This window comes from Halovulum sp. GXIMD14793, assembly GCF_054457435.1.
Map to the genome: position 1 here is coordinate 1 of NZ_JBTLNE010000027.1, position 52,475 is coordinate 52,475.

51 protein-coding genes, 1 tRNA gene and 1 pseudogene are annotated in these 52,475 nt (G+C 59.7%); 34 read left to right on the plus strand and 19 right to left on the minus strand.

Going from position 1 to position 52,475, the window contains the following annotated elements; genetic code table 11:
• Positions 1-27: 27 nt before the first annotated feature.
• Entirely contained in the window at positions 28-615 is a 588-nt protein-coding gene (locus ACW9UQ_RS09405) for an SDR family NAD(P)-dependent oxidoreductase (RefSeq protein WP_458930765.1), read from the minus strand.
• 203 nt (positions 616-818) lie between these two features.
• Between ACW9UQ_RS09405 and ACW9UQ_RS09410 the strand changes: the two genes are divergently transcribed.
• From ACW9UQ_RS09410 to ACW9UQ_RS09465, 12 genes and pseudogenes are all read left to right on the plus strand, one after another.
• Positions 819-2,378, plus strand: coding sequence for a 2-isopropylmalate synthase (locus ACW9UQ_RS09410; RefSeq protein ID WP_458930766.1), 1,560 nt, complete (start codon positions 819-821; stop codon positions 2,376-2,378).
• 60 nt (positions 2,379-2,438) lie between these two features.
• Complete coding sequence (locus ACW9UQ_RS09415; RefSeq protein ID WP_458930767.1) at positions 2,439-3,131, plus strand: DUF2161 domain-containing phosphodiesterase; 693 nt, start codon at positions 2,439-2,441, stop codon at positions 3,129-3,131.
• 83 nt (positions 3,132-3,214) lie between these two features.
• A complete protein-coding gene (locus tag ACW9UQ_RS09420) occupies positions 3,215-3,847 on the plus strand; it encodes a DUF2380 domain-containing protein (RefSeq protein WP_458930768.1) in 633 nt (210 codons plus the stop codon).
• Positions 3,780-4,124 (plus strand): RibD family protein, encoded by a 345-nt coding sequence (locus tag ACW9UQ_RS09425; RefSeq protein ID WP_458930769.1) that lies wholly within the window; start codon positions 3,780-3,782, stop codon positions 4,122-4,124. The genes ACW9UQ_RS09420 and ACW9UQ_RS09425 overlap by 68 nt, the downstream gene beginning before the upstream one ends.
• Before the next feature lie 44 nt (positions 4,125-4,168).
• Complete coding sequence (ribA, locus tag ACW9UQ_RS09430; protein WP_458930770.1) at positions 4,169-5,290, plus strand: GTP cyclohydrolase II; 1,122 nt, start codon at positions 4,169-4,171, stop codon at positions 5,288-5,290.
• A complete protein-coding gene (locus tag ACW9UQ_RS09435) occupies positions 5,287-6,213 on the plus strand; it encodes a zinc-dependent alcohol dehydrogenase (RefSeq protein WP_458930771.1) in 927 nt (308 codons plus the stop codon). Before ribA ends, ACW9UQ_RS09435 begins: the two co-directional genes overlap by 4 nt.
• Positions 6,214-6,328: 115 nt before the next feature.
• Positions 6,329-6,829 carry a hypothetical protein gene (locus ACW9UQ_RS09440; RefSeq protein WP_458930772.1) on the plus strand — a complete coding sequence of 167 codons (501 nt, stop codon included), beginning with the start codon at positions 6,329-6,331 and terminating at the stop codon, positions 6,827-6,829.
• The gene (locus ACW9UQ_RS09445; RefSeq protein WP_458930773.1) at positions 6,762-7,292 is read left to right on the plus strand and encodes a branched-chain amino acid ABC transporter permease; all 531 of its coding nucleotides are present in this window, start codon (positions 6,762-6,764) and stop codon (positions 7,290-7,292) included. Before ACW9UQ_RS09440 ends, ACW9UQ_RS09445 begins: the two co-directional genes overlap by 68 nt.
• A gap of 12 nt (positions 7,293-7,304) precedes the next feature.
• On the plus strand, positions 7,305-7,538 hold the full coding sequence (locus tag ACW9UQ_RS09450) for a hypothetical protein (RefSeq protein ID WP_458930774.1): 234 nt from the start codon (positions 7,305-7,307) through the stop codon (positions 7,536-7,538).
• A 70-nt stretch (positions 7,539-7,608) separates the two neighbouring features.
• Positions 7,609-8,487, plus strand: coding sequence for a branched-chain amino acid ABC transporter permease (locus tag ACW9UQ_RS09455; protein ID WP_458930775.1), 879 nt, complete (start codon positions 7,609-7,611; stop codon positions 8,485-8,487).
• Between the two features lie 95 nt (positions 8,488-8,582).
• Positions 8,583-9,929, plus strand: a complete 1,347-nt coding sequence (locus ACW9UQ_RS09460; RefSeq protein WP_458930776.1) for an ABC transporter substrate-binding protein — start codon at positions 8,583-8,585, stop codon at positions 9,927-9,929.
• Between the two features lie 79 nt (positions 9,930-10,008).
• Positions 10,009-10,581: pseudogene (locus tag ACW9UQ_RS09465) on the plus strand (ABC transporter ATP-binding protein); the annotation flags it as partial.
• A 143-nt stretch (positions 10,582-10,724) separates the two neighbouring features.
• On the opposite strand, the gene ACW9UQ_RS09470 reads toward ACW9UQ_RS09465, so the two are convergent.
• The 3 genes from ACW9UQ_RS09470 to ACW9UQ_RS09480 all read right to left on the minus strand — a co-directional run bounded on the left by ACW9UQ_RS09470 (position 10,725) and on the right by ACW9UQ_RS09480 (position 13,753).
• Positions 10,725-12,224, minus strand: a complete 1,500-nt coding sequence (locus ACW9UQ_RS09470) for a tripartite tricarboxylate transporter permease (RefSeq protein ID WP_458930777.1) — start codon at positions 12,222-12,224, stop codon at positions 10,725-10,727.
• Between the two features lies 1 nt (position 12,225).
• Positions 12,226-12,708, minus strand: a complete 483-nt coding sequence (locus ACW9UQ_RS09475; protein ID WP_458930778.1) for a tripartite tricarboxylate transporter TctB family protein — start codon at positions 12,706-12,708, stop codon at positions 12,226-12,228.
• A gap of 61 nt (positions 12,709-12,769) precedes the next feature.
• Complete coding sequence (locus ACW9UQ_RS09480; RefSeq protein WP_458930779.1) at positions 12,770-13,753, minus strand: Bug family tripartite tricarboxylate transporter substrate binding protein; 984 nt, start codon at positions 13,751-13,753, stop codon at positions 12,770-12,772.
• Positions 13,754-13,861: 108 nt separating this feature from the next.
• Between ACW9UQ_RS09480 and ACW9UQ_RS09485 the strand changes: the two genes are divergently transcribed.
• From ACW9UQ_RS09485 to ACW9UQ_RS09495, 3 genes are read left to right on the plus strand one after another with little or no spacing between them, the layout of a single operon-like run.
• Complete coding sequence (locus ACW9UQ_RS09485) at positions 13,862-14,530, plus strand: response regulator transcription factor (RefSeq protein WP_458930780.1); 669 nt, start codon at positions 13,862-13,864, stop codon at positions 14,528-14,530.
• Positions 14,523-15,872: a sensor histidine kinase N-terminal domain-containing protein gene (locus ACW9UQ_RS09490; protein ID WP_458930781.1), complete on the plus strand. Its 1,350-nt coding sequence runs from the start codon at positions 14,523-14,525 to the stop codon at positions 15,870-15,872. Before ACW9UQ_RS09485 ends, ACW9UQ_RS09490 begins: the two co-directional genes overlap by 8 nt.
• Complete coding sequence (locus ACW9UQ_RS09495; RefSeq protein ID WP_458930782.1) at positions 15,851-16,858, plus strand: ABC transporter substrate-binding protein; 1,008 nt, start codon at positions 15,851-15,853, stop codon at positions 16,856-16,858. The genes ACW9UQ_RS09490 and ACW9UQ_RS09495 overlap by 22 nt, the downstream gene beginning before the upstream one ends.
• A 324-nt stretch (positions 16,859-17,182) precedes the next feature.
• Here ACW9UQ_RS09495 and ACW9UQ_RS09500 read toward each other — a convergent pair.
• The 3 genes from ACW9UQ_RS09500 to ACW9UQ_RS09510 all read right to left on the minus strand — a co-directional run bounded on the left by ACW9UQ_RS09500 (position 17,183) and on the right by ACW9UQ_RS09510 (position 19,840).
• Positions 17,183-17,257: transfer RNA gene (locus ACW9UQ_RS09500), tRNA-Gly, on the minus strand.
• A gap of 64 nt (positions 17,258-17,321) precedes the next feature.
• The gene (locus ACW9UQ_RS09505) at positions 17,322-19,214 is read right to left on the minus strand and encodes a monovalent cation:proton antiporter-2 (CPA2) family protein (protein ID WP_458930783.1); all 1,893 of its coding nucleotides are present in this window, start codon (positions 19,212-19,214) and stop codon (positions 17,322-17,324) included.
• On the minus strand, positions 19,214-19,840 hold the full coding sequence (locus ACW9UQ_RS09510) for an NAD(P)H-dependent oxidoreductase (protein ID WP_458930784.1): 627 nt from the start codon (positions 19,838-19,840) through the stop codon (positions 19,214-19,216). The genes ACW9UQ_RS09505 and ACW9UQ_RS09510 overlap by 1 nt, the downstream gene beginning before the upstream one ends.
• A 125-nt stretch (positions 19,841-19,965) precedes the next feature.
• Between ACW9UQ_RS09510 and ACW9UQ_RS09515 the strand changes: the two genes are divergently transcribed.
• On the plus strand, positions 19,966-22,311 hold the full coding sequence (locus tag ACW9UQ_RS09515; protein ID WP_458930785.1) for an ATP-dependent helicase: 2,346 nt from the start codon (positions 19,966-19,968) through the stop codon (positions 22,309-22,311).
• 203 nt (positions 22,312-22,514) lie between these two features.
• Here ACW9UQ_RS09515 and ACW9UQ_RS09520 read toward each other — a convergent pair whose 3' ends face one another.
• Both ACW9UQ_RS09520 and ACW9UQ_RS09525 read right to left on the minus strand, forming a co-directional pair.
• Positions 22,515-22,832 (minus strand): TFIIB-type zinc ribbon-containing protein, encoded by a 318-nt coding sequence (locus ACW9UQ_RS09520; protein WP_458930815.1) that lies wholly within the window; start codon positions 22,830-22,832, stop codon positions 22,515-22,517.
• 220 nt (positions 22,833-23,052) lie between these two features.
• The gene (locus ACW9UQ_RS09525; RefSeq protein WP_458930786.1) at positions 23,053-23,985 is read right to left on the minus strand and encodes a hydrogen peroxide-inducible genes activator; all 933 of its coding nucleotides are present in this window, start codon (positions 23,983-23,985) and stop codon (positions 23,053-23,055) included.
• 135 nt (positions 23,986-24,120) lie between these two features.
• On the opposite strand from ACW9UQ_RS09525, the gene ACW9UQ_RS09530 reads away from it, so the two are divergent.
• On the plus strand, positions 24,121-24,348 hold the full coding sequence (locus tag ACW9UQ_RS09530; RefSeq protein ID WP_458930787.1) for a YdcH family protein: 228 nt from the start codon (positions 24,121-24,123) through the stop codon (positions 24,346-24,348).
• Between the two features lie 161 nt (positions 24,349-24,509).
• Here ACW9UQ_RS09530 and ACW9UQ_RS09535 read toward each other — a convergent pair whose 3' ends face one another.
• From ACW9UQ_RS09535 to ACW9UQ_RS09555, 5 genes are all read right to left on the minus strand, one after another.
• The gene (locus ACW9UQ_RS09535) at positions 24,510-24,740 is read right to left on the minus strand and encodes a DUF1127 domain-containing protein (protein ID WP_458930788.1); all 231 of its coding nucleotides are present in this window, start codon (positions 24,738-24,740) and stop codon (positions 24,510-24,512) included.
• A 37-nt stretch (positions 24,741-24,777) separates the two neighbouring features.
• Complete coding sequence (locus ACW9UQ_RS09540; protein WP_458930789.1) at positions 24,778-24,984, minus strand: hypothetical protein; 207 nt, start codon at positions 24,982-24,984, stop codon at positions 24,778-24,780.
• Positions 24,985-25,230: 246 nt separating this feature from the next.
• Positions 25,231-26,085: an ABC transporter substrate-binding protein gene (locus ACW9UQ_RS09545; RefSeq protein WP_458930790.1), complete on the minus strand. Its 855-nt coding sequence runs from the start codon at positions 26,083-26,085 to the stop codon at positions 25,231-25,233.
• Complete coding sequence (locus ACW9UQ_RS09550; RefSeq protein WP_458930791.1) at positions 26,082-26,780, minus strand: energy-coupling factor ABC transporter ATP-binding protein; 699 nt, start codon at positions 26,778-26,780, stop codon at positions 26,082-26,084. Before ACW9UQ_RS09550 ends, ACW9UQ_RS09545 begins: the two co-directional genes overlap by 4 nt.
• Positions 26,777-27,472 carry an ABC transporter permease gene (locus ACW9UQ_RS09555; RefSeq protein WP_458930792.1) on the minus strand — a complete coding sequence of 232 codons (696 nt, stop codon included), beginning with the start codon at positions 27,470-27,472 and terminating at the stop codon, positions 26,777-26,779. The genes ACW9UQ_RS09550 and ACW9UQ_RS09555 overlap by 4 nt, the downstream gene beginning before the upstream one ends.
• A gap of 160 nt (positions 27,473-27,632) precedes the next feature.
• Between ACW9UQ_RS09555 and ACW9UQ_RS09560 the strand changes: the two genes are divergently transcribed.
• The 9 genes from ACW9UQ_RS09560 (at position 27,633) to ACW9UQ_RS09600 (ending at position 34,829) form a co-directional block, all read left to right on the plus strand.
• Positions 27,633-28,823, plus strand: coding sequence for an ABC transporter substrate-binding protein (locus ACW9UQ_RS09560; RefSeq protein WP_458930793.1), 1,191 nt, complete (start codon positions 27,633-27,635; stop codon positions 28,821-28,823).
• Between the two features lie 74 nt (positions 28,824-28,897).
• Positions 28,898-29,680 (plus strand): ABC transporter ATP-binding protein, encoded by a 783-nt coding sequence (locus tag ACW9UQ_RS09565; RefSeq protein ID WP_458930794.1) that lies wholly within the window; start codon positions 28,898-28,900, stop codon positions 29,678-29,680.
• Entirely contained in the window at positions 29,677-30,456 is a 780-nt protein-coding gene (locus ACW9UQ_RS09570) for a hypothetical protein (RefSeq protein WP_458930795.1), read from the plus strand. Before ACW9UQ_RS09565 ends, ACW9UQ_RS09570 begins: the two co-directional genes overlap by 4 nt.
• Positions 30,453-31,163 carry an ABC transporter ATP-binding protein gene (locus tag ACW9UQ_RS09575; protein WP_458930796.1) on the plus strand — a complete coding sequence of 237 codons (711 nt, stop codon included), beginning with the start codon at positions 30,453-30,455 and terminating at the stop codon, positions 31,161-31,163. Before ACW9UQ_RS09570 ends, ACW9UQ_RS09575 begins: the two co-directional genes overlap by 4 nt.
• Before the next feature lie 2 nt (positions 31,164-31,165).
• Positions 31,166-31,579 carry a hypothetical protein gene (locus tag ACW9UQ_RS09580; protein ID WP_458930797.1) on the plus strand — a complete coding sequence of 138 codons (414 nt, stop codon included), beginning with the start codon at positions 31,166-31,168 and terminating at the stop codon, positions 31,577-31,579.
• A complete protein-coding gene (locus ACW9UQ_RS09585) occupies positions 31,579-31,980 on the plus strand; it encodes a hypothetical protein (protein WP_458930798.1) in 402 nt (133 codons plus the stop codon). Before ACW9UQ_RS09580 ends, ACW9UQ_RS09585 begins: the two co-directional genes overlap by 1 nt.
• Positions 31,977-32,525 (plus strand): hypothetical protein, encoded by a 549-nt coding sequence (locus tag ACW9UQ_RS09590; protein ID WP_458930799.1) that lies wholly within the window; start codon positions 31,977-31,979, stop codon positions 32,523-32,525. The genes ACW9UQ_RS09585 and ACW9UQ_RS09590 overlap by 4 nt, the downstream gene beginning before the upstream one ends.
• Complete coding sequence (locus ACW9UQ_RS09595; RefSeq protein WP_458930800.1) at positions 32,518-33,531, plus strand: branched-chain amino acid ABC transporter permease; 1,014 nt, start codon at positions 32,518-32,520, stop codon at positions 33,529-33,531. The genes ACW9UQ_RS09590 and ACW9UQ_RS09595 overlap by 8 nt, the downstream gene beginning before the upstream one ends.
• Positions 33,528-34,829 carry a branched-chain amino acid ABC transporter permease gene (locus ACW9UQ_RS09600; RefSeq protein WP_458930801.1) on the plus strand — a complete coding sequence of 434 codons (1,302 nt, stop codon included), beginning with the start codon at positions 33,528-33,530 and terminating at the stop codon, positions 34,827-34,829. Before ACW9UQ_RS09595 ends, ACW9UQ_RS09600 begins: the two co-directional genes overlap by 4 nt.
• A gap of 62 nt (positions 34,830-34,891) precedes the next feature.
• Here ACW9UQ_RS09600 and ACW9UQ_RS09605 read toward each other — a convergent pair whose 3' ends face one another.
• The gene (locus ACW9UQ_RS09605; protein WP_458930802.1) at positions 34,892-36,088 is read right to left on the minus strand and encodes a multidrug effflux MFS transporter; all 1,197 of its coding nucleotides are present in this window, start codon (positions 36,086-36,088) and stop codon (positions 34,892-34,894) included.
• Between the two features lie 45 nt (positions 36,089-36,133).
• Positions 36,134-37,150 carry a LysR family transcriptional regulator gene (locus ACW9UQ_RS09610; RefSeq protein ID WP_458930803.1) on the minus strand — a complete coding sequence of 339 codons (1,017 nt, stop codon included), beginning with the start codon at positions 37,148-37,150 and terminating at the stop codon, positions 36,134-36,136.
• 153 nt (positions 37,151-37,303) lie between these two features.
• Here ACW9UQ_RS09610 and ACW9UQ_RS09615 point away from each other — a divergent pair, with 153 nt between their 5' ends.
• From ACW9UQ_RS09615 to ACW9UQ_RS09635, 5 genes are all read left to right on the plus strand, one after another.
• Positions 37,304-37,909: a hypothetical protein gene (locus ACW9UQ_RS09615; RefSeq protein ID WP_458930804.1), complete on the plus strand. Its 606-nt coding sequence runs from the start codon at positions 37,304-37,306 to the stop codon at positions 37,907-37,909.
• The gene (locus tag ACW9UQ_RS09620; RefSeq protein ID WP_458930805.1) at positions 37,899-38,522 is read left to right on the plus strand and encodes a GNAT family N-acetyltransferase; all 624 of its coding nucleotides are present in this window, start codon (positions 37,899-37,901) and stop codon (positions 38,520-38,522) included. Before ACW9UQ_RS09615 ends, ACW9UQ_RS09620 begins: the two co-directional genes overlap by 11 nt.
• Positions 38,523-38,532: 10 nt before the next feature.
• Entirely contained in the window at positions 38,533-39,093 is a 561-nt protein-coding gene (locus ACW9UQ_RS09625) for a hypothetical protein (protein ID WP_458930806.1), read from the plus strand.
• A 16-nt stretch (positions 39,094-39,109) separates the two neighbouring features.
• Positions 39,110-39,253, plus strand: coding sequence for a hypothetical protein (locus tag ACW9UQ_RS09630; RefSeq protein WP_458930807.1), 144 nt, complete (start codon positions 39,110-39,112; stop codon positions 39,251-39,253).
• Positions 39,254-39,395: 142 nt separating this feature from the next.
• Positions 39,396-39,635 (plus strand): helix-turn-helix domain-containing protein, encoded by a 240-nt coding sequence (locus ACW9UQ_RS09635; protein WP_458930808.1) that lies wholly within the window; start codon positions 39,396-39,398, stop codon positions 39,633-39,635.
• A gap of 388 nt (positions 39,636-40,023) precedes the next feature.
• Here ACW9UQ_RS09635 and ACW9UQ_RS09640 read toward each other — a convergent pair whose 3' ends face one another.
• From ACW9UQ_RS09640 to ACW9UQ_RS09650, 3 genes are read right to left on the minus strand one after another with little or no spacing between them, the layout of a single operon-like run.
• The gene (locus ACW9UQ_RS09640) at positions 40,024-40,416 is read right to left on the minus strand and encodes a RidA family protein (protein WP_458930809.1); all 393 of its coding nucleotides are present in this window, start codon (positions 40,414-40,416) and stop codon (positions 40,024-40,026) included.
• Between the two features lie 57 nt (positions 40,417-40,473).
• Positions 40,474-42,513, minus strand: coding sequence for a penicillin-binding protein 1C (gene pbpC, locus ACW9UQ_RS09645; RefSeq protein ID WP_458930810.1), 2,040 nt, complete (start codon positions 42,511-42,513; stop codon positions 40,474-40,476).
• On the minus strand, positions 42,510-47,969 hold the full coding sequence (locus tag ACW9UQ_RS09650) for an alpha-2-macroglobulin family protein (RefSeq protein WP_458930811.1): 5,460 nt from the start codon (positions 47,967-47,969) through the stop codon (positions 42,510-42,512). Before ACW9UQ_RS09650 ends, pbpC begins: the two co-directional genes overlap by 4 nt.
• A 165-nt stretch (positions 47,970-48,134) precedes the next feature.
• Here ACW9UQ_RS09650 and ACW9UQ_RS09655 point away from each other — a divergent pair, with 165 nt between their 5' ends.
• From ACW9UQ_RS09655 to ACW9UQ_RS09665, 3 genes are read left to right on the plus strand one after another with little or no spacing between them, the layout of a single operon-like run.
• Positions 48,135-48,776: an ABC transporter ATP-binding protein gene (locus ACW9UQ_RS09655; RefSeq protein ID WP_458930812.1), complete on the plus strand. Its 642-nt coding sequence runs from the start codon at positions 48,135-48,137 to the stop codon at positions 48,774-48,776.
• Entirely contained in the window at positions 48,773-51,184 is a 2,412-nt protein-coding gene (locus ACW9UQ_RS09660; RefSeq protein WP_458930813.1) for an ABC transporter permease, read from the plus strand. Before ACW9UQ_RS09655 ends, ACW9UQ_RS09660 begins: the two co-directional genes overlap by 4 nt.
• Positions 51,174-52,208 (plus strand): lipocalin-like domain-containing protein, encoded by a 1,035-nt coding sequence (locus ACW9UQ_RS09665; protein ID WP_458930814.1) that lies wholly within the window; start codon positions 51,174-51,176, stop codon positions 52,206-52,208. Before ACW9UQ_RS09660 ends, ACW9UQ_RS09665 begins: the two co-directional genes overlap by 11 nt.
• Positions 52,209-52,475: the final 267 nt, after the last annotated feature.

Genomic DNA, 52,475 nt, shown 5'->3' on the forward strand with positions numbered 1-52,475 from the left:
TCAGCGCGCTCAACGCCCTGAAGAAGTTCATCCAGAATTTCCTTTGAGATAGTCATTCATGCTTCCTTTCGGTGAAGCATGAACCGGATCAGTCATACACAAAAGACCGGACACTCTCCGCCGCTTTAGCTCAATCGAAGCGGTGCGCAGGATCTGGTTCTGCGTGGCTTTCGAGGCCCGATAAGAATACCAGCCCCCCAGATGGTTATCGCCAATCGACCCGACCCGCGCCGACAGGCTGGCAAACACCGCCCGCCCCTGCCGCGGCATCAGCGGTGCAAAATGCTTTAGCAGCAGTGCCGGGCCAATCGCATTCACTGCAAATTGCGCCGCCATCGCCTTTGGGTCGATCTCGGCCAGTGCTTTCTCTGGACCGTTTCCATCAATCTGCAATCCCCCGGTCGCATCAAAAATTAGATCAAACGGCCCTGACAAAGTCTCTGCCACACGCCGCACGGATGCTTCATCAGTGATATCCAGCCCATCCTTCGACCGGCTGATCAAGGTAACACGGCCCGGCAGAACCCCGGCAAGCGCCTGACCGATGCCGCCACTGGCCCCGATCAGTAAACAGTTCTTGAACCCAGCGTCATCCATAAGCCCAGGATGCCGCATTCTCCGACAATATCCAACTCCCTGACATTTGAACTTTAACTTCACACATAACCGCCTATACTGCGCGCCATGATACGAAGCGCATATAAGTTCCGTCTGGACCTACTCCTCCTTAGCCGCCTCTGAGCGTGCCGGGATAACGGCGCGCGCGCTCAGAGGAGCATCGTCCGCGCCGACACATCCAAACGCTAAGGAACATCAAAATGACCAACACATCCAAACAGGACCGCGTCTTGATTTTCGACACCACGCTGCGTGACGGTGAACAATCGCCCGGCGCGACCATGACCCTGAGTGAAAAGCTGGAGATTGCCACGCTTCTGGACGAAATGGGCGTCGACATTATCGAGGCTGGTTTCCCTATAGCCTCAGACGGGGATTTCGAAGCGGTCAGCAAGATCGCGGCGCAGGCCAAAACCTCTGTCATTTGCGGGCTGTCGCGTGCCAATGAAATGGATATCGACCGCTGCTGGGAGGCGGTGAAGCACGCCAAAAACCCACGCATCCACACCTTTATAGGCACCTCGCCCTCGCATCGCGACATCACGCGGCTGGATATGGACGGCATGGTCGATCGGATCCACCAGACCGTGACCCATGCCCGTAACCTCTGCGAGAACGTCCAGTGGTCACCGATGGATGCAACCCGGACAGAACGCGATTATCTGTGCCGCGTGGTTGAAACCGCCATCAAGGCCGGGGCCACGACCATCAATATCCCCGACACTGTTGGTTACACCGCCCCGCGCGAAAGCGCCGAGATCATTGCCGATCTGCTGGCCCGCGTGCCGGGCGCAGATGAGATCACCTTTGCCACCCATTGCCATAACGATCTGGGCATGGCGACGGCGAACTCTCTGGCCGCGGTGGAGGCCGGGGCGCGTCAGATCGAATGCACGATCAACGGTTTGGGGGAACGCGCGGGCAACACCGCGCTGGAAGAGGTCGTTATGGCCCTGCGGGTGCGCAACGACATCATGCCGTTCCAGACCGGCATCGACACGACCAAGATCATGCAGATCAGCCGTATGGTCTCAAACGTGTCGGGCTTTGCGGTGCAGTATAACAAGGCGATTGTCGGCAAGAATGCGTTTCTGCATGAAAGCGGCATCCATCAGGATGGCGTGCTGAAAAACGCCGAAACCTTCGAGATCATGCGGCCCGAGGATATCGGCCTCAACACCACCAACATCGTCATGGGCAAGCATTCGGGCCGTGCTGCCCTGCGGGCCAAGCTTGAGGCGCTGGGGTATGAGCTGGGGGATAACCAGTTGAAGGACGTTTTCGTCCGGTTCAAGGCGCTGGCAGACCGCAAGAAGGAAATCTATGACGACGACCTAATTGCCCTGATGCGGGACAGCAGCACACAGGCCGCGCATGACGGCATTCAGGTGAAATCCCTGCGGGTGATCTGCGGCACCGAATCCCCGCAATCCGCCGATCTGACCCTGACCATCGACGGTGCGGACCAGCAGGTCACAACCCAAGGCGACGGCCCGGTGGACGCGACGTTCAATGCCATCAATCAGTTGATCGACCATGACGCAACGCTTGATCTTTATCAGGTGCACGCCGTGACTGAGGGGACGGATGCGCAGGCCACGGCCTCTGTTCGGATGACCGAAGGCGGCAAGATCGTCACCGGTCAATCGTCGGATACCGATACGATCGTCGCCTCGGCCAAGGCTTATGTCAACGCGCTGAACAAGCTTATGGTCCGGCGCGAAAAGACCGCCCCGGCAGATATCGAGCAAAGCGCATAAAATGCAAAACATCAGGCAGGGGGGATTCCTTTCCCCTGCCCTTTGGTTCATCCTGCCTGCATGGCAAAACCGCGCGAAACGGATCTGTATCCCCCGATCAAAGCCTTCCTCGAAGCGCAGGGTTACGAAGTAAAGGCCGAGATTGGTGCCGCAGATGTCGTCGCCCTGCGCGAGGGTGGGGATCCGGTGATTGTTGAGTTGAAAACCGGGTTCTCCCTGACCCTGTTCCATCAGGCCATCGCGCGGCAGGCTGTGACTGATTTTGTATACGTTGCCGTTCCCCGCACCACTGGAAGAGCAGCCTACAAGTCCCTGCAAAGCAACAAAAAGCTATGTCGCCGCCTAAGGCTTGGCCTGCTGACCGTGCGACTAAAAGATGGCCTCGTCGAACCGCATCTAGATCCCGCCTCATATGCCCCGCGCCAGATCAAAGCCCGCAAAACCCGCCTGCTCAAGGAATTCGCACAGCGCGTCGGCGATCCGAATACCGGGGGCCAAACCCGCAAGACACTCGTGACCGCTTACAGACAGGACGCCCTCCGCTGTGCGCTGGCCCTGCAATCCGGCGCCCTGAAAGCCGCCGAGGTCGCCCGCAAAGCGCAGGTCAGCCGCGCGCGCCAGATCATGGCCGACAATCACTATGGCTGGTTCACCCGCATCGCCTATGGCACCTATGAGCTGAAGGAAACCGGCGTCAAAGCCCTGACCGACTATGCCGAAGAGCTGAACAGCCTGTCCCATCCGGCCCCTTGACCCGCAGCCGCCTAAAGTACCGATTGATTTGATCAGGCCCCCTTACGATCATTAAAATCTCAGCAAAATCGGGGGATACCGCAATGCGTTGGATTGTCTGTCTGATCTTTACCCTGTTCGCACCGGCGCTATGGGCCGGGCCCGCGCCAACACTGATCATCATGGAACCCGAGATCGAGGGCGATACCTCGGACCCCGCACAAAAAGCCGCCTGGCCCGGCCGCTTAGAAAACCTGCAGGCTGAGATGCAGCGCGGTCTGGCAGAAGCCGGACTATATGATGTGTTGGACCCATCCGTCGCCGAAGCAGAGTTTGCCAAGCACCGCCTGCGCCGCGGCGTTTTCAGCTGCAAACCCTGCATCCGCGGCGTGGCCGAGGCATCGGACGCCGACAGGGTCCTTTCCTTGAAGGTGCATCGCATGAGCCAATTGATAATTTCTCTACAGGCCGTCATTCGCGACGCAGATACATTAAAGCGTTTCGAGTTTACCTTGAGACATCACATAAAATCGAAACGCGTACACCCTATCGGCTTATCACTGCGTTTCAGGATAATCTTTTGTCTCAGGTTTATCCCGAAACGCTTTAAATGTCCGCTATGCACGGCGTATCGTCATCCAATCCGTCGAAACTCCGCGTCCCGATGGCGTGGAAACCATCACACTTCCGCGATCCGGCTGGATATCACCGCAAGATATTGTCACATCCTTGCGTAGCCTGGGGTTCAGGCGCATATTGATCGAAGGTGGCGGCCTCACAATCACGCAGTTTCTTGAGGCTGGCCTGCTGGACCGGCTGCATATTGCTGTGTCACCTTTGCTGATAGGGTCGGGGCCGCAGTCCCTGACGACCTCGCCCGTTGGAACATTGGCCGCCGCCCGACGACCACAAACCCATGTGTATAACTTGGGATCGGATATCCTATTTGATTGCATACTGTCGCAGCAAATGAGCCGCCAGAACACAAGCCATCCGAATGCTCTGACGCTATGAAGACCTTATTCACCGGGCCAAACCCGACCACAAGGACCTGAAACGTGCAAAAGACTTCTGATACGACCTGCCTGACGCCGACACCGGCGGAACATATTGCGCGTGCTCAGTCCGATCTGCGCATGGGGCTTCCCAGTCTCTTTGTGCTTGGGGATGCGCGCGCCATCGTCGTCTCACCCGAGACGATTGGGCAAGCGCGGTTCGAAAGTCTGCAGACCCGGTTCGGCGCACCGGAACTGGTCATGACCCTGCGCCGCGCGCTGGCGGTTCTGAAACCGGCTGCGGCCTCCAACCTGACCGGTCGCGTGGTACGGATTAATCCGCCGGAAAACGCTGGGTTCGAGTGGTTTCAAACGCTGGTCGATACCAAATTTGACCGCCCCAATACCCTGATCGGACCGCTGCATATCCTGCGAAACGGCGAAACAGAGTTGCACGGCCTGGCCGTTGATGTGGTTAAGAATGCGGAACTCCTACCAGCCGTCGCACTCTTCACCGCAGGCCCAGAGGACACGCTTTCCGACCTGTCGCTTATGCCTGTCGATGTCGCGCAGGCTGTCGATGTCATTCTGGCGCAGCCGTCGCCGATGCCCGTCTCGGCTGCCGGACTTCCGATTGAGGCGCATGAGACCAGCCGCCTGCACGTCTTTCGCGACCCGACCCGCCAGACAGAGCATTATGCGCTGGAAGTCGGCACGCCGGACCGATCAAAACCCGTCTTGTCACGACTACATTCCGCCTGTTTTACGGGGGACGTGCTGGGCAGCCTCAAATGCGATTGCGGGCCGCAGTTGCGCGCCGCCCTTGCACGCATGGGCGAAGAAAGTGCCGGGGTTCTCTTGTATCTTAATCAGGAGGGTCGCGGCATCGGGCTGGCCAACAAGATGCGGGTCTATGATCTGCAATCTCAGGGGTTCGATACGGTCGAGGCCAACCACCGGCTTGGCTTCGAGGATGACGAGCGTGATTTCCGCGTTGCCGCCAAGATGCTGCGGGCGCTGGGGTTCGAGGAAATTCGCCTTCTGACCAACAACCTTGCGAAGATCAGGACCTTTAAGGAGAACGGGGTCAATATCGTTGAACAACTGCCCCTGCGCATTGAGACAAACCCGCATAATGAACACTATCTGTCCGTCAAAGCGATGAAGTCCGGGCATCTTCTGTGACCACGGACCGCACGCTCCGCGCGCTTTGGATCACCGGGCGGGAAACGGCTGAGTGCCGCGAGGGCGACCTGCGCGACGCCCCCGGTGCTGTCTCAGTGCGAACGCTTTATACAGGCATCAGCCGCGGAACCGAGCGGCTGGTGTTTCAGGGCAATGTCCCTGAAAGCGAATACGAGACCATGCGCGCACCTTATCAGGAAGGCAGTTTTCCCTTCCCGGTCAAATACGGTTACGCCGCTGTGGGACAAATCGAAAGCCCCGACCGGGCGGGCGAGACCGTGTTTGCCCTTATCCCGCACCAGACCCGCTTCGCCCTTCCCGCAGAGACCCTTTGTACCGTTCCCGCCAATGTGCCACCGGCGCGCGCTGTGCTGGCGGCAAATATGGAAACGGCACTCAACATCACCTGGGACGCGCAGATCAACATTGGCGACAAAATCGTTATTGTCGGCTGTGGGGTCGTCGGCGCGCTGACGGCCTATCTTGCCGCAAAGGTTCCCGGATCAGAGGTCACTGTCCTTGACACCAACCCGGACCGGCGCGGTCTGTCAGAGGCGCTGGGATGCGGGTTTTCAAGCCCAGATTCCGCAACCACCAAAGACGCCGATGTCGTGATCCACAGCTCAGCCAGTGCGGCTGGCCTTGGCACGGCGATCTCAATGGCAGGTATGGAAGCCTCGATCATCGAGGCCAGTTGGTACGGCCAACACCCGGTCGAAGCCCCCCTTGGCGGGCGCTTTCATCAAAGACGGCTGCGGCTGGTCAGTTCTCAGGTGGGACGAATTCCTGCCCGGCAGGCCGCAAGGTGGTCCTATCACCGCCGCCTGACCAAGGCTCTGGCCCTATTGGCAGACCCGGTGCTTGATTTGCTGATCTCTACTCCGCTGGGGACTCAGTTGATCCGGCGATGCTGCGATTTTTGAGACCATCGGTGTCAATCTCAAGCAACTCTATGGCACCACCGAAACCGGCTACTACACCGCGACCCACCCCAACGGGGACGTCAAGGCAGACACCGTTGGCAAGCTGGCCGACGGGGTGGAGGTATCGTTTTCGGACAATCAGGAAATTCTTGTCCGGTCGCTTGGGTTGTTTGCCGAATATCTGGGCGACCCGGCCGCAACCGCCGCCGCCAAGACTGACGAGGGGTGGTTCCATACCGGTGATATCGGCCATCTTGGGACGGACGGTCACCTTCGGGTGGTGGACCGCATTGCCCATGTCGGCAAGCTGTCTGATGGCACCGCCTTTGTTCCGCGCCCGCTGGAAAACCGTCTGAAGTTCACCGCCTATATCCGCGAGGCCGTGGCGATTGGCGATGACAAGCCATTTGTCAGCCTGCTGATCGACATCAACACCGCCTCGGTCTCGCAATGGGCGAACCTGCATGGCGTCACGTTTACCGGCCATGCCGATCTGGCGCAGAACGCCAAAGTTGGCGCGATGATCGGCGATCTGGTGGCACAGGTGAATGCCGATCCCGGATGTGCCGATGATGTGGCTTGTGGATCAAACCGGCATCTATGTGTCGACCCTTGATATTGTTGCCGGTGCGGTTGCGATCATCATGGTGGTGGCGCTTGCGTTGCTGTTTTCCAAAACCAAGGTCGGCCTTGGCCTGCGCGCCGTTGCCGACAGCCATGCCGCCGCTCAGTCGATTGGCATTCCGCTAAAGAATATCTGGATGATGGTCTGGGCCACGGCCGGGGTCGTCGCGCTGGTGGCGGGAATGCTCTGGGGGGCCCGTTCCGGTGTGCAGTTCGCGCTTGTCGGGGTCGCACTAAAGGCGCTGCCGGTTCTGATCATAGGCGGTTTCACATCGGTTCCCGGTGTGATCGTTGCCGGGCTGATCGTCGGTGCGACTGAGAAACTGGCCGAGGTTTATATCGGCCCCATTTTCGGGGGTGGCATCGAAGGCTGGGCCCCATATATGCTGGCGGTTTTCTTCCTGATGTTCCGCCCCGAAGGCCTTTTTGGCGAAAAGCTTATCAGGCGCGTGTGAGGGAGACATCAGATGTATTATCGTCAAGCCGGACAATTCCGTACCACTTATGGACAGGACGCCCGCCTGATCCCGTTTCGTGAGGATCGCTGGATCCTGATCGCGATCCTGGCCGTTGCGTTTTTTGTCATCCCGAACACGGCCAGCAACTATTGGCTAAAGCGTTTCGGGATAAACCTGAGACAAAAGATTATCCTGAAACGCAGTGATAAGCCTATATGGTGTACGCGTTTCGATTTTATGTGATGTCTCAAGGTAAACTCGAAACGCTTTAAGCGCCATTCTGATCCCCTGGCTATGCTTTTCGCTAGTCGCCTTGGGCCAGAACATCCTGATGGGCTATGCCGGGCAGCTGTCGCTTGGCTCTGCCGGGTTCATGGCAGCAGGGGCCTTTGCCTGCTACAACCTGATCCTTCGGATCGACGGCATTCCCTTTGTGGTCGCGGTGATGCTGTCCGGCGTCATTGCCGCTGCGGTCGGGATTGTTTTCGGCCTGCCGTCATTGCGGATCCGCGGGCTTTATCTGGCCGTTGCCACCCTGGCCTCGCAGTTCTTTATCGTCTGGGTGATCGACAAATTCGGCTGGTTCAAGAACTACGACAGCTCGGGCATTATCACAGCCCAGGACATCGTGATTTTCGGCAAGGAGTTCACCACCCCGGCCGAGATGTATCTGGTCGTGCTGGCAATCGTTGCCGTACTGACCTTGCTGGCGATGAACATGGCCAGGGGCAGCATCGGGCGCAACTGGATGGCGGTGCGGGACATGGATGTCGCGGCGGAGGTCATGGGGCTTTCGTTGCTGCGCACCAAGCTGCAGGCCTTTGCCATTAGTTCGTTCTATTGCGGTGTCGGCGGCGCGCTGTTTGCCTATACCTACCTTCAGTCGGTGGAGCCTGCGGCCTTTGATATCAACCTCAGCTTCCGCATTCTGTTCATGGCGATCATCGGCGGGCTGGGCACCATCATCGGGGCTTATCTTGGCGCGGCCTTTATCCTGCTGCTGCCGGTCTTTCTGAACATCTTCTTTCACGCCATTGTCGGCGATGCGGTCGATGCCACCGTTATCTCGGCCTTCGAGCAGGTGATCTTTGGCGTCATGATGATCGTCTTCATGATCTACGAACCGCTTGGCCTCGCCGGGCTTCTGGAACTCGCCCAGGAGCGGATGCGGCTTTGGCCATTCAAACGATAACAGATTTCCCAAACACAACAGGAGGCTTTTGCACACCGACCGTAGCGATTTCCAAGTCCATTTTACGGACCAAACCAGAAGAGAGATGTCTGACGATGAAGGGATTACTTCAACGGGCCGCGCCCGGCCTTTTCGCAGCTTGCACCTTTGCGACCGTTCTTGCCACACCGCTCATGGTCATGGCCGAAGACACGCAATACATGGCTGTACCAAGCAGCCGCGTCGGCCCTTATTCCGCAATGGGAACAGGCTATTACGGCGCGATCATCGACTATATGAACTACGTCAACAAAACCGGCGGTGTGAACGGTGTGATGCTTACCTGGCAGGAATGCGAGACCGAGTATAACGCCGCGCGTACCGTTGAATGCTACCAACGCCTGTTGAACAACGGCGATAAGAAGATGGTGGTGTTCGACACGTTGGGCACACCGGGGGCCTATGCGGTCATCAACCGGATGAAAGATGATGAGGTCGTTCTGGCGCAATATGGCTACGGCCGGACCGATGCGGCTGACGGCACCGTCTGGCCCTGGGTCTTCAACGCGGCCAGCCACTATTGGTCACAGATCGCGGTAAAGATGAACTTCATGGCCCAGCAAGAGGGCGGTGTCGAGAATATGCGCGGCAAGAAGATCGTGCATCTGCATATCGACAGCGCCTATGGCCGCGAACCGCTGCCCGCGATGCGCAAGATCGCCGAGGATTGGGGCGTCACGCTGGTGGAAATCTCCATCCCGCCACCCGGTCTGGAGCAGCAGTCGCAGTGGTTGCAAATCCGCAAGGAACGCCCTGATTGGGTGACCTTCTGGGGTGCAAGGTCGGGCATGAACTCCACCGCTATGACCAACGCGGCCCGCGTCGGGTTTCCGCGCGACCGGATGATGTATGTCACCTTCGGCGGTGCCGAAGAGGATATGGTGCCTGCCGGTGACGCCGCCATTGGCACCTATGCTGTGGCCAATGCGGTTCCGGGCCGCGACTTCCCGCTGGTCAAAGACATCATCAAGGTGGTCTATGACGAAGCTGGCGAAGGCAACATGGCCAACCCCGACCGGGTCGGCACCGTCTACTACAACCGTGGTCTTGGCGCGGCTGTCATGTGGACCGAAGCGATGAAAAACGCGCAAGAGATGCATGACAAGGTCGGCAAGGAAGTCACCGGGGCCGAGTTCCGCGACGGCTATGAGGCGCTCAACATGACGCCGAAAAAGCTGGAGGAAATTGGCATCGGCGGCATGGTCGCCCCCTTCAGCCTGAGCTGCGAAAAGCATGACGGCGCAGGGGAGTTCAAGGTGATGCAGTGGGACGGGAAACAGTTCCAGATGGTCACCGAAGACTGGGTCGCCCCACCGGATCCCACCTTTATCCGCGGGCTGGTGGAAAGCTCTGCCGCCAAATTCGCCAGCGAAAACGGCGTGACACCGCGCGACTGTTCGTAAAGCGCGCGACGGCAAACCGTGCAGGGCCGTGCCAACCGGCCCTGCACATCACATGACATGTCTTAAGGATCAGATCACGATGAGCGTTCTTGAACAGCCCGCGACAACGGACAAAGCCCCGACAAAGACCACGCCGGTCCTGGCGGTAAAGAATATCGAAGTGATCTATGACAGCGTGATCCTTGTGCTCCGCGGCGTCTCGCTTGAGGTGCCCAAGGGCCGCATCGTCGCCCTTTTGGGGGGCAATGGCGCAGGCAAAAGCACCACATTGAAATCCATTTCGACCATGCTGGCCTCGGAACGCGGCAAGGTGACCAAGGGCTCCATCGACTTTCTGGGCAAGCGCATCGACACGCTGACCCCGGTCGATCTGGTCGGCATGGGCATGGTTCAGGTGATGGAGGGCCGGATGTGCTTCGGCCATCTGACGGTCGAGGAAAACCTGATCGCCGGAGCCTATTCCCGGTCCCTGTCCAAGGCGGAAATGCGCAGCGAACTGGACCGGATCTACACCTATTTCCCCCGCCTCAAGGAACGCCGCACCAGTCAGGCAGGATATACCTCTGGCGGGGAACAACAAATGGTTGCCATCGGCCGCGCCATGATGGCCCGGCCCAATATGCTGCTGCTGGATGAACCCTCTATGGGTTTGAGGGCCGTGCCTTTGGCGTCTCGCGAACGACTAAGCCGTCGGGCAGCACTAGGTGATCAAGGTTTTAGTATGACGCTTTAGGCAGTCAGCCCACGCAAATCATAGCTGCGATGGTGCTTGCACAAAAGGCGTCCCCTTAATAGTCACCCACCGTTTTCCTGCGCCTTCGCGCGCCGTGCGCGAAAGCTTGGCAGGACGATCAGGATCGCAGCAATAACCAGCAGTGCCAGCGTTATCGGACGCTCCCAAATGAATGAAATACCATCATAAAGCTGCATTGAGCGGGCGAAGTTGTCTTCCATCATTCCGCCCAGAATGAACCCAATCAGAAGCGGGGCAAGCGGGTAGTTGGCAAACTTCAAAGCCGTGGCGCAGATACCGAACCCGACCAAAAGCAACAGCTCTGTCGCATTGTTTTGGCCGATATAAGCCCCCATCAGGGTGAAAAACAGAATGAACGGGATCAGATAGTTACGCGGCACAGCCAGAACCTTGGCGATATAGGGGATCAGCGGAAGGTTAAGGATCAGCAAGACAAGATTGCCGATGAACATCGACATGATCACCGCCCAGAAAATCTCCGGCTCATCCACCATCAGGCGCGGCCCCGGCGTCACATTCAAGGCAATAAGCGCCCCCAGAAGGATCGCGGTTGTGCCCGAGCCGGGAATGCCAAGCGTCAGCAGCGGAACGAAAGAGCCGGTGCAAGCCGCATTATTGGCGGTTTCCGGTGCAGCCAGCCCCTTGATCGAGCCTTTGCCGAACGCCTCCTGCTCGTGCTTGGGCGCGATATTGCGCTCAACCGCATAGCCCAGGAAACTGGCGATGGTCGCCCCTGCCCCGGGCAGCACACCGATGAAAAACCCTTGCAGCGATTGCCGTCCGATGACCGGCGCAATAGCCTTTGCCTCGGCGCCGGTGATGCGCAGGTCTTTGATCTCACTGTCGTCGCCTTGCAGGTTCTTTGGCCTCAGGACAAGAAACAGCGCCTCTGGCAAAGCGAACATGGCCATGGCCAGCGTGATGAACCCGAAACCGGACTGCAGGTCCATGATCCCCATGGTAAAGCGGGGCATATTGAACAGCGCGCCCTCCCCAACCGTCGCCATGATCAGCCCAATAACCGTCATGATCATGGCCTTGGCCACCTGCCCCTTGCCCGAGAAGGCCGCAATGGCAGACAGCCCAACCACCATCAGCGCGAAATACTCGGCCGAGTGAAACAGCAACGCGACCGAGGAAAGCGCGGGCGCAAATACCATCAACAGCAAAGCACCAATGGTTCCCCCTGCAAAGCTGGCAATAGCCGCAATAGTCAGCGCCTTGCCCGCCTTGCCCTGTTGCGCCATCGGATAGCCGTCAAAGCTTGAGGCGACAGTTCCCGCAACACCGGGCGCATTCAGCAGGATCGACGAGGTGGAGCCGCCAAAGATCGCACCATAGTAGACACCGGCGAGCAGGATCAGCGCAGCGGACGGATCGCCCATCGAAATCGCAATCGGGATCATGATCGCGATGATCGACATCGGCCCAAGGCCAGGTAGCATGCCAATGAAAGTACCGATCAGACAGCCACCAATGACCATCAGAAGGTTTTGCAGCGACAGGGCCGTTTGCAGGCCGATCAAAAGTCCGTCGATCATGTTAGCCCCCCAAAAAGCCTGGCAGCGGGCGCATGTAAATTCCCAGCACCTCTTGCACAAGGTACCAGACGGCAACGGTCGCAATCACCGCGACAGGGACCATGACCAGCCATTTACGTTCGCCCAGAATAAACGAGCCGAGAAGCAGAAAGGCCGAGGTCGAAAGCAAAAACCCCAGCGGCCGCAGGCAAAGCGCATAGGCAACCATAAGGCCAAGCAACAAAAGCGCCTGCCCAAGGTGGTAGTCCCACAAGCGGCGATAGTCGATCTCGGCCTCTTTCGGCGTGCTTTTTTCAAAGCCCAGAAGAATTGACAGACTGGCAACGATCCCAAGGATCGACAGGACCTTTGGGAAGGTGCTTGGCCAGATGGGATTGCGCCGCATGAAAGGCGCAAGGCTGCTGTCCATGGTGAACCAGGCGGCATATCCGTATGCAAGGCAGACGCCCAGCAAGATCAACGCTATCCAGCGGTCCAGTGCCATGTTTTCCCTTCCCATTGGCAAGATACGGCAGGGCGCAGTATCGCCCTGCCGATTGGCTAGATCACAGGAAGCCAAGCTTTTTCATCAGATCGCCGATGACTTTCTCCTGACCTTCAAGGAAGGTGCGGAATTCATCGCCCGAGTTATGGATGTTGACCCAACCGTTGCGGGCGCGCACCTCTTCCCATTCGGGCGTCTCATACATCTTGGCGATGGCATCCTGATACATGGCCAGCGTGTCCTCGGGCAGGCCGGGGGCCGCAAAGAACCCGCGCCAGTTGACAAAGGTGGTGTCGATGCCCTGCTCTTTCATTGTCATCACATCAGGGGCCGCATCAATGCGGTCGTCGGATGTCACGCCAATGATCTTGACCTCACCCGCCTTGGCCAATTCAACAGCTTCGGAAAACCCGGTAGACAGCGCTGCGATTTCGCCTGAAAGCAGCGCCGCCATGGCTTTGCCGCCCGCATCATAGGGGATGTACTTGACCGCAAGCGCATCCTTGCCGGCCGCCTCCATGACCATGGCCGCCACAAGGTGATCCATGCCGCCCGGCACCGAACCACCGCCGATTGCTGTGCCAGACGGGTCAGCGTCAAAGGCCGCCAGCAGATCGGCCATTGAATTGATCGGGCTGTCCTTGCCCACAACGATGGCCGCATAGTCCCCGATTGTGCCGGACACAAGTGTCAGATCGCGGAAGTTATGCGGAAACACACCCGTTAGGGATCGGATCACGATGGGCGTCGAATTCACCATCAACGTACCGTGGTTGCTGTCGGCGTTTTCAATCAGATAGCCGATGGCCTTACCGCCACCACCGCCGGACATGTTTTCATAAGACGCGGTGCCAACCAGCCCTGCTTTGGTCAGTGCTTCGCCCGTGCCGCGTGCTGTGCCGTCCCAGCCACCACCAGCGCCGCCGGGGATCAGAAAGTGGATGCTATCCAGAACCTTATGGCTATCGGCTGCCGCAATACCGCTAAGCCCAACGGCGGCCACAGCCGCAAGAAGGGCGCGGCGGCCCAGTGTAAATTTCGTCATTTTGTCCTCCCATTTGACAACTGCCCGCGTAGCGGCTCAGTTGATCCGAAGAAAAGCACCCGAACCTGACACTAACCTGTCACACTTGAACATTCGTGCGGAGATGGGATGAAATTTCTTCTGATCGAAGACAACAAGGACCTTGCCAACGCGGTTGTTTCGCGCATGCGCCTGGACGGTCATGTTATTGATCATGCAGAGAAATTAGATGATGCGAAAGCCTATGTAGCCACTGCGGACTATGACCTGATCCTGCTTGATATAATGCTGCCCGATGGTGATGGCCGCGCCTTCCTGCAGCAGCAGCGCGCCCGAGGGCTGGATACGCCGGTGATTGTTCTGACGGCGCGCAGCCAGATATCAGATCGAATCGGATCGCTTGATCTTGGCGCGGATGACTATGTCACGAAACCGTTTGACCACGCCGAGCTACAAGCGCGCTGCCGTGCTGTCCTACGCCGAAAATCCGGCAACTCAACAACCCGAATTGAACTTGGCGGGGTGGTGTTTGATCCGGTGGCCGGGCATCTGACCATTGATAGCGAAGCCGTCACGCTGCGAAATCGGGAACTGCGACTTCTTGAGCTTTTCCTCAATGCGCCGGGGCAAGTGTTTTCCAAACACAAGCTTGCGGACCGCTTGTTCTCATTCGACGACGACGTGTCGGAAAACGCGATTGAGGTTTATATCGGCCGACTGCGCAAGCATCTGCGCCCCTCGGCCCTCAGGATCACGACGCTGCGCGGGCTTGGCTATCGGCTGGACCAAGATGACTAGTCCGGTGGTGTCCGGTTCCCTGCGCAACCGCCTGGTGTTGACGCTGATCGGCGGGGCTGCCCTGCTTGCGCTTTTGTTGTTTTTCGCGGTGCGAAACTACGCGATGCTGGTCGCACAACAAGGGCAGGACAATATCCTAGACGCATCGGTCACCTCTATGCTGGATGCCGCTGCGATCCGCGACGGGGCGGTGGAACTTGACCTTCCGTATTCGGCATTCTCCATGCTGACCACTCCCGCAGACGACAGGGTTTTTTACGCGATACTGCGGGATGGTGAATTTCTGTCAGGGTATGAAGATCTGGCATTTTTTGACGACGCAACGTTCCAATCCGGCAACTTTCGCGGCGCGGAAGTTCGGAAAGTCAGCGCCGACCGTATCCTGATTGGCGAGAACGAGCGCACGAAAATCCAGATTGTTCTGGCCCAGACACAAGATGCCCTGTCAGAGACGCTAAACCAGATTTCGCGCAACGCCGCCCTTTTGGGGATCGGGTTCTTTGCGCTTGCCGCCGCGCTTTCCTTTTGGGCAACGTCAGCAACCATCGGTCAGCTTGGCAGGCTGACCAGCTCCGTCACCCGGCGCGGCCCGCAGGATCTTGGGCCGTTCACCAAACCGGTCCCACGGGAAATGGCCCCCCTTGTGGCCTCGTTGAATTCTCTGATGGGGCGGCTTGATCAGTCACTCAGCCAATCTGAAGACTTTATCGCAGAAGCCGCACATCGGGTGCGCACACCTTTAGCAACAGTCCGGTCATACGCAGAAGCCACATTGCAGCGTGTTGACAAGGAAGAAAACCGCGAGGCAATGCGCTCCATGGTGAAGGCCATTGATGAAGCCTCGCGCGCGGCCGGTCAGTTGCTGGATCATGCGATGACAACCTTTCGGGCCGATCATCTGGAACGCCAGGATATCGACCTTACCGAATTGGCGCGCGATCTGGTTCAGCGCATGATGCCAATCGCCGAGATGAAAGATCTGTCGCTCTCATTGCACGGGGACCCGCACGTCCCCTATTCCGGCGATCCCATCCTGATGCAGAACGCAGTGCGCAACCTGATCGACAACGCGATGAAATACGGGCCGGTCGAAAGCAGCATCGAAATCACCGTTTCAAACGCGCCATCGCCCAGGATCACGGTCTGCGATCACGGCCCTGGCTTTCCAACGGATGAAATAGAAAACCTGACTGCGCGGTTCCAGCGCGGGGCCAATGCGACGGACACCATTGGATCAGGCCTTGGGCTCACCATAGCGCGGGACGTCGCTTCGGCTCATGGCGGCGTCATCGAGCTTAAAAACCAAACCGGAGGCGGCGCATGCGTAACCTTATCGCTTTAGCCATGGTCGTCCTGTCTCAAGCCGTCTGGGCCGATGAATGGGAGGACCGGCAGATCTTCAACACGGCAGGCACGGTGACAACCCTGCGCATTATTTCCAGCACCGACACCGACCTGTTTCAGCCACTGATCGAGGCGTTTGTGGCGCAAAGCCCGGGGGTCACCATCGAATACCTTGTGACCGGCACAGCGGATATTGATAAACGCGTCCGGGCCACGCCAGAGGCTTTTGACATTGCAATCTCCAGCGCCATGGACCTGCAGCTAAAGCTCGCAAATGACGGATTTGCCCTGCCCTTGGAAGACGTGGTCCACCCTGCCTGGGCAGAGTGGCGGCAAAGCCTGTTCGCCTTTACCTCTGAACCGGCCGCCATCGTGATCAACAAGGCCGCGTTTGACGGATTGCCCATCCCACAGACGCGGCAAGACCTGATCGAGGCGTTACGGGCAAGGCCAGACCTCTTCAGAAACCGGGTCGGCACATACGACGTGCGAAAATCTGGGCTGGGCTATCTGTTTGCGACACAAGACGCCCGAGCCTCCGAAACCTTCTGGAGGCTGATGGAAGTGATGGGCGCACTTGATGTGCGGCTGTATTGCTGTTCGGGTGAGATGATAGACGATCTGACCGATGGCACACTTGCCGTCGCCTATAATGTGCTTGGCAGCTATGCAGAGGCCCGTGTCGAAAACCGAGACAAGCTTGACATAATCTTGCCCGCCGATTTCCCGACAACAATGATGCGCACCGCCCTGGTCTCCAGCGCCACAAAGGACCCTGAAACCGCCCAGCGTTTCATACAGTTTCTGGTCGCATTTCAGTCTCGCCCAACCGAAGAAACCCACTCACTGCCACCGCTGCAGGGCAGCCAAAACAGCGCGGAACGCGCAACCATTGCCCTTGAGGCTTCGCTTTTGACTTTCCTCGATACCTTAAAGCGCGACAAATTCATTGCCGAATGGGAAAGCGCGTTAATTCAACGCTAAAAGCGGCTCGTGCCTTTGGCGGTGCAAAGATGCGGAAGGTTCTTGTTCTCTAGCTTTCTCCACCTAAAGCGTTTCGGGATAAACCTGAGACAAAAGATTATCCTGAAACGCAGTGATAAGCCTATATGGTGTACGCGTTTCGATTTTATGTGATGTCTCAAGGTAAACTCGAAACGCTTTAAAAAGCGCAGTGCAGGACATCCGGCTCCATGGGATGAGGCAGTGCAATGGGAGAAATTTGACTTTATCTTCAGCCCACGCACAAGGCCCGCAAACAAACTTTTGCTGCCCAAGCCATCATCATAAATGGGAGAAAAATTCAAATGGAGCGGGCGAGGCGATTCGAACGCCCGACCCTTACCTTGGCAAGGTAATGCTCTACCCCTGAGCTACGCCCGCTCTCTTGAACGTGTGGCGGTTATAAGGATTCGTGCGGGACGTTCAAGCGGAAAAATGCACGCACTCAGTTACCATCGCGCTCACGCTTTGGCGGCGGACGCCAGGCGCGCTCGGCCTGATCGTTAAACTCGGTTCTAAGACCACTGACCGCGGCGTTCAAATCAGCGTTCAGTTCGCGGGCCTTGGCCAGATAGGCCTGATTGTCCGTCAGGTCGAGATCGGGGTCCCACAGCGCCGCCAGCTCTGCCAGATGCCTGCGATCCTGATCCGCATAGGTTTTGGCGGTCTTATGCACCGCAAAAGGATGGTGCCCCAGGGCGATCAGGGCATAGCGGCCGGCGCGGATCGAACTGTCAAACGCCTCGCGCACGATCTGGCGCGCACCGGCGGCATAAAGCTGAAACGTGTGGATGCGGTCATAGGCGCGGGCAACGATGCGGACATTCGGATGTTCCCGCGTGACATAGCGCACCAGCTCGACCGACTTGGCCTTGTCATCCAATGCCACAATCAGCACCTGCGCATCCCGAATACCGGCCGCCAGCAGCAATTCCGGACGGGACGGATCGCCAAAATACCCCTCCACCCCGACCTTGCGCAGCCCGGCGATCAGATCGTTATGATTGTCCAAGACCACCGTGCGATGGCCCTGTGACATCAACAGCCGGTTCACCACCTGACCAAAGCGCCCAAGCCCTGCAATGATCACAGGGGCGGAGCGGTCAATCGTATCCTCGGGCGGCTTTTCCACGGTGATGCGGTGCGCAATCACCTTGTCAAAGAAGATGAACAGCGCCGGGGTGAACAGCATCGACAAGGCAATGATCAGCGACAGCCAATCGGCCAGTTCCTCACCCAGCACCGCGTTCTGGGTCGAAAAATTCAGCAGCACAAAGCCAAACTCGCCCGCCTGCGCCAAGGACAGCCCGAAAAGCCACAGATCAGCGCGGGCCAGCTTGAAGACCAGGCCAAGCAGCATCAGGATGACGAACTTCCCCGCCATCAGGGCCAGCACCAGCCCCAAGATCATCATCGGCGTGCCAAACAGCAGGCCAAAGTCGATCCCTGCCCCCACGGTGATAAAGAACAGGCCCAGAAGCAGCCCCTTGAACGGCGCGATATTCGATTCCAGTTCATGCCGGTATTCGCTGTTGGCCAGCACCACACCGGCCAGAAAGGTGCCCAAAGCCGGGGACAGGCCCACAGCGTTCATCGCCAGCGCAATGCTGACCACCAGCAACAGAGCGGCGGCGGTGAAAATCTCCTGCAGATGCGCATGGGCAATGAACCGAAAGATCGGGCGGGTCAGGTAATGCCCGCCGGCTACAATCGCTCCCACCGTGCCCAGAACGATCAAGGTTACCGCCCAGCCGGGCAGACCGTCGATCATGCTGGACATCGACGCATGACCGTCTCCCTCATGCGGGGTGGCATGCATCAGCTCTGGCATGGCCAGAAGCGGGATGATGGCCAGCATCGGGATCACAGCGATATCCTGCGCCAGCAGTACCGAAAACGCAGACCGCCCGCCCTCGGTCGGTTGCAGACCTTTTTCATCAAGCGTCTGCATCACGATCGCGGTGGAGGACAGCGCCAGCACCAATCCCACCGCCAGCGCCACGGTCAAAGGCTGACCCAGAGCAATCGCGGCAATCGCCACCGCAAGGGTTGTCAGGCCAATCTGCAAACCGCCCAGACCAAACAACCGCGTCCGCATCGCCCAAAGCGCACGCGGATCCAGTTCCAGCCCGATCAGGAACAGCATCATTACCACGCCAAACTCAGCATAATGCCGAAGGTTCTCTGTCTCGGCCCCCACAAGACCCAATACCGGGCCGATCACCACACCGGCGATCAGATATCCCAGCACCGATCCCAGCCCCAACCGGTTCGCAACCGGCACGGCCACCACGGCTGCTGCAAGATAGACCGTGGCCTGAAACAGCAGCCCTTCCATCAGCTGCCCCGTGTCAGTTGATCAAGATGACCGGTCAACTGATTAAGCTCCTGCGCGGCATCAATATCCAGCCGCTCCTCCTGCAAGGCAGCAACCAGCCGCCGCCATTCTGCCACATGGGTGCCGACGCGCCCGTCCTCCTGCGCAGCCCTTGCGTCATACAGAACAAAGGGCGGCAGATAGGTCATGCCGCAGAAAAACGCCGTCTGCTCAATCGGGCGCAGCAATTCGCGCAACGAATGATTGTTGAACCCGTCCTCGGAATAATCCTCCTGCCGCGCGGCTGAGGTTGTGGCGCAGAACATCACCTTGCCATGCAGCGCTGTGCCGCCGGGGCCAAAGGCAAAGCCATGCTCCAGCACGATATCCTGCCACTGTTTCAGGATCGGCGGGGTGGAGTACCAGAACAGCGGGAACATAAAGACGATAATGTCATGTTCGCGCAGCCGCGCCTGCTCCTGATCGATCTTTATGAAACTGTCGGGATAGTCTTCGTAAAGATCGATCAGTGTGACATTGGCCATGCGTTTCGTGGCCCGCGCCAGCGGCTGATTAACCTCGGACGCTTCAAGGTTGGGATGCGCAAACAGGACGAGGATGCGGTTATGGTGGTCAGATTGCGTCACGCCGTGGCCTCTTGTTGCGGTCAACTGCTTGATAGCGCGGCGGGTTTGCCAGGTCGAGGGGCTGGCGCAGAACAAGTCAAGAACATACCTTTTCTTTGCGTCCCACCCGCGTTACACCTGAGGGCATGAGTGATGCATCTGACTCGGATGATTTTGACGCGTGGGAAGGCAGCAGCCTGTCGCAACGCGCCATGGCGCAACGCCCCACGCCCTATCTTGACGGGCTGAACCCCGACCAACGCGCGGCGGTCGAGGCATTGGACGGCCCGGTTCTGGTCCTCGCCGGGGCCGGCACCGGCAAGACCCGCGCCTTGACCACCCGCATCGCGCATCTGTTGAACACCGGCACAGCCCGGCCCAATGAAATTCTGGCGGTGACCTTCACCAACAAGGCCGCGCGCGAGATGAAGGACCGCATCGGCCAGCATATCGGCGGCGTGATCGAGGGAATGCCATGGCTGGGCACCTTCCATTCGATCTGCGTAAAGCTCTTGCGCCGCCACGCCGAACTGGTCGATCTGAAGTCAAACTTCACCATTCTGGACACCGACGATCAGATCCGCCTGCTGAAACAACTGATCCAGGCCGAGAATATCGACGAAAAACGCTGGCCCGCCCGGATGCTGGCCGGGCTGATCGATCATTGGAAAAACCGGGGCTGGACACCGGACAAGGTGCCCTCGTCCGAGGCGGCGGCCTATAACCACCGCGGGACCGAGTTTTACGAGCTTTACCAGCAACGCCTGCTGACCCTGAACGCCGTCGATTTCGGCGACCTGCTGCTGCACGTCCTGACCATCTTTCAAACCCACAGCGATGTGCTAGAGAAATACCAGCGCTGGTTCCGCTATATCCTTGTGGACGAATATCAGGACACCAATGTCTCGCAATATCTGTGGCTGCGGCTGCTGGCGGGCGGGCACAAGAATATCTGCGTTGTCGGCGATGACGACCAGTCAATTTATGGCTGGCGCGGGGCCGAGGTGGGCAACATCCTGCGGTTCGAAAAGGACTTTCCGGGGGCCGAGGTTGTGCGGCTGGAACAAAACTACCGCTCCACCCCGCATATCCTTGCCGCCGCCTCGGGCGTGATCGCCGGGAATGAGGACCGGCTGGGCAAGACCCTTTGGACCGAAGCGGCCGATGGCGAAAAGGTCCGCCTGATCGGTCATTGGGATGGCGAGGAAGAGGCGCGCTGGATCGGCGAGGATATCGAAGCCTTCCAGAACGGCACCCGCGGCCATGACCCCTATTCGCTGGATGACATGGCGATCCTTGTCCGCGCCTCCTACCAGATGCGCGCCTTTGAGGATCGCTTTCTGACCATCGGCCTGCCCTATCGCGTCATCGGCGGCCCGCGCTTTTATGAGCGGATGGAAATCCGCGATGCCATGGCCTATTTCCGCGTCGTGGTCAGCCCTGATGACGACCTCGCGTTTGAGCGGATTGTGAACACGCCCAAGCGGGGCCTCGGCGACAAGGCCATCCAGACCCTGAACCTGATCGCGCGCGAGCATCGTACCAGCCTGCTGGATGCCGCGCACCTTGCAGTGCGCGACAAGGCCCTGACGGCACGGGCCTGCAACTCGCTGGGCGCGCTGGTCGAAAGCTTCGACCGCTGGTCCGCGATGCTGCAGGACGGGCATGACCATGTCGAACTGGCTGAGGTCATTCTGGACGAATCCGGCTATACCGATCACTGGAAGAACGACAAATCGCCCGAAGCTCCGGGCCGTCTGGACAACCTGAAAGAACTGGTCAAGGCATTGGGAGAGTTCGAGAACCTACAAGGTTTCCTTGAACATATCAGCCTTGTGATGGAAAACGAAAACGACGAACCCGGCGCCAAAATCTCCATCATGACGCTCCACGGGGCCAAGGGTCTGGAGTTTCCCATCGTCTATCTGCCAGGGTGGGAGGATGGCCTGTTCCCCTCCCAACGCTCCATGGATGAAAGCGGCCTAAAAGGGCTAGAGGAAGAACGGCGTCTGGCCTATGTCGGCATCACACGGGCCGAGGAACTTTGCACCATCAGTTTTGCGGCCAATCGCCGGGTCTATAACCAATGGCAATCCGCCCTGCCCTCACGCTTTATCGACGAGTTGCCCGCCCCTCATGTCGATGTCCTGACCCAGCCCGGCCTCTATGCCGGGGGCTATGGGGCGGCGGCCAGCAACACGTTGCAGGATCAGGCCGCCCGCGCGGATGTCTACAACTCCCCCGGGTGGAAACGGCTTCAGGCCAGGCAGGGCCAGCACGGCATGTCGCAACCGCGCGAGGCACGCAACATGGTGATCGACGCCGAGGCCATTAGCCCCTACCAGCTTGGCGAGCGGGTGTTTCACCAGAAATTCGGCTATGGCGCGGTGATCGAGATCGAAGGCGACAAACTGACCGTCGCCTTTGAAAAAGCAGGCACCAAAAATGTCGTCGCGGCTTATGTCAGCCCAGCGGACGCGGTGCCGTTCTGAAGTTGCACCGGCAGACTGCGGCGTTTTACTAGATGCTCAACCTCAACACTGCGGCCTGTCAAAGGTTATCGCTATATTTAACCTCGCAATAAACCTGAAACATCAGACCACCTAACACGGTGAAATCTCGGATTTCAGGCTGCGTTAGATGACTAAGTTTTTCGTATGACGCTCTAACTCTGCGACCTCAGAAGTCGAATAACTCACTTAAAGCGTTTCGGGATAAACCTGAGACAAAAGATTATCCTGAAACGCAGTGATAAGCCTATATGGTGTACGCGTTTCGATTTTATGTGATGTCTCAAGGTAAACTCGAAACGCTTTAACATGGAGCTTTTCCGCTTTTTTGGCGCCCTGTGATCTTTGTGGTCATCACGATATGACACGCTTGGGCTGACCTCTGCCGAACGGTCGATTATCTTCTCCAACTCGCCTCGGTCCAGCCAAACGCCACGACATCTGGGGCAATAGTCGATCTCGACGCCGCTGCGCTCCGTGACCACGAGGACTTCTCCGTCAATTGGTCATTTCATATTATTATCAGTTCCTTTCTGGCTTTTCTTTCACTTACTTTAGGGTTCGCCAAAACACTGGAACAAGGCCAACCCCTGGACCGCCGTCTCGCAAACTCGGGTTGCGCAGTGACTGCCTATGACTGATAGATCGCCATGACGGGCAGATATTAAAATAGAAAATATCAATCAAATTTAATTGGAAATACCCATCAAGTACCTCAAGGCGCTACTCGACTGTCACCAAGCCTCGGAACCTCTCATAAGCAACAGACTTGGCAACTTCGCCAATGCGCTTGATCAAGTCGCCATGGGCTGATCGATGCCGCCAGACAAGGCCAATCGACCGGGTAAACTGATCATTGCGGAAGCTCAGTGTTTTGACATCGCCCGTATCTTCGGAGACCTCGGAATTGACATAAAGGGCCGGCAGAAATGCGACCCCCATATTCAAAGCCGCCATATGCCGAAGCGCATCAAGACTGGTTCCCTCATAATCCTGCCGGAGATTTCCACCAACTTCCTCACTCAAAGCCGAGACCTGGCTCTGCAGCAGGTAACCGCTTGAAAGCGCAAGCATATCCTCGCCAGTAAGATCAGCGTCCGTCACAGTAACCTTGCGGGTCATCGGGTGGTCCTGTGCCACAACCAGTTTCAAAGGTTCACGGAACAGCCTTTTTACTGCCAGATCAGAAGAGCGCACGGGCAACTGGGTCAGGATCAGATCATGCCGCCCTTCAAGAAGTTCATCTTGCAGAACCAAGGGGGCAGCATCTCGCACAACAACCTTCAGTGCGGGGTAATCTTCATGTAGACGGCGCATGACAAAAGGTAGGAAATACGGCCCCAAAGTGGGGGTCGATCCAAGCCGGATGGTCACATGGGTTCCGTCCCGCGCGCCAGCAGCATGCGCATGAAGCACTGCGGCTTCCTCAATCACCTTGCGGGCCTGCTCCAGCACCCGTCGCCCCCCTGGTGTCAGCACCGCGCCGCGCCGCCCCCGCTCAACCAGTTCCAGCCCCAGCGCCCCCTCAAGCGCGACGATCTGCTGGCTGAGCGATGGCTGGCTGACCCCAACACGTTCGGCCGCACGTCTGAAGTTGTGCATATCAGCCAAAGCAACGAAATATCTCAGTTGCTTAAGCGTGAAATCATTGGACATGTCTCATCCTCCAAATACGCTAGATAAGTTTTTCCTATGCTACTTTAAGGTTTGATAAGCTTCTTATCGCCGAATTCGACCCCATATCGGACTATCGAACAATATCTGTTCGGCAACTCGAAGACGGAGGACATCATGAAGAAAAGGAACATCTCAAAGACTTCGCTTATCGCACATATCAAAAGTCTGCGCGTGCGGCATCGCGAGATTGATGCCAGGATTGACACCGAACAAATGAGGCCATCACCCGATACGATGACAATCCGCTACCTCAAGAAAAAACGTCTTGGCCTGCGCGATGCGATCAGTGGTGCGACAGCCATGCTAAGACGCAACAGCGCCGGACAGGCATCCACAGTCTGACAGATTGCTCAAACGGTAAGCAGCATTTGTTGCTTTCATAGCATCCACCTCAGGACGGCTATAAACGTGATGCTAAAGGCTTGATGCAAAGCCGAAAATGCAAAAAAGGGGCCCCCGAAGTGGCCCCTTCCTCTGCTCAGGCTGCAGCAAACCAGCCCTTCTTACAGAGTCCCTCGTGGATCATTGTAAAGCGCCTCACGGATCGAGGCGCGCAGCGCGTGACGGCTCAGGCCGATATCGGCCAGGTCACGGTCGCTCAGCGATGCCAGTTCAGACAAAGAGCGTTGATACAGGCGATAGCGGGCATACCGCTCTGCGATGTTGGTTTTGATGGCCGAGAAACGGTCGGTCAGACTGTTGCGGCCAGCGAAGCTTTGGGTCAGGTCGGTCATGGGTCTATCCTTTTGCGCAGATGCAAGTTGGGGGGGGTCAGCTGGCAAAGGCCGCGCGTCGGGCGGTTTCTTTTAGCTTGCCGGGATCGATATCCAGATCCCACAAGGTTTCATAAGGCAGGCCCCGCAGAACCCGCAGGGTCTTACGATAGCGCGCATAGCGAACGACGGCATGCGCTGCGTTGGTCAGAAGCGCCGCAGGGTTAGCGCTGATCGATGTCCGGGTCTGTACAAGTTGTGTCATGGTCTACCTCAATCCAAGCGGATGCGACCGCTTCTTTGTGCAATGCAACATGACCAATTGAGATAAGATTACAACGCATGGGAAAGCATTCCCGTCATGCAAAAAACGCATGCCTTAGCGGCCATCGAAAATTCCGGAAGAATCCCAAGGCTTTACTATCCATTTGTATAGTTAACGCGTTTTGAATATCTGCAGAAAACCGCTCCAAACCGGCATAAACCCGCCGGAATGGCCCTGTTACACGGCCTAACCGCCTTGCAGACTGTCCTGATCCACCGGACAACCAACCCTGGCGGCGGCTCGCGCGCGCTGCATATCCACCGAATTGGGGCAGAACGCCTGCTGCCCTTCAATCGTGAAAGCCCCGATCGCGGCCTGCCCCTCATCTGACAAAAACCACTCGATCAGCGCCTGGCTGGCGGCGGATTTCACATGCGGGTGCCGGTCCGGGTTGACCGCGATAATGCCATAGGGGTTGAACAACACTTTATCGCCGGACATCCGCACGTTATGGGCCCGCTTGTTGCCAAAGGTGATCCAGGTGCCGCGGTCGGTCAGGACATAAGCCCCCATCGCCACCGCGATATTCAGCGTCGTGCCCATTCCGGCCCCGGTCTCTCGATACCAATCGCCCTGCGGCTGGATCTCGGCCGCCTGCCACAACTCCTGCTCTTTCTTATGGGTGCCGCTGTCATCCCCGCGCGAGGCAAAAGCAACGCCAGCCTCTGCAATCCGCTGAAACGCCTGAACGGCAGTGCCAGCGCCCGCGACATCGGCAGGATCATCCGTCGGGCCAACGATGACAAAGTCATTATACATCACATCGAACCGCTCTAGCCCGTGCCCTTCGGCGACAAAAGCATCCTCCGAGGTTCGGTGATGCACCAGCAACACATCCGCATCACCGTTGCGCGCAATGCGCAGCGCCTGCCCCGTGCCGACAGCGATCACCTCAACCTTATGACCGGTACGTTCCTCAAAGATCGGCAGAATGGCCGCTAGTAATCCCGAATTCTGTGTCGAGGTGGTCGAGGCCAAACGGATGGTCTCCGCCTGCAAGGGCAGCGCCAGCGCCATCAGCATTACGGTAAGACGGATCATATCTGCCCCTCCAGATAAGCGCGCGCCGCGTCACTGGCGGGCGCGGCAAAGAATGCCTCCGCCTGGGCCTGTTCTGCAAGCTTGCCTTCGTTGAAAAACAGCACCTCATCGGCAAGGCGCCGAGCCTGACCAATATCATGGGTGGCGATCAGCACCTTGACGCCATCGGACACGACCTGACGGATCATATACTCCAAGGCGCGGGTCGAGGCCGGGTCAAGGCTGGCAGACGGCTCATCCATCAGCAGTGCCTGCGGTTCGATCACCAAGGCGCGCGCCATCGCCATGCGCTGACGTTCGCCGCCTGACAGGCGCGCGGCAGGCTGATGCTCTTTGCCGGTCAGGCGCGCCAGATCCAGCACGCGCGCCACCCGGGATGCGACCTCGCCCAGACCCAGGGCTTGCAGAGGAAAGGCCACATTCTGCGCGACCGAGCGGCGCAGGATCGGTGTGTTCTGGAACATGAAACCGCGTTCGGCCCGCGTTGCATCCGCACGGCGTCCGCCCCAGCTGACGCGCCCCTGACTGACCGGCAGCAATCCATGCGACAGGCGCAGGAACAGGCTTTTTCCAGCCCCATTCGCCCCCATCACAACGGTAATCCCCTGCCCCGCAACCTGCAGGTCCAGCGGACCAAGCAGCGTCCGGCCATCAGCGGCAAAACCAGCCCCATCCAGATGCAAAGCAGCGCTCATGCCGCGTGATACCTTTGGCCGATCCGGGCCAGCCCATGCATGGCGATGTTCACCACAAAGGCCAGTGCGATCAGGATCAGGCCAAGGGCCATGGCCAGTTCCAGATTGCCCTTTGAGGTTTCCAGCGCAATCGTTGTGGTCATCACCCGAGTAACGCCGTTGATATTCCCGCCGACGATCAGCACCGCGCCAACCTCGGCAATGGCGCGGCCAAACCCGGCCAGCACGGCCGTCGCAACACCAAACCGTGCATCCCAAAGCACCGTACGCAACGTCAACCAGCGACTGGCCGAAACGGAGAGCAGCAGGTCGCGATACTCCCGATGGATCGGCAGCACCGCTTCGCGTGTCAGGGCGGTGATAATGGGAATGATCAGAATGGTCTGGGCAATGACCATCGCGGTTGGCGTAAAGAGCAACCCCCATTCCCCCAGCGGCCCGGCCCGGCTGAGGGTCAGGTAGACAAACAGACCCACCACAACCGGCGGCAGCGCCATAAGGGCTGTGGAACTGACCACCATAACACCGCGCCCCGGAAAGCGCCATATCGCCAGGACCGCCCCCAAAGGTGCGCCGACCAGCGTGGCCAGAGCCACCGCTGTCAGACTGACCTTCAGCGACAGGATAACGATGCCGAAAAGCACCGAGTCGCCTTCCAGCACAAGATTGATGGCCTGTTGTACTGTTTCCATCCGTCCTCCGTTCCGCGCGACCATAATCACATGCGCGCGGACTGGCCAGCGGGACACGCTCTGTCGAGACCTCTTGCACTTAAGATGCACTTGCCTATGGTCTGTGCAGACGAATCTAAAGGCGCAAAAAGCGTCTGATCTGCAACAAGGGAGTGTTGTTATGAAAAAAATCCTTTTGGCGACAACCGCCGCTGCCATGGTGGCAGGCACGGCGATGGCCGACGGGCACGCGGTTAAGGTTGGTGTCATCCTTGGCTTCACCGGACCGATTGAATCGATCACGCCTTCCATGGCGGACAGCGCCGAACTGGCGATGAAAGAAGCATCGGACAGCGGCGCGTTCCTGGACGGCAAGGTGATCGAGTCTGTTCGCGCAGATTCGACCTGTGTCGACGCCCCGGCTGCAACAGCTGCGGCAGAACGCCTGATCACATCTGAGGGCGTTGTTGCAATCATGGGCGCGGATTGTTCCGGCGTGACCACGGCGATTGCAAATAACGTTGCTGTCCCCAACGGTGTCGTAATGGTGTCGCCCTCGGCCACCAGCCCGGCGCTGTCGACCATTGACGACAAAGACCTGTTCTTCCGCACCTCGCCTTCGGATGCCCGTCAGGGCGATGTTCTTGCCAATATCCTGATGGATCGCGGGATCAAGTCTGCGGCTGTGACCTACACCAATAACGACTATGGCAAGGGCTTCTCGGACGCGTTTATCGCAGCTTATGAAGGGCTTGGCGGTGAGGTTACGATCAACGCAGCACACGAAGACGGCAAAGGCGACTACTCTGCCGAGGTTGGTGCACTTGCTGCCGCAGGCGGCGATATTCTGGTCGTGCTCGGCTATGCCGATCAGGGCGGCGTCGGGATCATCCGTACCTCGGTCGACACAGGCGCATTCGAAACCTTCGCTCTGGGCGACGGCATGTATGCGGACAGCCTGCTTGAGGCTATTGGCGACGATCTGAACGGCACCATCGGCTCCGTGCCCTGGTCCGAAGGCGATGGCACAGACGCGTTCAACGCGCTTGCCGAAGCGGCCGGTTTGGACCCCAACAGCAGCTATACGCGCGAAAGCTATGACGCGGCGGCGCTGATCGCGCTGGCAATGCAGAAAGGCGGCTCTGCCGACCGTGCTGCTGTTGCTGCGAACCTGCTTGATGTAGCCAACGCACCGGGCGAGAAGATCCTTCCGGGTGAACTGGCCAAGGGTTTGAAAATCCTCGCTGAAGGTGGCGATATCGACTATGTCGGCGCAACCAATGTCGAGCTGATCGGACCGGGCGAAGCTGCCGGCACCTATCGCGAGTATGAGGTCAAAGGTGGCGAATACACCACCGCTGGCTTCCGCTGAGACCGCTGGTCTGAACGGATGACACCACCCAGGAGGCGGCATACGCCTCCTGGGTTTTCTTTAAGAGGTATCGCATGATCCGGGTCGATGATCTGCACATGCATTTCGGGGGCATCCGTGCTGTTGACGGGGCGTCTCTGGAAATCGAAAAAGGCTCCATCACTGGGTTGATTGGGCCGAACGGGGCGGGCAAGACCACCTTGTTCAACGTGGTCGCCGGGCATTACACGCCGACCTCGGGCCGTGTCTTTCTGGATGGACAGGATATCACGGGGCTGCCGCCGCATGACCTGTTTGGCAAAGGTCTGCTGCGCACCTTTCAGATAGCGCATGAATTCTCAACCCTGTCGGTCCGGGAAAACCTGATGATGGTTCCCGGCAACCAGTCGGGGGAAGGGCTTTGGGATGCCTGGTTCAAGGGCAAGAAGGTCCGTGAGGAAGAGGCTGACATCCGGCGCAAAGCCGATGAAGTCATTGAGTTCCTTGAAATTTCCCATGTAGCTGACGAGCTGGCGGGCAATCTGTCCGGCGGGCAGAAGAAGCTGCTGGAACTGGGGCGCACCATGATGGTCGACGCCAAGATCGTGTTTCTGGACGAGGTCGGCGCGGGCGTGAACCGTACCCTTCTGAACACCATTGGCGACGCAATTCTGCGGCTGAACAAGGAACGCGGCTACACGTTTTGCATGATCGAACACGACATGGATTTCATCGCGCGCCTCTGCGATCCGGTCATCGTGATGGCCGAGGGCAAGGTCCTGATGGAGGGTCCGGTCGAGGCGGTGAAGACCGACGAACGGGTGATCGAGGCCTATCTGGGAACAGGGCTGAAGAACAAGCCGGAGGCGGTGGAATGACCCGGGAAATCGGGTGCCAGCAAGCGTCTGGCATGCGTATGGCAAGCGTATGGCAGAAAAGCCAGCCCTGCGCGACCGCATCTGTCCTGCTTGGGACGCTCTGCTATGGCGCTGCGGCGATGGCGCAGGATACGCAACCGGGCCTGCTGGCCACCATGGAATATGGATCGCAGATCATCGAAATCCTCGACGACGGCACCTGGCGCTTTGAAGCTGGCACTGCGGTCTTGCCCCCCCTGGACGACAAACCTAAATGCTTCACTATCAGCGGAGGTCAGGCCACGTTCTGCCCGACTGACACAGACTGGGGACGCGGCGTCGTTATGGCGTCAGATGGCGGGCAGGAGCATGTCTATGACCTAGGCCAGGGGCTGAACCTGTCGATCTATTATGATCCGGCTTACGGGCATGAAGGTGATCTTGAGTATTGGGAAGATGTCAGGGACACGGGTTTGGCGGGCGGTCTTATAAATTGGGCTGCCGAGGCGCTGACCGGTTTGGACATCGAAAATGAGCAGATCACCATCATGGATGATACGGTCTATACCGAGCATGCAACCGGTTCTGATGACCTGGAGCGGATTTTCTATGCAGAGCTGCTGGGCAAGAATGACTCTCTTTATATCGAATTGACGGCTGTAAGCTATGGCATTGTAGGGGAGCCCGACGAGCTTTGGGCCAGGTTCGATGCCATCCGGAAAACACTGAATGACAGTATCACCATATCAGGCAAGCCCCTGACCGAGATACGTGCCAGCCAGGAGCAGGCAGAATGAGTACACCGTTTCTGATCGGCGATAAGATGACCGGTGGCTATGGTGCGGCGGATATTCTGCATGACTGCACCATCAGCGTGGAACAGGGCGAGATCGCGGTGATTGTCGGCCCAAATGGCGCGGGCAAGTCAACCGCGATGAAGGCGGTGTTCGGCATGTTGCCCCTGCGCAAGGGACGGGTGATGCTGGACGGGCGGGATATCACAAAGCTAAGCCCGCAGGACCGCGTCTCGGCTGGGATGGGGTTTGTGCCGCAGACCTCGAACGTCTTTACCTCGATGAGCGTGCGCGAGAACCTTGAGATGGGGGCCTATATCCGGGACGATGATTTCTCGGACACGATGGAACAGGTGTTTCATCTGTTCCCGATCCTGCGCGAAAAGGCTGCGCAGCCCGCCGGGGAATTGTCGGGCGGGCAGCGCCAACAGGTTGCGGTTGGCCGTGCCCTGATGACCAAACCCAAAGTGCTGATGCTGGACGAGCCGACCGCCGGGGTCAGCCCTATCGTCATGGACGAATTGTTCGACCGTATCCTTGAGATCGCCAAGACCGGCATCGCCATTCTGATGGTGGAACAGAATGCCAAGCAGGCGCTGAACATCGCCGATAAGGGCTTTGTTCTGGTGCAGGGCGCAAACCGCTTTACCGATACCGGGGAAGCGCTGATGGCCGACCCGGAGGTCCGGGCGAGTTTCCTGGGGGGATGAAGATGCGTTGGATGACAGCCCGCGTTGCATCGGCCCTGATAACGGCAAGCCTCGCCACCGGCGCGGTGGCCGGGGAGCGTTACTATTGCGAAGGCAATGTGACCTGCAAGGCCGCGCAAAGCTGCATGGGCGGTGATATTATCTGGGCCTCCTACCTTTGGAAGGAGGGCGATGTCTGGATCGAGAGCATTGAGCCATTCGAAGGTGAGACATTCGTCTATGAGAAAATCGGCACGCCTGCGCGTTGGGGCGGGGCGGTCTTTCTGCAACGGGTTTCTGATGAGGACGGAGTGCTGGCTGTGACCATGATGACCATCCTGCCGGATCTGCGCATGATGATGACCTGGTACAATAACACGCCCGGTGCGCTGTCTGAGGAATATACGCTGCTTAGCCTATGCGAGGTGGAGGGATGATGCGCCCTGCCCGGCATGTGGCCCTTGGGCTGCTGGCCTTGCCTGTGGCGGCAACCGGTGCATGGGCCGAGGGATATAGCTGCGCCTTTGACCAGTATTGCGCCGGTATCGCGCCATGTGTGGTGCTGGCGACACCGAAGGTGGTGGAGTTTAGCAAAACCGCGATCGGTTTCGAAGCCAGAGAGAATGGCTATGAGCTGGCTGAAGCGCCGTTTCGCATTGTCGAAGAGGCGGGGGGCAATGGTGCTCTGTTCCTGACTGGTGAGCAGGATTGGGCCCAGGGCGCCGAGCGTTGGCTGGTGTCGATCCTGCCCGATGGGCCGGTGCGGATGACCAAGCACAGCACCATAGCTTTCGGCGAATTCGAGACGCATCTGGGGATGTGCGAGGTGACAGAATGAGCCTGGCGGTTTCCAAGGCGATCCGCATATGGACGGCTGTGAGCCATGATCAAGGGCAGCGCCCGGCCCGGGGTGGGCGAGAAGCGCCCGCCCATGGGGCGGGTCGGGCGCTGCCCGGCGTGGACGCCGGGCGGTCCGGTGATGGGCGGAGCCGCTACGCTTTCTGGCTCTGTGCGGTTTTGATTTCCTTCACCATGCCGAGCCCATTGCTGGCCCAAGCGCATATCTTTGAATGCACCCCGAGTGCGCATTGTAGCTGGAGCATGGGAAAGAAGATGGTCTGCGGCCCGTCCGAAGAGGGCTTCGTGTCAATCTCTCCGTTCGAAAACACCACGTTCTGGGACGGCCAGGAAGTCATCTGGAACGCGCCGGAGGTTATCGGCCCGCTTGTGGCCTTTCACGGCAAGACAACGGATGACGGTGTGGCTGTGTCCAGCCTCGTTCATCGCAAGACACTGGAATGGCGTGCCATCTTTTCCTTCGATTTCGAAGGAACCCTGCGGCAGCTGACTTATCTGGGAAAGTGTATACCGGTTCATGACTGATATCCTGAATGCCTTCGTCCTTTTATCGAACTTTGTCCTGATCCCGGGGCTGGCCTATGGCGCGCAGCTGGCGCTGGGGGCGTTGGGGGTGACGCTGGTTTATGCGGTGTTGCGGTTCTCGAACTTTGCCCATGGCGATCTGATGGCCTTTGGGGCGATGTGTGTGATCCTGATGACCTGGGTGCTGCAGGAGGCGGGGATTTCCGCCGGGCCTTTGCCGACGGCCTTGCTGGCGCTGCCGGTGGGTATTCTGGGGGCGATTGCGTTAAGTCTGATCTTTGATCGAACGGTGTACCGGTTCTATCGGGCGCAGAAAGCGGCACCAGTGGTGTTTGTGATCGCCTCGGTCGGGGTGATGTTCATGATCAACGGGCTGGTGCGGATCATCATCGGGCCGGAGGATCAGCGGTTCGCCGATGGCGAACGCTTTGTGATCCGGGCGCGGGAGTTCAAGGAGATGACCGGGCTGGCCGAGGGGCTGGCGCTGCGCACGACGCAGGTGATCACGGTTGTTGTGGCCATCGCCGTTGTGATCGCGCTGTTCTGGTTCCTGAACCGGACCCGCATGGGCAAAGCGATGCGGGCCTATTCGGACAATGAGGATCTGGCGCTGCTGTCGGGGATCAACCCGGATAAGGTGGTGTTCTGGACCTGGGTGATTGTGGCGGCGCTGGCGACGATTGCGGGGACGCTTTACGGGCTCGACAAGTCTTTCAAGCCGTTCACCTATTTCCAGCTGCTGCTGCCGATCTTTGCCGCCGCCATTGTGGGGGGGATCGGCAATCCGGTGGGGGCGATTGCGGGCGGGTTCCTGATCGCGTTTTCCGAGGTGACGGTGACCTATGCCTATAAACGCTTTATCGGTCATCTGGCACCGGAGGATTGGGCGCCTGATGGGCTGCTGCAACTGCTGTCGACCGACTACAAATTCGCGGTCAGCTTCGTGATCCTTGTCGTCGTGCTGCTGGTGCGCCCGACCGGTATCTTCAAGGGGAAAGTGATATGAGGACCGCGCTGCTTTATGGTCTGATGGCGCTGGCCATCGTTGGTGTCGGGCTGACCGATGGCTGGAACGTTGCGCTTGGTATTCTGAACATGGCGCTGATCTCGGCGGTGATGGCGCTGGGGGTGAATATCCAGTGGGGTTATGCCGGGCTGTTCAATGTCGGGATCATGGGGTTTGCCGCCCTTGGGGGTGTGGCGGCTGTGCTGACCTCGATGCCGCCGGTGGGGGATGCCTGGGCGGCGGGCGGTCTGCGGGTGATGGGGGCCGGTGTTGTGCTGGCTGCGGTCATCGCGGCGATTGTGTTCTGGCGCCGGGCAATGCAGGGGCGCTTGCGTTTCTGGGGCAGTCTGGTGCTGGTGGTCGGGGGATATGCCCTGATCCGTATGGTCTATGATCCTGCGGTTGATGCGATCGAAGCGGTCGATCCGGCCAAGTCCGGGTATCTGGGCGGCCTGGGTCTGCCGGTTCTGGTGGGCTGGCTGATCGGCGGCTTGTTTGCGGCCGGGGCGGCCTGGGTCGTGGGTAAAATCTCGCTGGGATTGCGGTCTGATTATCTGGCGATTGCGACGCTGGGAATTTCCGAGATCATCATTGCGGTGCTGAAGAACGAGGATTGGCTGACCCGCGGGGTCAAAAATGTCACCGGCTTGCCCCGTCCGGTGCCTTATGAACTGGACCTGCGCGATACCACCTGGCTGCAGGATCTGGCGACCCGTTTTGGCGCCCCGCCCGAGGTGGCCGCAGCGATTGTCGTCAAGCTGCTTTATGCGGTGCTGTTTGCTGCGGTGCTGGGTGTGCTCTTCTGGCTGTCGCAGCGGGCGCTGAATTCGCCCTGGGGCCGGATGATGCGGGCGATCCGGGACAATCGCGATGCCGCCGAGGCTATGGGCAAGGATGTGACGGCGCGGCATTTGCAGACCTTTATCCTGGGCTCTGCCGTGGTGGGAATTGCGGGCGCGATGCTGGTGACCCTGGACGGGCAGTTCACGCCGGGGACGTATAACCCGCTGCGCTTTACCTTTCTGATCTGGGTGATGGTGATTGTCGGCGGTTCTGGCAACAATGCCGGGGCGGTGCTGGGCGGTATCCTGATCTGGTTCCTGTGGATCAAGGTCGAGGAATGGGGTCCCGGCATGATGACCTTTGTCACCAGCTGGATGGATGACGGTTCTTTGAAAAAGCGGCTGATTGATGCCGGTCCGCATCTGCGGCTGTTCCTGATGGGGCTGATCCTGCTGATCGTGCTGCGGTTCAGTCCGCGGGGGCTGATCCCGGAACGGCGGGCGGCACGAGGCTAAAGCGCTTCGAGTTTACCGTGAGACATCACGTAAACTCGAAACGCGTACACCCTATAAGCTTGTCACTGCGTTTCGGGATAAGCTTGCGTTTCGGGTTTATCTTGAAACGCTTTCAGCCGGACACTTACCAGCAGCAACGCACCCGTCCCGACAAAGCCGGCCATGGTCAGCGCCATGGTCAGCCCGCCACCATGGTAGCTGAGCGATGAGACCGCCCCGGCGGCTGCCGCCGCGCCAAGCTGCAGCGCGCCCAGCACAGCCGAGGCCGCGCCCTGCGGCATATCCCGGGCCTGATCCAGCACGACGATCTGGCCCGCCGCCATCATCATCGCAAAGCCTGCGGCATAGACCAGCATCGGCAACAACAGGCTGAGAACGGTTTCGTATCCGAACACCAGCGGCAGCAGCAAAAGGCCGATGCCGATGACCATCAGGCGCATGGACATATAGACAATTGCCACACCATCCCAGTGGTTTGACAGTTTTGAGCACAGCACATTGCCAATGATAAACGCACAGATCACCGGCAGGTAGGTGACGCCGTAGACCTGCTCAGACACGCCCAGCCGGTCGATAAAGACCACCGGCGCGGTCGAGACATAGGCAAAAAACGCCCCGAAGGTCAGCGACAGCGCCAGGGCTGTGCGCAGAAAGACCGGTTGGCCCAAAAGCTGGCGGTATTGGGCAAAGGGGTTGCCTGCGGGGCGCTCTCGGTCCGGGGGCAAGGTTTCGGGGACCCAGCGCCAGAAGGCCAGAAGGGCCAGCAGGGCCAGACCGGCGATTGTCCAGAAACTGGCAGTCCAGCCGAACCAGGCCTGCAGCTGCCCACCGATAAGCGGCCCGATCGCTGGGGCAACGCCCATCACGGCCCCATAAAGCGCCATCACCTGCATGGCCTGACGCGAGCCGTAAAGCTCTCGTATAATCAGCACCACAACGACCGATGGGACCGAGGAAAACAGCCCCTGCAGAAACCGCCCTGCCAGAAGCGCATTGATCGAGGTGCTGAAGGTGCAGGCGGCCGATACAATGACAAAGAGCGGGAAGGCCCAGAGCAACAGACCGCGGCGGCCGATGCGATCCGCCAGCGGCCCATGGATCAGTTGCGCGATGGAATAGGCCGCCAGGTTGATGCCCACGACCAGTTGCGCCATGCGGATATCTGTATCCAGGGCATCAGGCAGCGATGGGATCGACGGGGTTAACAGATCCGTGGACAGCACGCTGACGGCGGTACATCCGGCCAGCACGAACGGCACGAGTGGGCTGATTGCCTGTGGGTCCCGTGACGCCAAAACGTGCGGTCAGGAAATGTCGCGGAATTTGCCGGAGGCAGCGAAGTCGGTCATCGACCGATCCTGCCAATGCGCACTGTCGAAATCGATAAAGGCACTGGGGTGGATGAACTCATCCCGGAACCAGGGGAACTTGGCCGGTTCAAAGCATTCGACCAGCCAGTCGATCATGGTCGCCACGCGCGGGGTGCGGCGGGCATCGGGGTGATAGGTCATCCAGATATCCATGCGGTGATGGATACCGACATCAATGGGCATCACACTGGGCCCGACAAGGGCGGAGGCATAGGTGGGCAGACCGCCGATCCCTGCCCCGCGCTCTACCGCATAGAAATGCGCGGCGGAGGAATTGGTACGGATGCCGATCACCCCCTCGATATCATCAAGACCGAGATAGCGCGGCCAGGCCCCATGATCCAGCTGTGGGCCGACCTGATCGACCAGCCGGTGATCCATCATCTCATCCCGGGTTTTGGGAATGCCATAGACATCCAGATAGCGGCGCGAGGCATAGGGGTAGATGTGAATGCTGCCCAGGCGGCGGCGCATCACATGCGGGTTGGTGGGTTCTTCGAACTGGATGGCGACGTCAGCCTCCATCCGGTTGACATCGACCAGGCGTTCGGAGGCCTGCAGGTCGATCACCATCATCGGGTTGCTGCGCTGAAAGTCGATCAGGCGCGGCATCAGCCAATAAGACCCGATCCCCTCGGTCGCGGCGATCCGCACGATGCCACGTTTGGTGGCATCGAAGGTTTCGATCCGGCGCTGAAAGTCAAACGCGCCCTGTTCGATCTGATTGGCACTGGAAACCAGACGAGCGCCTTCGCGCGTAAGCTGAACGCCATTTGGCAGGCGGTCGAACAAGGTGAAGCCGAGGTTATTCTCAAGCGCACCGATACGGCGCACAACGGTTGAGGAGGTCAGGCCAAGCGACTTGGCCGCAGCCCTGAAACTCAACGCCCGGGCGCAGGCCAGAAAGACCTTCAGGTCGTCCCATGAAAGGTTCGTGTTCAGCTTGTTCATCGCTTTGCCTGCCTGCTGCATCTGTGCAGCAGCCTGATGTTGATTCTATGCCCTGATAAAATGGCCGGTACCGGTTACGTTTTCTACTCTAAAGTGTGTTCTGTGCAGGTTTATGTCGCATTCGTGACAAGAATCTGGCGAGGTGTCATGTTGATGCGGTTGAAATCAAAGGAATTTGACCACCTGAGGTCGAATCCCGCCCAAACCCGGATTGGGCTGGGACGCGCGACAAAACGTGATCTCGAAACGATTTATCCACTGCTTGATGTTGCGCTGGCGCATCAGCTTGCAGAGCTTTCGGTGCTGGAACGTATCCGAAAGCATCATCCGGATAACCTTTGGGCCATCCGGAACCGGCGCACGAACAAGACTTCTGGCATCTATGGTTTGCTGCTGCTGAATGCGGCGGGCCATGCTGCTGTGCTGGACGGCAGCTTTACCCCGACGGACCCCGATCCGGCCACCCTGGCCACACCGGATCAGCGGATCGCGGCGATCTACAAGTGGGGGGTCTATGCCCCCGGCGTTCTGGCCGCCGCCTTTTCCATCATGTCCGAAAAATTGTCACACCCCGAATTCCGCCATCTCGATATCTTCGGGAACGGAACCACCGAGGCCGGGCGCAGGATGCTGCGCACCCTCGGCTTTCGACGGGTTGAGGGGGGCACACCCCCGAACCTGTTCATTTACCACCGGCACGCCCAAAAGGGAGCCACCTACCCCCCCCCAAAAGAATGGAGCCACCCCTATGCTCGATAGTCAAACCTACCCCACTGCTGAGAAGAAAATCGCCAAACCGCTGAGCGTGAAGATCGCGCGGACCATGGAAGATATGATGAAAGTCTCGGTCATCCGGGCCGCTGTTTATATGGCGGAACAGGATTGCCCGTATGAAGAAGAGTTCGACGGCAATGATTTTTGTGCGACGCATCTGATCGGCTATGTCGGGGATGAACCGGTGGCCTGCATGCGCCTGCGGTTCTTTGGCGGATTTGCCAAAATGGAACGGATGGCGGTGCGCCCGCAATTCCGCAACACAAGGATCGCCTTCAAGACGATCCGTGAAGGCATCGCGTATTGCAACCGCAAGGGGTTCTCGACCATTTACGGTCATGCCCGCAATGAACTGATCCCGCTGTGGAAAATGTTTGGTTTTGAAATTCTGGAAACCAGCCGCGAGTTGGTCTTTTCGGAATATGCCTATACCGAAATGGTGCATGAAAGCGAATTGCCCGAAAATGCGCTGACCTTGGGTTCTGACCCGTATCAGTTGATCCGGCCCGAAGGCGACTGGGACCGCGAGGGTGTGCTGGAACGGTCTGTCACGCGTAACGATGGCCAGCCGGCCGGTTTCGCAATCGCAGCACAGTAAGGCCGGTTTCATGAGTGTGGTGATCCGGCCCGCCCCAGAGGTTTTTCAACGTAAAAGCCCCATGGTCCTTATCTTCGGCGCGTTTCGGCGCGCCGGGGATGATCTGCCGCCGATGGACCACGACATCACGTTTCTGCGCGATGTCGTCGAGAACGCGCGCCGTTACCGGCAGGTGCTGGCGTTTTCCCGGCGGATCAATCCTGGTGAAACGCTGCCCGATGGCCATTGGCTGCCCGGCTGCCGACCCAAGATCAGTGATCGGCTGTTCGATCATGTCGGCGCGTCCTGTTTCAGCAACAGTGAATTTGCAGCCATGTATGCTGTCTTCGCTCCACGGTTGATTCAGGTGGCCGGACCGGAAAATGATTCGTCGCTGGCAGCAACGGTGCTGGACGAACAGGCGGATCGCACGGCGTTTCGAATGATCGCCGCCCGTCAGCCGCTGCAAAATTGCAGCACGGTCAACGGGAATGCTGCAGTATCATCCACGCTTTCGCCACAATGTCCGAGCATTAAGCCTGTGGACATTATTTTTTGGCTCAACGAGCTGAGGAGTATCGAGACACGGTGAAGTATTGGAATACGAAATGGAAGAAAAAGAGCGAGATGCCATAATTAGAATGATGATTTACATTAAATATGAGCTGATAAGAAATAATATGGACGAAGAAGCGGATATCATTTCAAAAGCAATAGATAAAGCAGAGAGCAGATTTACAAAAAAATTCTGATCATATATTTATATTTTACAGAAAAAACTTTTCCCATACATCTTTATAAATACTGGCAATGCGCGATGCAAATTTGCACATTCTAGCAGAGGTTGAATAAATCGGTATTCTGCCCCTCAACATAGATATGAGGTCGCAGTCCATGCCTAACCAGATCCGCAAAGTTCTAGGATCCAGTGTTCGGCGCATTCGGCAGGAGCGCAAGATCAGTTCAGAAGAGTTGGCCCGCGCGATCGACATCACATCTTGTGAGCTGGAACAGGTCGAGACCGCGAAAGCCGCGATCCGCCTTGATCAGTTGGTTGGTTTGAGCAGCGCACTGAATGTGCCCCTGCTGAGTTTGTTTAGTGACGAGGTGCCTGCGGCGAACCTTCACCCGTGACCCTGGTGAACCGCTGTGTGTTTGAGGTGCATCAAGGGGCTGCGTATCGGCCCCAACGGTCGTTAGAGTTTGGTCCGGCGTGTAATGGGTAGTTCTGTAGTGTTTGCCGGACCTGTTTGAACCGTTGTGTAAATGGAGCTCGTGTTTTGTGTCGCTCCGGTGGTCAGGGCTGATGTGTATTGGTCAGTCTGCGTATGGATCGCCAGGATCAGGCCCGTAGTTAAACTGATCTGACAGTCTGGCGCCTGCATCCCAGCAAAATGCAGGCGCCAGTTCTTTTTCTGCAGCGTCATGCGAAAACCTGAATCATCTAACGCTGCCTGAAATCAAAGATTTCAACGCGTTTGATGATGCGTGATGTTTAAGGTATTTCGCGAGACGCTATAGATCACGCATCGCGACTGGCGATGATCCGGATTTCGACAAGGGCACCGGGGCGGCGCAGTCCGGCGGCCTCTATCGCGGTCCAGGCCGGGTATGGGGCGGGCAGAATGTCCAGGCGGACGTGATCGAACAGCTCGAAATGATCGCGCAGGCCGACGTGATAGCTGGTCATCTCGACAATTGCGGCAAAGCCTAAGCCTGCTTCGCCCAGTACGGCACCGATCTTGGCGAAAGCGGCGCGAAACTGGGTTTCGGGGTCGTCTGGCATAGCGCCATCCGGTGCGCTGCCGGTTACTCCGGTCAGAAAGACCAGTGGCCCCGCGGCAATTGCGGGGGACATATTCAGATTGGTAACGGCGGCTTCGGCCCCTTTGGGCACGATGAGTTGCTTGGGCATGTCTTTCTCCTGTTGGTCTTGATATCCGGCCGGGTTTTGGTGCCGCCTTTGCGGTGATTACTCGACAAAGACCTGCGTGCGGGCGGCCTGCCCTTTTGCATCGACGACCGAGACCGCGACAAAGCCTGGTGCTTCTGGCTGCCAGACCAATGCGTCGGCAAAGGGGTCATTGCGCACCACCTGGCCGTCAATCATCCAGGTCAGCGGCCCCTGCCCCTGCTGCACCTTGATCACAAGGGCACCGCTGCGGCCCAGTTCGACCCGCGCGCCGTCGGGGGGATAGGCGATGGTCAGCTTGTCGCTGTCATCGACCACTGCGCCGGTGCGCAGTTCACGCAAGGGGCGCGGCAGTTCGCTGCGGGCAATGGTCAGTGCTGTGCGTGGAGGTGGCGGCAGTGGGGTTGTCTGGGGGGCGATGTTGCTGAACACCTCGAAGAGCAGCGGGGCGGCGGCGTCGATCCCCAGTTTGCCCGGCATCGGGGCGGCATCGGCCCGGCCCAGCCAGACGCCGACCACATGCGCCCCGTCAAAGCCCAGCGCCCAGGCATCGCGGTGGCCATAGGAGGTGCCGGTTTTGAAGGCGATATCGCGGCCCGCAGCATTCACTGGACGCGGTGCGCGTGACAGAATATCGCCGACATACCAGGCCGCCACTGGCTGGGTCAGATCGCGGCGCAGCAGCGGCGCTGTGCCCGGCACCAGATGCAGCCCGGCATCGGTGCCGCCATTGGCAAGTGCGGCGTAAAGCCGGATCATATCCTGCAGCGTCAGGCCTGCCCCGCCAAGGGCCAGCGCCAAACCGGGCGCACGTCCGCCCGGTGTCTGCACCTTGACCCCAAGCCGACGCATCCGGGCCTGCATCTGGGCCGGGCCGACCTGATCCAGCAAGGCCACTGCTGGGACGTTCAGGGAAAGTTGCAGCGCACGTTCTGCGCTGATGGTGCCGCGCCAGGTCTTGTCGAAATTCTGCGGCTCGTACTCGCCAAAGCGGGTCGGGCGGTCATGCAGCAGGGTTTGGGGATGGGCCAGCCCGTCCTCGAAGGCCAGCGCATAGATCACCGGTTTCAGGGCAGAGCCGGGCGAGCGGACCGCCTGGGTCATATCGAGAAAGCCGGAGCGGGCGGCGTTCAGGTAGTCCGGGCCGCCGACGCTTGCCAGCACCTCACCGGTCCGGTGATCCATCACCATGATCGCCCCGGTCAGTTTGGCGTGGCGGCGCAGGACATGGCGATTCAGCAGGTTTTCAAGGGCCTCCTGCAGACCGGCATCCAGGGTTGTTGGCAGAAACCGCGCCTTGGGCTGATCCTGCCGCAGACGGTCGGTCAGCTGTGGTGCCAGCATCGGAAAGGCCAGCCGGGCGCGGGGCGATTTGGCGGCCAGGGCGACGGTCAGCGCCTCTGCATCAATCACGCCTGCACCGGTGACGCGGGCCAGGACCCGGTTGCGGGCGGCGCGGGCTGCGTCTGGGGCGCGGTCGGGGCGGCGGCTTTCGGGGGCTTGTGGCAGGGCCACCAGCAGGGCGGCTTCGGAGGGGGTCAGGCGTTTGGCATCCTTGCCTAAATAGCTGAAGGCGGCGGCGCGCACCCCCTCCAGATTGCCGCCCATGGGCGCGCGGGCCAGATAGAGTTCCAGGATCTCGCGCTTGGTCAGGCGGCGTTCCAGCGCCAGGGCCAGCCGTATCTGGCGCAGCTTGCCCTGCCATTTGCCGGTTGAGCCGTCCTCCAGCAGGCGGGCGACCTGCATGGTCAGGGTTGACCCGCCCGAGGTGACCTCACCGCGCCAGACCGCCTGCCCGGCGGCGCGCAGCAGGGCGCGGGGGTCAACGCCATGATGGCGATAGAAGCGCTTGTCCTCATAGGCGATCAACTGGTCGAGATAGCCGCGATCCACCTGTTCCATGGCGACCGGCAGGCGCCAGCGCTCATCGGCAGCGGCATAGACCCGCAGCACCTTGCCATTGCGATCGGTGACCGTGACCGACATGGGCACGTCGAGCGGTGGCAGCACCGTGTCGGAGATCCAGGCCTCTAGCGCCGCACCCGCCGAGGCCGTCAGCAGGACCGCCGCAAGGGCGGTCCGCTGCAAGGCACGTTTCACGGGTTGGCATCTTCCGCCAGCACGGTGACCTTGCCGGTCTCGGTGCGGGCACGATAGGCGGGACGGTACATGTCCTCGACGCTGGCCGCAGGATGGTGGAATTCACCTGGCGAGATGACCCGCACCTGATAGGCCAACTGGAAGCTGTCCGTCTTGCGCCAATCCACTGCGGCCGAGAAGCGGTCGGTCGCGAACTCCGTATATTTGGGATAGGCGTTCTGCTTCAGCCAGCCAAAGGCAGACAGATCGCCGGAGCGGATCAGCGACGGGTTCTCGATCTCGAACCCAGCGGGCAGCGGATCGGTGACCATCAGACGCGCCTGCAACTCCCGCTGCGGGGTCACTGACAGCACCACCAGCAAGCGGTCGTTCTGCGTGACCTGGCTGAGATCCACCCGCTGGCCCGACAAGTCGAAGTATTCGCGGATGATGGTATAGCCATTGCCGCCTGCAGGCTCGGGCGTCTCGGGCACGCCAAAGACCGACAGGACAACATCCGTATCCCGTGTGCTGGTATTTTCGAGCACCGCGAAAGAGGTCTTCATCTGCTGATCAGTCAGGGTTTCCACCAGTGGGCCGTCGGGGGCCTTGCCGTTGAACAGCAGGCCGTCATGATCGTTGTCATTGATCAGCGCCCGGGCCGCCATCAGCTGCCACAGCTGTTCTTGCGTGGAGAAGTAGCGGCGCTTGGTCCGGGCTGTGATCAGACGGTCAACGAAGGCTTCGCGGCTGACCGCATTGCTGCCGGCCTCAACCGCAAGGAACAGCACGGCGGCATCGTCGCGCAGATAGCTGCCGTAGTCAGCGCGCCAGACACGTCGTTCAGTGCGGCGTTGCTCGATCTGGGCGACGGCCTTGCGGATCATCGCGTCAGCGCGGCCCGGATCGCCATAGGCGGCCAATGCGGCCCCAATCTGCGCCTTGGCCAGCGGGGTGGCAAAGTCATCCGCCTTCTCATCCGCGTAGTAGCGCAGATCGCCCATCGAGGCGCGCCCGACGCGGGCCAGCGTGTAAAGCGCGTAGGCAATGGCCTGTCCGCCTTCCTCGAAATCCGGCTGGTAGTTCAACTGGTTCTGCAGATTGTCGAGCGCCTGCTGATAGGCCAGTTCCGGAACCTCGTGCCCTTCTTCACGGGCGCGGGTGAGGAAATCAGTGACATAGGCGTTCAGCCACAGATCGCCATCGGACGATGCGCGCCACAGGCCAAAGCCGCCTTCGCGATCCTGATTGGCCAGAACGTTCTGGATCCCCTCGGCAATGCGCTGTTCGATATTGGCCCGCTGATGGCCACCCAGACGGGCGGCGACCTGATTGAAATAGATCAGGGCCAGCGTCTTAGACGTGGACTGTTCGGTGCAGCCATAGGCATAGGTCGAGAGGGCATTCAGCAGCCCCGGCGCATCGAATCGCGCCAGAGGTCCGGCGGACAGAACAGCCTCGGCCCCCGGGCGCAGGCCGGTGAAGATGTCGTCGTTCAGACTGAGCGTATCCCCTGCGGCCAGTTCGAACCGGCTTTGACGGGAAATCTCGGGATCGTTGGCGATCACAGCCAGACGCAGCCGTTTGGTCAGCGCTTCGCCGTCGGGCGTGGTCAGCGTGACCTCAAGCGCGCTGTCGAGGCTTTCCAGCAGCGCCGAAACCGGCACCGAGACACTGGTTTTCTGATCCTTGCCCAGCGACAGGAACTGACGGTCGCTGACCGGCAGACCGCCGACACCCTGCACCGACAGTTGATATTCGCCCGGAGGGCCATCAATATTGTCGATATCCAGCAGCAGTCGCGACTTGTCGCCCGGTGCGAGGAAGCGTGGCAGGCTGGCGCTGACAACCACAGGATCGCGGATGATTACGTCCTGCTCGGCCTGTCCGACGCCTTCTTGCGACCAGACCACGGCCATCAGTTTCACCGTGCCGTTGAAATCGGGGATGTCGAAGCTGGCGGTGATGCGCCCGTTCTCATCCGCTTTCAGCGGCCCCTGGAAATAGGCAACCAGATCTTCGGTCGGCGGCGGTGAGGTAGAGCCGCTGGACGAACCGTCGCCGCCCTGCCGCAGGCTGCCGGAATCGCCCTGCATCCCGTCGATCAGGCGGCCATAAAGGTCGCGGATTTCGACGCCAAGCTCACGCTGGCCCAGATAGTAGTCAACCGGGGTGGGGGCATCGAACCCGGTGATGTTCAGGACACCGACATCAACGGCGGCGATGGTGGCGTAAACCTCCTGCCCGGGTTGTGCGCCCGTTACCTCAAGTTCCGCGATCAGAGGATTGCGCGGTTTGGCCGTATCAGCCGAGACGAAGGCGACCTTAAGCTCTGCCGGGCCGGGATCGACCGGCACCCAGCCCAGACCGATGGCCCGCGATGGGTTGCGCCCTGCGGCCTGATCCATGGGGCGGATCAGCGTAGCCATGACATAGACGCCGGGGCTCCAGTCCTCGGTCACGTTCAGGGTGACCTCAGTCGCGCCAGCCTCGACCGCAAGCATCTGGGTGTCGATGACACCGTCCGAGAGGACCTGCACGACCATCTGACCGGGATCGCGCGCCTCGACCCGCAGGGTGGCGGTGTCGCCCGGTGCATAGGTTTCAGCATCCAGCGATACCTGCAACTGGTCTGGCGTGTCGGAATTGCCCGACGAATACCAGCCCGCATAGAACGACATGGAGCTGAGCGTCTGACCGGTGGAGGTGGGGCCGCTGAGGACCAATTCATACTCGCCCCAATCGACCGGCACGGCCAGATCGACCGCTTCACCGGCTTTGAGGTCCACGGTGCCATTGGCAACTTTTTCGCGGCTGATGATGGCTTCCCATTGCCAGCGGCCATTCAGCGAATACCACTGCCAGTCGCGGCGGATGCGGGACAGTTCCCATGCAACACCGTCTATGTCGACCTGATCGCCCGAAGGGGCGACGGCGACCATCTGGAATTCGGCCAGTCCGCCTTCTTCGGCCGCACCATCAAACAGCGGCTTGACGCCGATCATGGTTTCGGGGGCGGCAACCGGCTTGGTCAGGATACGCTCAACCGGGCGGCCCGAGGAATCTGCCAGACGGACAATCGCCTCCATCTTATAGGGGCGCTGAATTTCGCCGAAATCAGGGTAGCCGATGGTCATGGCCACCTTGCCCTGTTCATCGGTGACGCCGTCGCCATCGAGCCAGCCATAGAGGATTTCGTTCGACGCATCGTGGCGACCAAAGCGATAGTCGTCATATCCGTCCAGTGACCGGACCGGAATGAACCGGATATCCCCCTCGACGCTGAGATCCGCGCCCGGCGCACCGTAGAGATAGCGGGCGTCGATATTAATAAAGGATGTGCTGTCGAGCCGGACCGGGCCGTCGGCCATGCTGATCTCGAAATCGATGCGCTCGGGCACGAAATCTTCGACCAGGAAGGTGGTGTTGGCCAGTGCCGGTGCTTCGGTATCGGCATAGATCTGCATCCGCCATGTGCCGCGCGCTGCCCCTGCGGGCAGGTCCATGGTAAAGGCGCGGCCGCCTGCGCCTGCATCGGCCAGCACGTCGCGGCGGAACTCCACCCCATCAGGGCGGCGGATAACGACGGTCAGCGGCAGGTCGGGGATCGCGGTGACATCCGGGTCGCGGGCCAGGATGGTGGCAAAGACGCTTTCGCCCGGACGATAGGCCCCGCGTTCGGTCGAGACAAAAACGTCCACCGGCTGCGGCGCACTGCGCCCGTCAACGCCACGGTCCGAAAGGTCAAACCCGGCTTCGGACAGGTCGAGAAAGGCAAAATCGGCATCAGCATCGCGCACGGTCACAAGACCCGGCGCATTGCCGCCCTGCCCGCGCGTGATCGCGGCATCAAACTGCACAGCGCCATTGGCATCGGTGGTCGCGCTAGCCAGAACCTGGTTGTTGCGCGAGATCAGCTCAACCTTGAAGCCTTCGCGCGGCAGTGCATCGGTCAGACCACGGACCGAGACATGCAAGCCGTCATTGCCCAGAAGCGTAGAGATGCCGATATCGGAGACGATGAACCATTGGGTGGCTGGCGGGCCTTCCTGTTCTTCGCCCTCAATCACTGCGGACAGGACGTAGACGCCGGGCTTAAAGGTTTCGACCGCATCGCCGATTGGCATTGCGGTTGTGACATCGGAATTGAGCGTGTTCTTGACGCTGCCATAGCCTTCCCAGACCGCCTCGCCCCAGGTGCTGTTAACGTGGCCCATTTCATACGGGTAGAGCGATTTGCCGACCAGATTTTGACGGATGGCCGGAACGATGTTGCGCTCGGTCACGCGGTGGATCGAGAGTTTCACCTCATCCGCGTTTACCGTCACCAGCGGGATGGAGGCGTTTTCGGTGCGGGGCAGAACATAGGCGCGCGACATGAAACGAACCTGCGGGCTGCGGTCGCGAATGTAATGCGACTGGCGGACATCCTTGGACAGCGCCTCGCCCGAGGCGGCTGGCAGCCCCTCACGCAGGGTGAAGTTGACGCGCTGGCCATGCTCCAGCCCTTCGATGCACAGGTCCCTGCCGCTTGCTTCGACCGGCAGATCAGCACCATCGATGGCGACATAAGGGGCGTATTCCACACCGGCCTGCACCAGTTTTTCGTTGAATGTCAGACAGACGCGCGGGTTTTGCGAGTCGCTGTCGACGCGGGTATCAACCACCCGGAACCCATACAGCCCGATCAGGCGGTCCAGCGCCAGCTGCAGGTCCTGGCGCGGCGACAGGGTGGTTGCCAGCCGCATGGCGCTTAGGGCGGAGCGGCCATCGTTCTGCCATTCCAGCGCCTTGGCCATCTGCGACAGGTTCTCCGCCTGCTGCGCGTCGTTTTCAGAGCGCAGATAGGCGTTGATCGAGGCATAGAGCGCATAGTTGCGCGCCCTGTTGCGTTCGTCTGATTTGGTGTCCTTCAGCGCAAGGCTTTGGCGAGCCAGTTCCGACCAGGCCACGGCATCATCCAGTGCCACGACCGCGCGGGCCGACAGGAACATCGCCACGACACGGTTGTTACTGCCGACCTGGCGCGCCTGATTCAATAGCGCTTCACCGGTCTGGCCGTTGTCATAGTAGTCCCGGGCCAGCTGCCTGCCATAGCCCGAGGCGGTGCTCAGCACCCCTTGGGACAGAAAATCAAGGTTGCCTACCAGATCAGCACCGCGCGACACCGACGCCGCATCCGTCAGGACTATACGAGCGGACAAGGCCCCTTCGTAGGATTCGCGGCTTTGGATGTCGGATTTCAGGAAGCAGGCCAAAGCGCGGGTATTAAACGTGAAGGCATTACAGCGGACATCATCGATACAGGCCCGTTCACAAAGCTCCTGCGTCGTCTCGTAGATCGAACTGAGGTCGTTGCCATAGAAATCGACATTGTTTTCGTAGATGACCCTGCGGTCTGGCACCGGGCTTTGCTGTGCAACAGCGGGCACAGCAAGGGTCACAGTCAGAGCAAATGACAGCGCGCGGTAAAACATTCAGAATTCCCCCCGGATCAGACAAGCCAGAACTTCGCCGCAACCATGACGCTTGCACCGATTCCCCGCAAGGGTTCCGAGGGAAAGCTGTGACAATTCAGGCGAATGGCGCAAAACTTTCACATGCGGTAACACCTTTGCAACACAGCAAAGGACCATCGGCACATGCTGGACGTAGAATCGGTAACAAAGCGCTATGGGGCGGTTGCGGTGCTGGATGCTGCAAATTTGCAGCTGTCGGCGGGCGAAACTCTTGCGCTGACGGGGGAATCGGGCTCGGGAAAAAGCACATTGCTGCACCTGATTGCCGGGCTGGACAGCGCGGATGCCGGGTCGATCCGGGTAGACGGGACCGAGGTGACCAGCCTTAACGATGCAGGGCGCGCCAGATTGCGGCGCGAGGGGCTGGCGCTGATTTTTCAGCAGTTCAACCTGATCCCCAGCCTTGATCTGGCGGCCAATATCGCATTTCAGGCTCGTCTGGCCGGGCGTCATGATCCGAAACGGTGCGCGCATCTGGCGGATCGTCTGGGCCTGACGGAGCTTTTGAACCGTTTTCCCGAGCAGATATCCGGTGGACAGGCGCAAAGAGTGGCGATCGCGCGCGCGTTGTCGGTGCGGCCCCGTCTTTTGCTGGCCGACGAGCCCACTGGCAATCTGGATGAGGCGACGGGCGATGCGGTGCTGGAGTTGATGCTGGAGCTGGTTGCCGAGACTGGAACGGCCCTGTTGATGGTCACGCATTCGCCGCGTCTGGCCGCCGGGCTGGCGCGCATGGTGACCTTGCGCGCAGGAAAGCTGACATGATCGGCACCTGCCTGTCTGCGCTGGCCGGTCACTGGCGCCGCCGCCCCGGGCAGGCCTTTGTGCTGGTGCTGGGGCTGGCGGTGGCCACTGCGCTGTGGACCGGGGTGCAGGCGATCAATGCACAAGCCCGGCAAAGCTATGACACGGCGGAGGCGCTGCTGGCAGGGGATCGTCTGGACAGCCTCACCCGCAGCGATGGCCAACCGCTGAGCGAGGCGGATTTTGTCACGCTGCGGCGGGGCGGTTGGCGGGTCTCTCCGATCCTTGAGGGGCGGTTGCGGCGGGATGGCCGAAGCTATCGCCTTGTGGGCATTGACGTGCTGACGCTGCCGGTGGCCGCGGCCTTTGGCTCGGGCGAACCTGCGGCTTTGGGCGGGTTTATTGCACCGCCTTATCAGACCCTAGCCCATCCCGAGACAATCGCCGACTTGACCGCTGATGACCTGCCGCCAAGCCAAGCCGCCGACACTCTGCCGCCTGACACATTGCTGGTTCCCATCGGTATCGCACAGCGCCTGCTGGACCGCCCGGGTGCTGTGTCTCGGCTGGTTCTGTCCCCGGATCAGAAAGCTGCACGGCGCGCGCTAGCTGACCTTGGGCCTTATCGGATCGAGCCGCCCCAGGCCCAAAGCGGCCTTGGCAGTCTGACCGACAGTTTTCATCTGAACCTGACGGCCTTTGGCCTGATGGCCTTTGTCGTGGGTCTGTTCATCGTGCATGGCACCATCGGGCTGGCCTTTGAACAGCGCCGCGCCCTTATGCGCACATTGCGTGCGCTGGGTGTGCCGCTGCGCAGCCTGATCCTGTCCTTGCTGGCCGAGATCGCCTTGCTGGCCACACTGGCCGGGCTGGTCGGCGTGGTTCTGGGCTATCTGATCGCAGCGGCCCTGCTGCCGGGGGTCGCGGCCTCGCTCGGCAGTCTTTATGGGGCAACGGTGCCCGGTGCGCTGAGCCTGTCGCCCGTCTGGTGGCTGGGCGGTCTGGCCATGGCGCTGGTCGGTGCCCTGGTTGCCGCGGCCAGCCATTTGTGGGCCATCGCCCGCATGGAGGTTCTGGCCCCTGCCCGGCAGCAAGCCTGGCTGGAGGCGGCGCGCGGACGGCTGATCCTGCAATTGGCCCTGTCCGCTGCTGCCGTTGTGATCGCTGTGGGCACGGTGCTGTGGGGGCATGGTCTGATCTCTGGCTTTGTGGTGATGGGCAGTACCTTGGTGGCGGCGGCATTGGCACTGCCTGCGCTGGTTTTTGGCTTGTTGGGCGTTGCGGCGCGGCGGGCCAAGGGGGCGGTGGCACAGTGGTTCTGGGCGGATACACGGGCGCAGCTGAACAGTCTGTCGCTGGCCCTGATGGCGCTGTTGCTGGCGCTGGCAATCAATATCGGGGTCGGGACGATGGTGGGCGGGTTTCGCCTGACCTTTCTGGACTGGCTGGATCAACGGCTGGCGGCGGATATCTATATCCAGCCCAATTCGGGCCCGGATCGTGACCGGCTGGCCGCCGCGCTGGCGCGCCGCCCGGAGGTTGTCGATGTGCTGCCGATCGAGAATGCCGATATCCGTGTCGAGGGCTGGCCCGTGGGCGTCATGGCGGTGGTCGATCATCCGCATTACCGGCAGGACTGGCCGTTGCTGGAGGCTGAGGCCGGGGTCTGGGACGCGGTGATGGCGGGCAAGGCCGTCCTGATCTCGGAACAGACGGCACGGCGGCTGGATCTGAGGATCGGCGCATCCCTGCCCCTGCCCGGCTGGCAGCCCAGAATTGCCGGAATTTTCGCCGATTACGGCAATCCGAACGGCGCGATACTGCTGCATCAAAGCGCCTTTGCGCCGCATTTTCCGCCCGCTGCGCGCCACAGCGCCGCTGTTCTGTTGACCGATAGCGCCCCGCCTGCTGCCGAGGTTATCGCAAGACTGGCCCAGGAGAACGATCTTGGCCCGTCCCGGATCATTGATCAGGCGGGGTTGAAGGCGCAGGCGCAGGCGGTGTTCGAGAACACCTTTGCCATTACAGCAGCGCTGAATGCGCTGACCCTGGCCGTGGCGGGTCTGGCACTGACCACGGCCCTGCTGACCCTGGCGCAGATCCGGCTGCCGCAGCTGGCACCGGTCTGGGCCATGGGGCTGACGCGGGCAGCGCTGGCGCGGATCGAACTGGCCAGGGCGCTGATGCTGGCGCTTGTCACGGCGCTGTGTGCGATCCCCTTGGGGCTTCTCTTTGCCTGGGTGTTGACCGCGATCATCAATGTCGAGGCGTTTGGCTGGAAGCTGCCGCTCTATATCTTCCCCGGTCAATGGCTGGGGCTTGGCGCACTGGCGCTGCTGACCTCGGCGCTGGCGAGCCTATGGCCGGTTATCCGACTGCAACGCACGCCGCCTGCCGATCTGATCAAGGTGTTCTGCAATGATCAATAAAGCGCTTTTTTTGCTGCTGAGCCTGCTGGCATCCCCGGCTTTGTCGCAGGGCTATGCCGGTCTGGGCACCGAAGCCGAAGGGTTCGCGGTGCCTGACCCTGCAACGCGCCTAACCTTCCCCGCCGATCACCAGCCGCATCCCGGCTTTCGCATCGAATGGTGGTATCTGACAGCCAACCTGACCGCCGCAGACGGAACCGAAATGGGTTTGCAATGGACCCTGTTCCGGCAGGCCGCCGCGGCGGATGGGCCGCAAATCTGGATGGGGCATGCTGCGATTACAATGCCGGATCAGCACCGGTCGGCCGAAACCTTTGCGCGTGGCGGCATTGGGCAGGCGGGCGTTGTGGCAGACCCGTTCGAGGCCTTTATCGACGACTGGTCGATGCGCGCTGTCAATGACGGGATTGATCAGTTGCGGCTGACCGCCTCGGGCGCTGATTTCAGCTATGATGTGGCGTTGCGGGCCGAGGGACCTTTGGTATTGCAGGGGCGCGATGGCTATTCGGTCAAGGCGGAAAGCGGTCAGGCGTCGCATTATTACAGCCAGCCGTTCTTTGCTCTGGATGGGCATGTGACATTGGACGGCGTGCAGATTGAGGTGACCGGACAGGCCTGGCTGGACCGCGAATGGTCCTCCCAACCCCTCGCATCGGATCAAGAGGGGTGGGACTGGCTATCGTTGCATTTCGACGACGGGGCGAAGCTGATGGCGTTTCGTCTGCGCGGGGCCAGCGATTACATCGTCGGGACCTGGATCGGGGCGGATGGGACGCCCACACCCCTGCCCCCGGGCACGGTGGGGCTGATACCGCTGGCCGAAAGCCAGGTCGCAGGCCGCAGTATCCCGACAGAATGGCGCGTGCGATATCCTGATCAGAGCGTGGATGTCGAGGTAACGGCAATCAACCCGCAAGCCTACATGCAAACCCTGTTCCCCTATTGGGAAGGCCCGATTAGCGTCAGCGGTAGCCATCCAGGGCGGGGATATCTGGAGATGACGGGGTATCCGGCGCAGCCTTAGCGGCACTGCGGCGGGCAAAGGGCATCAGTCCGATCTGATTTGGACACGAATGGTTGAGTTTTTGCGCATGCTTCGGCGCTGCGAAGGTCTGGGTTAAGTCCAAACGAACCGATGCTGCGTTATGCCTCAATAACTGCTTCCACAGCATCCTAGAGCGCCGTCCTTGAAATCTGAATCGGTGGGATTCCCACGATGCGGATTTTGTGATTCACTATATTTGGAGGTGGAACATGGGCAAATCGCTATCACTGGATATTCGGGAGCGTG

Bases quoted from the DNA above. Each gene is read 5' to 3' on its own strand.
- ACW9UQ_RS09405 (WP_458930765.1), bottom strand. From the start codon at position 615: ATGCGGCATCCTGGGCTTATGGATGACGCTGGGTTCAAGAACTGTTTA.
- ACW9UQ_RS09410 (WP_458930766.1), top strand. From the start codon at position 819: ATGACCAACACATCCAAACAGGACCGCGTCTTGATTTTCGACACCACG.
- ACW9UQ_RS09415 (WP_458930767.1), top strand. From the start codon at position 2,439: ATGGCAAAACCGCGCGAAACGGATCTGTATCCCCCGATCAAAGCCTTC.
- ACW9UQ_RS09420 (WP_458930768.1), top strand. From the start codon at position 3,215: ATGCGTTGGATTGTCTGTCTGATCTTTACCCTGTTCGCACCGGCGCTA.
- ACW9UQ_RS09445 (WP_458930773.1), top strand. From the start codon at position 6,762: ATGCCGATCCCGGATGTGCCGATGATGTGGCTTGTGGATCAAACCGGC.
- ACW9UQ_RS09450 (WP_458930774.1), top strand. From the start codon at position 7,305: ATGTATTATCGTCAAGCCGGACAATTCCGTACCACTTATGGACAGGAC.
- ACW9UQ_RS09460 (WP_458930776.1), top strand. From the start codon at position 8,583: ATGAAGGGATTACTTCAACGGGCCGCGCCCGGCCTTTTCGCAGCTTGC.
- ACW9UQ_RS09470 (WP_458930777.1), bottom strand. From the start codon at position 12,224: ATGATCGACGGACTTTTGATCGGCCTGCAAACGGCCCTGTCGCTGCAA.
- ACW9UQ_RS09475 (WP_458930778.1), bottom strand. From the start codon at position 12,708: ATGGCACTGGACCGCTGGATAGCGTTGATCTTGCTGGGCGTCTGCCTT.
- ACW9UQ_RS09480 (WP_458930779.1), bottom strand. From the start codon at position 13,753: ATGACGAAATTTACACTGGGCCGCCGCGCCCTTCTTGCGGCTGTGGCC.
- ACW9UQ_RS09485 (WP_458930780.1), top strand. From the start codon at position 13,862: ATGAAATTTCTTCTGATCGAAGACAACAAGGACCTTGCCAACGCGGTT.
- ACW9UQ_RS09490 (WP_458930781.1), top strand. From the start codon at position 14,523: ATGACTAGTCCGGTGGTGTCCGGTTCCCTGCGCAACCGCCTGGTGTTG.
- ACW9UQ_RS09495 (WP_458930782.1), top strand. From the start codon at position 15,851: ATGCGTAACCTTATCGCTTTAGCCATGGTCGTCCTGTCTCAAGCCGTC.
- ACW9UQ_RS09505 (WP_458930783.1), bottom strand. From the start codon at position 19,214: ATGGAAGGGCTGCTGTTTCAGGCCACGGTCTATCTTGCAGCAGCCGTG.
- ACW9UQ_RS09515 (WP_458930785.1), top strand. From the start codon at position 19,966: ATGAGTGATGCATCTGACTCGGATGATTTTGACGCGTGGGAAGGCAGC.
- ACW9UQ_RS09525 (WP_458930786.1), bottom strand. From the start codon at position 23,985: ATGTCCAATGATTTCACGCTTAAGCAACTGAGATATTTCGTTGCTTTG.
- ACW9UQ_RS09530 (WP_458930787.1), top strand. From the start codon at position 24,121: ATGAAGAAAAGGAACATCTCAAAGACTTCGCTTATCGCACATATCAAA.
- ACW9UQ_RS09535 (WP_458930788.1), bottom strand. From the start codon at position 24,740: ATGACCGACCTGACCCAAAGCTTCGCTGGCCGCAACAGTCTGACCGAC.
- ACW9UQ_RS09540 (WP_458930789.1), bottom strand. From the start codon at position 24,984: ATGACACAACTTGTACAGACCCGGACATCGATCAGCGCTAACCCTGCG.
- ACW9UQ_RS09545 (WP_458930790.1), bottom strand. From the start codon at position 26,085: ATGATCCGTCTTACCGTAATGCTGATGGCGCTGGCGCTGCCCTTGCAG.
- ACW9UQ_RS09550 (WP_458930791.1), bottom strand. From the start codon at position 26,780: ATGAGCGCTGCTTTGCATCTGGATGGGGCTGGTTTTGCCGCTGATGGC.
- ACW9UQ_RS09555 (WP_458930792.1), bottom strand. From the start codon at position 27,472: ATGGAAACAGTACAACAGGCCATCAATCTTGTGCTGGAAGGCGACTCG.
- ACW9UQ_RS09560 (WP_458930793.1), top strand. From the start codon at position 27,633: ATGAAAAAAATCCTTTTGGCGACAACCGCCGCTGCCATGGTGGCAGGC.
- ACW9UQ_RS09565 (WP_458930794.1), top strand. From the start codon at position 28,898: ATGATCCGGGTCGATGATCTGCACATGCATTTCGGGGGCATCCGTGCT.
- ACW9UQ_RS09570 (WP_458930795.1), top strand. From the start codon at position 29,677: ATGACCCGGGAAATCGGGTGCCAGCAAGCGTCTGGCATGCGTATGGCA.
- ACW9UQ_RS09575 (WP_458930796.1), top strand. From the start codon at position 30,453: ATGAGTACACCGTTTCTGATCGGCGATAAGATGACCGGTGGCTATGGT.
- ACW9UQ_RS09580 (WP_458930797.1), top strand. From the start codon at position 31,166: ATGCGTTGGATGACAGCCCGCGTTGCATCGGCCCTGATAACGGCAAGC.
- ACW9UQ_RS09585 (WP_458930798.1), top strand. From the start codon at position 31,579: ATGCGCCCTGCCCGGCATGTGGCCCTTGGGCTGCTGGCCTTGCCTGTG.
- ACW9UQ_RS09590 (WP_458930799.1), top strand. From the start codon at position 31,977: ATGAGCCTGGCGGTTTCCAAGGCGATCCGCATATGGACGGCTGTGAGC.
- ACW9UQ_RS09595 (WP_458930800.1), top strand. From the start codon at position 32,518: ATGACTGATATCCTGAATGCCTTCGTCCTTTTATCGAACTTTGTCCTG.
- ACW9UQ_RS09600 (WP_458930801.1), top strand. From the start codon at position 33,528: ATGAGGACCGCGCTGCTTTATGGTCTGATGGCGCTGGCCATCGTTGGT.
- ACW9UQ_RS09610 (WP_458930803.1), bottom strand. From the start codon at position 37,150: ATGAACAAGCTGAACACGAACCTTTCATGGGACGACCTGAAGGTCTTT.
- ACW9UQ_RS09615 (WP_458930804.1), top strand. From the start codon at position 37,304: ATGCGGTTGAAATCAAAGGAATTTGACCACCTGAGGTCGAATCCCGCC.
- ACW9UQ_RS09620 (WP_458930805.1), top strand. From the start codon at position 37,899: ATGCTCGATAGTCAAACCTACCCCACTGCTGAGAAGAAAATCGCCAAA.
- ACW9UQ_RS09625 (WP_458930806.1), top strand. From the start codon at position 38,533: ATGAGTGTGGTGATCCGGCCCGCCCCAGAGGTTTTTCAACGTAAAAGC.
- ACW9UQ_RS09630 (WP_458930807.1), top strand. From the start codon at position 39,110: ATGGAAGAAAAAGAGCGAGATGCCATAATTAGAATGATGATTTACATT.
- ACW9UQ_RS09635 (WP_458930808.1), top strand. From the start codon at position 39,396: ATGCCTAACCAGATCCGCAAAGTTCTAGGATCCAGTGTTCGGCGCATT.
- ACW9UQ_RS09640 (WP_458930809.1), bottom strand. From the start codon at position 40,416: ATGCCCAAGCAACTCATCGTGCCCAAAGGGGCCGAAGCCGCCGTTACC.
- ACW9UQ_RS09650 (WP_458930811.1), bottom strand. From the start codon at position 47,969: ATGTTTTACCGCGCGCTGTCATTTGCTCTGACTGTGACCCTTGCTGTG.
- ACW9UQ_RS09655 (WP_458930812.1), top strand. From the start codon at position 48,135: ATGCTGGACGTAGAATCGGTAACAAAGCGCTATGGGGCGGTTGCGGTG.
- ACW9UQ_RS09660 (WP_458930813.1), top strand. From the start codon at position 48,773: ATGATCGGCACCTGCCTGTCTGCGCTGGCCGGTCACTGGCGCCGCCGC.
- ACW9UQ_RS09665 (WP_458930814.1), top strand. From the start codon at position 51,174: ATGATCAATAAAGCGCTTTTTTTGCTGCTGAGCCTGCTGGCATCCCCG.